General features: G+C 60.5%; 52 protein-coding genes and 8 pseudogenes (2 of these 60 only partly in view). 26 read left to right on the forward strand and 34 right to left on the reverse strand.

The window, feature by feature from the left end:
• Together OH764_RS26155 and OH764_RS26160 are read right to left on the reverse strand one after the other, a co-directional pair.
• Positions 1-169, reverse strand: partial view of a hypothetical protein gene (locus tag OH764_RS26155; RefSeq protein WP_498849066.1) — the 5' portion only. The gene continues 2 nt to the left of window position 1, outside the view; the window shows 169 of its 171 coding nt (coding positions 1-169); the start codon lies at positions 167-169; the stop codon is cut by the window's left edge — 1 of its three bases falls inside, at position 1.
• The gene (locus OH764_RS26160; RefSeq protein WP_498849067.1) at positions 166-372 is read right to left on the reverse strand and encodes a PAS domain-containing protein; all 207 of its coding nucleotides are present in this window, start codon (positions 370-372) and stop codon (positions 166-168) included. The genes OH764_RS26155 and OH764_RS26160 overlap by 4 nt, the downstream gene beginning before the upstream one ends.
• 35 nt (positions 373-407) lie before the next feature.
• Between OH764_RS26160 and OH764_RS26165 the strand changes: the two genes are divergently transcribed.
• From OH764_RS26165 to OH764_RS26175, 3 genes are all read left to right on the forward strand, one after another.
• The gene (locus tag OH764_RS26165; protein WP_498849068.1) at positions 408-611 is read left to right on the forward strand and encodes an AMP-binding protein; all 204 of its coding nucleotides are present in this window, start codon (positions 408-410) and stop codon (positions 609-611) included.
• Positions 601-1,446, forward strand: coding sequence for an acyl-CoA synthetase family protein (locus tag OH764_RS26170; RefSeq protein WP_498849069.1), 846 nt, complete (start codon positions 601-603; stop codon positions 1,444-1,446). The genes OH764_RS26165 and OH764_RS26170 overlap by 11 nt, the downstream gene beginning before the upstream one ends.
• A 135-nt stretch (positions 1,447-1,581) precedes the next feature.
• Positions 1,582-4,425 (forward strand): AMP-binding protein, encoded by a 2,844-nt coding sequence (locus OH764_RS26175; RefSeq protein WP_498849070.1) that lies wholly within the window; start codon positions 1,582-1,584, stop codon positions 4,423-4,425.
• A 110-nt stretch (positions 4,426-4,535) separates the two neighbouring features.
• On the opposite strand, the gene fdhF is transcribed toward OH764_RS26175, so the two are convergent.
• From fdhF to OH764_RS26195, 4 genes are all read right to left on the reverse strand, one after another.
• Positions 4,536-7,205 carry a formate dehydrogenase subunit alpha gene (fdhF, locus tag OH764_RS26180; RefSeq protein ID WP_498849071.1) on the reverse strand — a complete coding sequence of 890 codons (2,670 nt, stop codon included), beginning with the start codon at positions 7,203-7,205 and terminating at the stop codon, positions 4,536-4,538.
• Positions 7,193-8,644, reverse strand: a complete 1,452-nt coding sequence (locus tag OH764_RS26185) for an NADH-ubiquinone oxidoreductase-F iron-sulfur binding region domain-containing protein (RefSeq protein WP_498849072.1) — start codon at positions 8,642-8,644, stop codon at positions 7,193-7,195. The genes fdhF and OH764_RS26185 overlap by 13 nt, the downstream gene beginning before the upstream one ends.
• 58 nt (positions 8,645-8,702) lie before the next feature.
• Positions 8,703-9,221, reverse strand: a complete 519-nt coding sequence (locus OH764_RS26190; protein WP_498849073.1) for a hypothetical protein — start codon at positions 9,219-9,221, stop codon at positions 8,703-8,705.
• A 266-nt stretch (positions 9,222-9,487) separates the two neighbouring features.
• Entirely contained in the window at positions 9,488-10,006 is a 519-nt protein-coding gene (locus OH764_RS26195) for a flavodoxin family protein (RefSeq protein ID WP_498849074.1), read from the reverse strand.
• A gap of 753 nt (positions 10,007-10,759) precedes the next feature.
• Here OH764_RS26195 and ald point away from each other — a divergent pair.
• From ald to OH764_RS26225, 6 genes and pseudogenes are all read left to right on the forward strand, one after another.
• Positions 10,760-11,878 (forward strand): annotated as a pseudogene (gene ald, locus OH764_RS26200) (alanine dehydrogenase).
• Between the two features lie 302 nt (positions 11,879-12,180).
• The gene (gene acsA, locus OH764_RS26205) at positions 12,181-13,947 is read left to right on the forward strand and encodes an acetate--CoA ligase (protein WP_498849075.1); all 1,767 of its coding nucleotides are present in this window, start codon (positions 12,181-12,183) and stop codon (positions 13,945-13,947) included.
• Positions 13,944-14,966, forward strand: a complete 1,023-nt coding sequence (gene pdhA, locus OH764_RS26210; RefSeq protein WP_498849076.1) for a pyruvate dehydrogenase (acetyl-transferring) E1 component subunit alpha — start codon at positions 13,944-13,946, stop codon at positions 14,964-14,966. The genes acsA and pdhA overlap by 4 nt, the downstream gene beginning before the upstream one ends.
• On the forward strand, positions 14,963-15,937 hold the full coding sequence (locus tag OH764_RS26215; RefSeq protein WP_498849077.1) for an alpha-ketoacid dehydrogenase subunit beta: 975 nt from the start codon (positions 14,963-14,965) through the stop codon (positions 15,935-15,937). Before pdhA ends, OH764_RS26215 begins: the two co-directional genes overlap by 4 nt.
• Positions 15,938-16,088: 151 nt before the next feature.
• Positions 16,089-17,216, forward strand: coding sequence for a dihydrolipoamide acetyltransferase family protein (locus OH764_RS26220; RefSeq protein ID WP_498849078.1), 1,128 nt, complete (start codon positions 16,089-16,091; stop codon positions 17,214-17,216).
• The gene (locus OH764_RS26225) at positions 17,213-17,473 is read left to right on the forward strand and encodes an acyl carrier protein (RefSeq protein WP_498849079.1); all 261 of its coding nucleotides are present in this window, start codon (positions 17,213-17,215) and stop codon (positions 17,471-17,473) included. Before OH764_RS26220 ends, OH764_RS26225 begins: the two co-directional genes overlap by 4 nt.
• A 730-nt stretch (positions 17,474-18,203) precedes the next feature.
• Here OH764_RS26225 and OH764_RS26230 read toward each other — a convergent pair.
• The 9 genes and pseudogenes from OH764_RS26230 to OH764_RS26270 all read right to left on the reverse strand — a co-directional run bounded on the left by OH764_RS26230 (position 18,204) and on the right by OH764_RS26270 (position 24,144).
• Positions 18,204-18,857, reverse strand: a complete 654-nt coding sequence (locus tag OH764_RS26230) for a response regulator (protein WP_498849080.1) — start codon at positions 18,855-18,857, stop codon at positions 18,204-18,206.
• Between the two features lie 323 nt (positions 18,858-19,180).
• The gene (locus tag OH764_RS26235; RefSeq protein ID WP_498849081.1) at positions 19,181-19,303 is read right to left on the reverse strand and encodes a hypothetical protein; all 123 of its coding nucleotides are present in this window, start codon (positions 19,301-19,303) and stop codon (positions 19,181-19,183) included.
• A 34-nt stretch (positions 19,304-19,337) separates the two neighbouring features.
• Entirely contained in the window at positions 19,338-19,505 is a 168-nt protein-coding gene (locus OH764_RS26240) for a universal stress protein (RefSeq protein ID WP_498849082.1), read from the reverse strand.
• A 133-nt stretch (positions 19,506-19,638) separates the two neighbouring features.
• Positions 19,639-20,289, reverse strand: a pseudogene (locus tag OH764_RS26245) (universal stress protein); the annotation flags it as partial.
• Positions 20,290-20,599: 310 nt separating this feature from the next.
• Positions 20,600-20,797 (reverse strand): hypothetical protein, encoded by a 198-nt coding sequence (locus OH764_RS26250; RefSeq protein ID WP_498849083.1) that lies wholly within the window; start codon positions 20,795-20,797, stop codon positions 20,600-20,602.
• Between the two features lie 23 nt (positions 20,798-20,820).
• A complete protein-coding gene (locus tag OH764_RS26255) occupies positions 20,821-21,159 on the reverse strand; it encodes a hypothetical protein (protein WP_498849084.1) in 339 nt (112 codons plus the stop codon).
• Between the two features lie 177 nt (positions 21,160-21,336).
• Entirely contained in the window at positions 21,337-21,879 is a 543-nt protein-coding gene (locus OH764_RS26260; RefSeq protein WP_498849085.1) for an Hsp20/alpha crystallin family protein, read from the reverse strand.
• 1,029 nt (positions 21,880-22,908) lie between these two features.
• Positions 22,909-23,412: a hypothetical protein gene (locus OH764_RS26265; protein ID WP_498849086.1), complete on the reverse strand. Its 504-nt coding sequence runs from the start codon at positions 23,410-23,412 to the stop codon at positions 22,909-22,911.
• Positions 23,413-23,691: 279 nt separating this feature from the next.
• Positions 23,692-24,144 carry a hypothetical protein gene (locus OH764_RS26270; protein ID WP_498849087.1) on the reverse strand — a complete coding sequence of 151 codons (453 nt, stop codon included), beginning with the start codon at positions 24,142-24,144 and terminating at the stop codon, positions 23,692-23,694.
• Between the two features lie 502 nt (positions 24,145-24,646).
• Between OH764_RS26270 and OH764_RS26275 the strand changes: the two genes are divergently transcribed.
• Positions 24,647-26,191 carry a sigma-70 family RNA polymerase sigma factor gene (locus OH764_RS26275; RefSeq protein WP_498849088.1) on the forward strand — a complete coding sequence of 515 codons (1,545 nt, stop codon included), beginning with the start codon at positions 24,647-24,649 and terminating at the stop codon, positions 26,189-26,191.
• A 391-nt stretch (positions 26,192-26,582) separates the two neighbouring features.
• Here OH764_RS26275 and OH764_RS26280 read toward each other — a convergent pair whose 3' ends face one another.
• From OH764_RS26280 to OH764_RS26295, 4 genes are all read right to left on the reverse strand, one after another.
• Entirely contained in the window at positions 26,583-27,443 is an 861-nt protein-coding gene (locus OH764_RS26280) for a hypothetical protein (RefSeq protein ID WP_498849089.1), read from the reverse strand.
• 87 nt (positions 27,444-27,530) lie between these two features.
• A complete protein-coding gene (locus OH764_RS26285) occupies positions 27,531-27,941 on the reverse strand; it encodes an alpha-amylase family protein (protein ID WP_498849090.1) in 411 nt (136 codons plus the stop codon).
• 355 nt (positions 27,942-28,296) lie between these two features.
• Entirely contained in the window at positions 28,297-28,818 is a 522-nt protein-coding gene (locus OH764_RS26290) for a hypothetical protein (RefSeq protein ID WP_498849091.1), read from the reverse strand.
• A 67-nt stretch (positions 28,819-28,885) separates the two neighbouring features.
• Positions 28,886-29,200: a hypothetical protein gene (locus tag OH764_RS26295; protein WP_498849092.1), complete on the reverse strand. Its 315-nt coding sequence runs from the start codon at positions 29,198-29,200 to the stop codon at positions 28,886-28,888.
• A gap of 717 nt (positions 29,201-29,917) precedes the next feature.
• On the opposite strand from OH764_RS26295, the gene OH764_RS26300 reads away from it, so the two are divergent.
• Positions 29,918-30,241 carry a hypothetical protein gene (locus OH764_RS26300; RefSeq protein WP_498849093.1) on the forward strand — a complete coding sequence of 108 codons (324 nt, stop codon included), beginning with the start codon at positions 29,918-29,920 and terminating at the stop codon, positions 30,239-30,241.
• Entirely contained in the window at positions 30,241-30,975 is a 735-nt protein-coding gene (locus tag OH764_RS26305) for an IS6 family transposase (protein ID WP_498849094.1), read from the forward strand. The genes OH764_RS26300 and OH764_RS26305 overlap by 1 nt, the downstream gene beginning before the upstream one ends.
• 37 nt (positions 30,976-31,012) lie before the next feature.
• Here the strand turns inward: OH764_RS26305 and OH764_RS26310 are convergent.
• A pseudogene (locus tag OH764_RS26310) lies at positions 31,013-31,507 on the reverse strand (TRC40/GET3/ArsA family transport-energizing ATPase); the annotation flags it as partial.
• A 1-nt stretch (position 31,508) separates the two neighbouring features.
• Positions 31,509-31,886: pseudogene (arsD, locus tag OH764_RS26315) on the reverse strand (arsenite efflux transporter metallochaperone ArsD).
• 270 nt (positions 31,887-32,156) lie between these two features.
• Between arsD and OH764_RS26320 the strand changes: the two are divergent.
• The 3 genes and pseudogenes from OH764_RS26320 to OH764_RS26330 all read left to right on the forward strand — a co-directional run bounded on the left by OH764_RS26320 (position 32,157) and on the right by OH764_RS26330 (position 33,679).
• Positions 32,157-32,675 (forward strand): hypothetical protein, encoded by a 519-nt coding sequence (locus tag OH764_RS26320; protein WP_498849095.1) that lies wholly within the window; start codon positions 32,157-32,159, stop codon positions 32,673-32,675.
• A gap of 66 nt (positions 32,676-32,741) precedes the next feature.
• A pseudogene (locus tag OH764_RS26325) lies at positions 32,742-32,951 on the forward strand (carboxymuconolactone decarboxylase family protein); the annotation flags it as partial.
• A 32-nt stretch (positions 32,952-32,983) separates the two neighbouring features.
• Entirely contained in the window at positions 32,984-33,679 is a 696-nt protein-coding gene (locus OH764_RS26330) for an IS6 family transposase (RefSeq protein ID WP_498849096.1), read from the forward strand.
• Positions 33,680-33,903: 224 nt separating this feature from the next.
• Here the strand turns inward: OH764_RS26330 and OH764_RS26335 are convergent.
• A pseudogene (locus OH764_RS26335) lies at positions 33,904-34,554 on the reverse strand (BON domain-containing protein).
• A 372-nt stretch (positions 34,555-34,926) separates the two neighbouring features.
• On the opposite strand from OH764_RS26335, the gene groL reads away from it, so the two are divergent.
• The 5 genes from groL (at position 34,927) to OH764_RS26360 (ending at position 40,122) form a co-directional block, all read left to right on the forward strand.
• Entirely contained in the window at positions 34,927-36,558 is a 1,632-nt protein-coding gene (gene groL, locus OH764_RS26340; protein ID WP_498849097.1) for an Hsp60 family chaperonin, read from the forward strand.
• The gene (locus OH764_RS26345; protein WP_498849098.1) at positions 36,558-37,091 is read left to right on the forward strand and encodes a hypothetical protein; all 534 of its coding nucleotides are present in this window, start codon (positions 36,558-36,560) and stop codon (positions 37,089-37,091) included. The genes groL and OH764_RS26345 overlap by 1 nt, the downstream gene beginning before the upstream one ends.
• A 361-nt stretch (positions 37,092-37,452) precedes the next feature.
• A complete protein-coding gene (locus OH764_RS26350) occupies positions 37,453-38,109 on the forward strand; it encodes a phosphoribosyltransferase (protein ID WP_498851300.1) in 657 nt (218 codons plus the stop codon).
• On the forward strand, positions 38,109-39,425 hold the full coding sequence (locus tag OH764_RS26355; RefSeq protein WP_498851301.1) for an erythromycin esterase family protein: 1,317 nt from the start codon (positions 38,109-38,111) through the stop codon (positions 39,423-39,425). The genes OH764_RS26350 and OH764_RS26355 overlap by 1 nt, the downstream gene beginning before the upstream one ends.
• Positions 39,426-39,462: 37 nt before the next feature.
• Positions 39,463-40,122: a dienelactone hydrolase family protein gene (locus OH764_RS26360; protein WP_498851302.1), complete on the forward strand. Its 660-nt coding sequence runs from the start codon at positions 39,463-39,465 to the stop codon at positions 40,120-40,122.
• 39 nt (positions 40,123-40,161) lie between these two features.
• Here the strand turns inward: OH764_RS26360 and OH764_RS26365 are convergent, their stop codons facing one another.
• Complete coding sequence (locus tag OH764_RS26365; protein ID WP_498849099.1) at positions 40,162-40,377, reverse strand: ChaB family protein; 216 nt, start codon at positions 40,375-40,377, stop codon at positions 40,162-40,164.
• A gap of 46 nt (positions 40,378-40,423) precedes the next feature.
• Positions 40,424-41,235 (reverse strand): IS5 family transposase gene (locus tag OH764_RS26370; protein WP_498846769.1). Its coding sequence is split into 2 segments (ribosomal slippage): positions 40,424-40,896 and positions 40,896-41,235, totalling 813 coding nucleotides; the frame shifts between segments, so codons are not numbered across the junction.
• A 211-nt stretch (positions 41,236-41,446) separates the two neighbouring features.
• On the opposite strand from OH764_RS26370, the gene OH764_RS26375 reads away from it, so the two are divergent.
• Positions 41,447-41,743, forward strand: coding sequence for a DUF1488 family protein (locus OH764_RS26375; RefSeq protein ID WP_498849100.1), 297 nt, complete (start codon positions 41,447-41,449; stop codon positions 41,741-41,743).
• A gap of 98 nt (positions 41,744-41,841) precedes the next feature.
• Here OH764_RS26375 and OH764_RS26380 read toward each other — a convergent pair whose 3' ends face one another.
• Positions 41,842-42,852: an acetyltransferase gene (locus tag OH764_RS26380; RefSeq protein ID WP_498849101.1), complete on the reverse strand. Its 1,011-nt coding sequence runs from the start codon at positions 42,850-42,852 to the stop codon at positions 41,842-41,844.
• 33 nt (positions 42,853-42,885) lie between these two features.
• On the opposite strand from OH764_RS26380, the gene OH764_RS26385 reads away from it, so the two are divergent.
• Positions 42,886-43,872, forward strand: a complete 987-nt coding sequence (locus OH764_RS26385; RefSeq protein ID WP_498849102.1) for a ribose-phosphate diphosphokinase — start codon at positions 42,886-42,888, stop codon at positions 43,870-43,872.
• Here OH764_RS26385 and OH764_RS26390 read toward each other — a convergent pair.
• Positions 43,833-44,927, reverse strand: coding sequence for a hypothetical protein (locus OH764_RS26390; protein WP_498849103.1), 1,095 nt, complete (start codon positions 44,925-44,927; stop codon positions 43,833-43,835). The genes OH764_RS26385 and OH764_RS26390 overlap by 40 nt on opposite strands.
• A pseudogene (locus OH764_RS26395) lies at positions 44,905-45,555 on the reverse strand (beta/alpha barrel domain-containing protein); the annotation flags it as partial. The gene OH764_RS26390 and the pseudogene OH764_RS26395, both read right to left, overlap by 23 nt.
• A 190-nt stretch (positions 45,556-45,745) precedes the next feature.
• Between OH764_RS26395 and OH764_RS26400 the strand changes: the two are divergent.
• Positions 45,746-46,009, forward strand: coding sequence for a hypothetical protein (locus OH764_RS26400; protein ID WP_498849104.1), 264 nt, complete (start codon positions 45,746-45,748; stop codon positions 46,007-46,009).
• 101 nt (positions 46,010-46,110) lie between these two features.
• On the opposite strand, the gene OH764_RS26405 is transcribed toward OH764_RS26400, so the two are convergent.
• Positions 46,111-46,575, reverse strand: coding sequence for a hypothetical protein (locus OH764_RS26405; protein WP_498849105.1), 465 nt, complete (start codon positions 46,573-46,575; stop codon positions 46,111-46,113).
• Positions 46,576-47,620: 1,045 nt separating this feature from the next.
• Between OH764_RS26405 and OH764_RS26410 the strand changes: the two genes are divergently transcribed.
• The 3 genes and pseudogenes from OH764_RS26410 (at position 47,621) to OH764_RS26420 (ending at position 51,314) form a co-directional block, all read left to right on the forward strand.
• Positions 47,621-48,340 carry an IS6 family transposase gene (locus OH764_RS26410; protein WP_498851303.1) on the forward strand — a complete coding sequence of 240 codons (720 nt, stop codon included), beginning with the start codon at positions 47,621-47,623 and terminating at the stop codon, positions 48,338-48,340.
• Positions 48,341-48,374: 34 nt separating this feature from the next.
• A pseudogene (locus tag OH764_RS26415) lies at positions 48,375-48,704 on the forward strand (hypothetical protein).
• A 996-nt stretch (positions 48,705-49,700) separates the two neighbouring features.
• Positions 49,701-51,314: an acyl-CoA synthetase family protein gene (locus OH764_RS26420; RefSeq protein WP_498849106.1), complete on the forward strand. Its 1,614-nt coding sequence runs from the start codon at positions 49,701-49,703 to the stop codon at positions 51,312-51,314.
• Between the two features lie 693 nt (positions 51,315-52,007).
• On the opposite strand, the gene OH764_RS26425 is transcribed toward OH764_RS26420, so the two are convergent.
• From OH764_RS26425 to OH764_RS26450, 6 genes are all read right to left on the reverse strand, one after another.
• The gene (locus OH764_RS26425; protein ID WP_408968216.1) at positions 52,008-53,276 is read right to left on the reverse strand and encodes an IS256 family transposase; all 1,269 of its coding nucleotides are present in this window, start codon (positions 53,274-53,276) and stop codon (positions 52,008-52,010) included.
• Positions 53,277-54,229: 953 nt separating this feature from the next.
• A complete protein-coding gene (locus OH764_RS26430; protein ID WP_498851304.1) occupies positions 54,230-54,565 on the reverse strand; it encodes a YbjQ family protein in 336 nt (111 codons plus the stop codon).
• A 74-nt stretch (positions 54,566-54,639) separates the two neighbouring features.
• Positions 54,640-54,927, reverse strand: a complete 288-nt coding sequence (locus OH764_RS26435; protein ID WP_498849107.1) for a hypothetical protein — start codon at positions 54,925-54,927, stop codon at positions 54,640-54,642.
• 27 nt (positions 54,928-54,954) lie between these two features.
• Entirely contained in the window at positions 54,955-55,332 is a 378-nt protein-coding gene (locus OH764_RS26440) for a type II toxin-antitoxin system VapC family toxin (RefSeq protein WP_498849108.1), read from the reverse strand.
• The gene (locus OH764_RS26445) at positions 55,332-55,568 is read right to left on the reverse strand and encodes a type II toxin-antitoxin system Phd/YefM family antitoxin (protein WP_498849109.1); all 237 of its coding nucleotides are present in this window, start codon (positions 55,566-55,568) and stop codon (positions 55,332-55,334) included. The genes OH764_RS26440 and OH764_RS26445 overlap by 1 nt, the downstream gene beginning before the upstream one ends.
• Positions 55,569-56,062: 494 nt before the next feature.
• A protein-coding gene (locus OH764_RS26450; protein ID WP_498848679.1) for an IS110 family RNA-guided transposase crosses the window boundary here: on the reverse strand, positions 56,063-56,804 show its 3' portion. The gene runs 389 nt beyond the window's last position; only the last 742 of its 1,131 coding nucleotides appear in the window; its start codon lies off the right edge, out of view — the gene reads right to left on this strand; its stop codon occupies positions 56,063-56,065.

The following is a 56,804-nucleotide window of genomic DNA, read 5'->3' on the forward strand; positions in this document are numbered from 1 at the left end:
ACTTCACTGCCCTTCGCTCAATCAACACGAACCGCGTCGCGTGCTCCGGAGCTTTGAGCAACCGCAGTCTCACGGGCGTGGGGCGCATCCGCAAGGTCAGCACGTAGGTAACTATATGGTCCAGTTCGTCCTCGTCGGCAAATCGCTGCGCCACCATGAAGTTATTCATACAGGGCGCAATCTCTCCTCGAACAAATGCTTCCCGAGCACTCTCTCCGCTCGCAATCCGGCGCTCCTCGCTTCGGTCTCGTTGTACACAGTGACAATCGCGTCTGGAGCGAAGCCGATAACGCCGAAAGGCAGCGCATCGAGGTACTTGCCATCCAGCGCAAGGAGTTCTTCAATCCGCACAGCTTCAAATTCTTTATTCAATTTTGTCCTGCCTCATCCTGTCACTCGGAATCGGCTTGATAGTCTGGTTCACGCAATACACGGGAGGAACCACAGGCACTCCCAAGTGCGCGATGCTCACGCATCGCAACCTTAGCTCGAACGTCGCACAGATTCGTACATGGCTGGGTTCGGCGTTCTGTTCTACGCCTCAGACCATTCTCACACCGCCCACTCTTTCATATATTCGCGCTGACCGCCGGTCTGCTGATGTTTGTTGAAATTGGCGGCCACAATGTCCTGGTGACGGATCCCCACGACCTTGCCGCGCTCGTCAGAACCATGCGCCACGCACGGCCCACCGCGCTGCTAGGCGTGCATACACTGTTCAATGCCCTTCTCGCCGCACCGCATTTCGACGGTATGGACTGGTCACGCCTGCATCTCGTGATCGGCGGCGGCGCAGCGATTCAGGCTTCGGTTGCCGCGCGATGGCAGTCAGCAACGGGAGTGCCGATTATCGAAGGGTACGGGCTGACCGAAGCGTCGCCAGTCGTCTGCGTGAATCCGATGGATGCAAAGCACTTTTCCGGATCAGTCGGTCATCCGTTGCCTTCAACCGAGGTTAGCATCCGTGACGACAACAACGCAGTTGTCGCCGCGGGTGTCATCGGAGAAGTCTGGGTCCGGGGCCCGCAGGTCATGCGCGGCTACTGGATGAACCCCGTCGAGACCGCGGAAGTGATCTCGACCGAGGGCTGGCTTCGCACGGGGGACGTTGGTTATCTCACGCCCGCGCAGATGCTCGTCTTGGTGGACCGCAAGAAAGACGTGATCGTCGTGTCCGGTTTCAAGGTTTACCCCTCGGACGTCGAAACCGTGGTCTGCGCGCTTGCGGGCGTAAGCGCCGCTGCGGTAGTTGGCGTGCCGGATAAAAGGACCGGACACGCCGTCAAACTATTCGTCGTCCGGTCCTCGGCGGATCTTACTGCCGCCGCCGTGCTGGAGCACTGCCGCGCTAATCTAAGCGCCTACAAGGTTCCCCGGTCAATTGAATTCCGTGACACCTTGCCTCTGAGCCAGCTCGGCAAGGTACTCCGCCGAACGTTAACCTGACCGAGCCAGGGATGCGATTGCAGGGTAACGGCGCGTGATTGCGCGCGAGGCGCAATTCAGCAATTGACGACGATCAAGCGCCCTCCTCCCCGTCGCGCCTATGCTGAAATCCCGACACGGAAGCGGTCGTGCGATATGAACGAAGACGTCACCCGCCGCCGATCGAGCGACGCCCAACGGTTGCTCGATATAGCCGAGGCTTTCGCCGCTGAAGTCGGCCCACGGGGATACAGGCCACATGGCGTCACGCTGAACAGCGAGTTCGAACGTGACCTTGGCCTCGACAGTCTCGCGCGCACCGAACTGCTGGCTCGCATCGAGAAAACGCTCGGCGTGCATTTTCCGGTTGCGTTGTTCGAGCAGGCGAAGACGCCCGGCGATTTACTGCGCGCACTTGAAGGAGAAACATCGGGGCAACCCGGGTGCGCAATCGGCACCGCTGAGCTTCCAGCGCCGACCGACACCCTTGACCCGCCGATCGCAGCACAAACGCTGGTCGAGGCATTGCAGTGGCACGTATCCCGGCGACCTGAACACACGCACATCGTATTTCTCGACGAGGAAGCGTCGTCACACACAATGACCTACTCGGCGCTGTACGAGGCAGCTCTACGGGTATCGAGCGGGTTGCACAGACTCGGCGTGAACCCCGGCGACACCGTCGCACTGATGTTGCCGACCGGTAACGACTATTTCGCCTGCTTTGCGGGAATCCTGCTCGCCGGCGCAGTAGTCGTGCCGGTGTATCCGCCTGTGCAATCGGCACGGATCGACGATCACCTGAAGCGACACGCGGCCATTCTGCTGGATGCGCGCTCACGCGTCATGATCGTGCCGTCACACGCACTCGTAGCAAGTCTTCTGGCAAAGGCGCGGATACCGACGTTGCGTGAGATCGTGACGACGCATCAGCTCATGGGCGAAACGGACAATGAGCGGTATATCCCTCGCGCACAAGACGTCGCGTTGCTTCAGTACACTTCCGGTAGCACAGGTGCGCCAAAAGGCGTGGTGCTCACACACGCCAATCTGCTCGCCAATATCCGGGCGATGGGAGAGACTGCCCGGATCGAGGAACACGACATCTTCGCGAGCTGGCTCCCTCTGTACCACGACATGGGCCTGATTGGAGCCTGGTTCGGGCCGCTTTACTTTGGTATCCCGTTGATTCTGATGTCCCCGCTGACGTTCCTCGCACGTCCAGCGCACTGGTTGCAGGCGATCGGCCACTACCGTGCCACCATTACGGCGGCACCCAACTTTGCCTACGAGCGATGCACGCGCCGGATCGACGACGCCGATCTCGAAGGCGTCGATCTGTCTTCATTGCGCCTCGCATTCTGCGGCGCAGAACCCGTCAGCGCGCCGACCATGCGAGCATTCGCCTCACGCTTTGCCGATCATGGGTTCAGGGAAACCGCCCTGACCCCCGTCTACGGCCTGGCGGAAAACACGCTTGGACTCGCGTTTTCGGAGCCGGGCCGCGGGGTGCGAACAGACTGTATCAGTCGCAGCCGACTGGCTGAGTTACAGCGTGCAGCAAAAGCGGAATCGCCAGATGACGCACTCGAACTGGTCTCGTGCGGACGCGCATTACCCCGCAACCAGATCCGCATCGTTGACGTCGACGGCAATGACGTATCCGAAAGAACGGTTGGGAGAATTGAATTCCGAAGTCCATCCGCGACGCGTGGGTATTTTCAGAATGCGGAGCTGACCGCGCGGCTAATTCATGATGGCTGGCTCGATACCGGCGATCTGGGATATATGGCCGATGAAGAACTGTTCATCACGGGCCGCGTAAAGGATCTGGTGATTCGGGCCGGGCGTCACTTCTTCCCCTATGAACTGGAGGCGGCTGTCGGGCATCTGCCTGGCGTGCGCAACGGTTGTGTCGCAGTGTGTGGAACGCCCGACATTGAGACCGGTACCGATCGCCTGATCGTCATTGCGGAGACTCGCGAAACGGCACCTGAGGCAATCGCGGCGATGCGCACTGGCATTAACGAAGCCTCCGTGGCTCTGCTGGGCGCTCCGCCGGAAGAAATCGCTCTGGTCCCGCCGCATAGCATTCTGAAGACATCGAGCGGCAAGATTCGTCACGCGGCTACGATGGAGATGTACCTGCGTAGTCGCGGGAATCTCCTGCCACGCCCTGCGTGGCTTCAGTGGCTCGACATCGGAACGAACACCGTACGGCCAATCGGCCGGCGGGTTCGAGCCGCCGCCGGGCAGATCGCCTACGGCGCATGGTGCTGGCTGGTCGTAACCCTGATCGCCATACCGACATGGTTGATGACCGTATCGCATCCGGACGCCAGGCGAAACTGGGCGATTGCATCGCGCGCGGCACAGCTAGCCCTCATGCTTGCAGGCATTCGCGTGACGGTACGCGGTGCCGAACTCATCGACATGGCGCGGCCGGCCATCTTTGTTGCGAATCACGCGAGCTACCTTGACGGCCTCGTGTTGCTGGCGGCCATCCCCATGCCGCTTGGCATCGTCGCCAAGCGTGAGTTGGCCGGCGGATTGTTGATGGGTGCCTTCCTTCGGGCAATCGGCACCCGCTTTGTCGAGCGCGTCGACTATCCGCGCATGGCCGAAGACGAACGCGAACTGCTGAAGCAGGCGACGGCTGGAACCTCGCTGCTCCTCTTTCCTGAAGGAACATTCGTCCGATCCGCGGGACTGCGGCAGTTTCGTCTCGGCGCCTTTGTGGCCGCCTGCGCATCGCACCGGCCTGTCGTACCGGTCGCAATCGCGGGCGCACGCGTTGTGCTTGCCGATGGACAGTGGTTGCCAACGCGAGCCGACGTAACAGTTACCGTGCTCCCCGCTCTGGAACCAACAGGAGAGGACATGAAGGCTGCTGCGGGCCTGCGCGACGCCGCACGCGATGCAATAGCAGGCCATTGCGGGGAACGGGTTCTGAGTGAAATTTCCCCACTGGACATACCCACTCGTCACGACGCTATTTGACTACGATGTTCGTGATGCGCAAATCAATGCCCATATAACCGCGTCTGAAAGCAAACGCGGGTCAACGCCTATAACCGGAAGGGCCTCCGAGTTCCACCACTGCGCCGGAGTCATCTCCGACCTTTCATCGCTCGCTCCACCCGCACCGCGGTCACCTTGTATTCGGGTGCATGTACCAGCCGATCGCGCACGGGGGAAGTGACGCGGTTCACGAACAGTTCAGGTCGGTGGAAGGTGGTGAACAGCTGCCCCGGCCGTACGTGCCCGGTCACGCGCAGCGGCAGCGTAGTCGCGCCATGCCGGCTACGCACAAGTACCGAATCGCCATCCGCCATCCCCAGTTGCGCTGCGTCCGCCGGGGACATGTCGAGCGTATCGGTCGGGCACAGCTGCGCGTCAGGCGTGCGGCAGGTCATCGTGCCTGCATTGAACTGATACAGCGTGCGACCGGTGGTCAGAAGCAAGGGGTAGGTATCGTCGGTGGTCTCGCACGTGGGTATGAAGTCGATTAGCGCCAGCGCAGCGGTCTTGCCGATCGGAAAGTGCGTCCGGTGCAAGATCGGTGTCCCGGGGTGTGCCTCGCCTGGACAAGGCCAGTGAAGGCTTTCTCGTTCCAGCCGGTCGTAGGACAGACCGGCCCCGTCTGGCCAAAGCGTACGTACCTCGTCCCAGATGGCGCCCGGGCTGTCAAAGCTGAAGCCTCGCGCATGGTCGAGCCTGGCAGCGAGTGCCTGGACGATCCACCAGTCCGGCTTGGCAACGCCTGGCGGCGGCACCACGCGGCGGATGCGCTGCACCCGCCGGTCCGCGTTCATGAAGGTGCCGTCTTTTTCGAAGAACGACGCGGCAGGCAGGAACACGGTGCCGAACGAGCGTGCGGTCTCGTTGACAAATAGGTCTTGTACGATCACCAGATCCAGTTTCGCCAGCGCATTGCGGGTGGCTGTTTCGTTGGCCAGCGACAGGTAGACGTCGTAACCACACGCCCACAGCGCCTTGAGCTTGCCGTCACGCGCAGCATCCATCATCTGCAGCAGATCCAGGCCATGCGTGGCGGGTAGCCGGCAGTCCCAGGCGGCTTCGAAGCGCGGCCCGGCGTCCTTGATCAGTTGCGAGCCGGTCAACGAAACTGGGTCACATCCCATTTGCGCCGACCCTTGTACATTATTCTGGCCGCGCAAAGGGTTGATGCCGGCGCCAGACTTGCCGAGATTGCCGGTCAGCAAGGCGAGATTGATGAGCGTCATCGCGCCCTCCGTGCCTTGCAGGTGCTCGGTCACGCCCAGACCATGAAAACACATCGCCGGCTGGGCGGTTGCATAAATGCGTGCGGCGGCACGGATGTCCGTTGCTGTAACGCCGCAAGCATCTGCAACCCGCTCCGGGGCGTACTTCGTGACGAAGGCGGCAAAGTCCTCGAAGCCGGTCACCCGTTCGGCCAGAAAGGACCGATCGACCAGGCCTTCGTCGATCAGCGTCGCGGCCATGGCGTTGAATAGCGGAATGTTGCAGCCGGGCCGCACCGCCAGATGAACATCGGCAAGCTGCGCAAGTTCGGTGCGGCGCGGGTCCACCACCACGAGCCTGGCTCCATGCAGGACAGCTTGCTTGATGCGCGCACCGACGATGGGGTGGTTCTCGGTCGGGTTGGCGCCGCACAGCAGAAAGGCGTTGGCGACTTCGATGTCGTCAAAGCAGTTGGTCGCGGCTCCGGTGCCCAGCATGGTCTTGAGCGCCTTGGCGCTGGGGGTATGGCAGACGCGTGCGCAGCAATCGACGTTGTTTGTGCCTAGCACCACGCGGGCAAACTTCTGCAGCAGATAGTTTTCCTCGTTGCTGGCGCGGGCTGAACCCAGTACGCCAATCGCGTCCGGCCCGGCGCTAGCGATGATCGCGCGCAGCCGGCTGGCGATGAAATCGAGCGCATCGTCCCAGCTTGCCGCTTGCCATTCACCGCCGCGGCGGATCATCGGTGTGACGACGCGATCCGCCGCATGGTTGAACTCGAAGGCATACCGGCCTTTCGCGCACAGGTGGCCCCGGTTGGTGGGGTGATCTGCGGGCCGCACCGTCACGACCCGGCCATTACTGCAGCCGACCTCCATCTGGCAACCAACGCCACAGTAACCGCACGTGGTGCGGGTCCAGTCGGTCGGCTCGCTCGGGCTGCGCTTGTCGAACAACGCGCCGGTCGGGCAGGTATCGACGCACGCGCCGCAACTCACGCAGCCGCCATCGAGCAAGGTCGGCCCCTTGCCGGGTGCGACATGGGTTTCTTCGCCGCGCTGCCAGGTCTCCCAAACGAACTGACCCTGCACGTCTTCGCAGATCCGCACGCAGCGATAGCAATGAATGCAGCGCTCCATTGCCACGCCGAGATAGGGGTGACTGTCGTCATGGAACAGCGGAGCGAGCATCGCCCCGCCTGCCGTCAGGTTGTAGCGGGCAAGGAGTTGATGGAAGGGCCGCCCTGGTTCGGCGACGACAGCTTGCGGTTGGTAGTGTGCCGCGATCAGCGCCAGATTGGTTCGACGCAACGCCTCCAGCGCCGGCGTATGAGTGTGCACCTGAATGCCATCCTCTACAGTGGCGGCGCAACTCGCGACCGGCCGGGGCTGGCCGTCGATTTCCACCACGCACAGTCGGCAAGCGCCGGCCGGGGGCAAGCGTTTGTCATGACAGGTATGCGGCACCGCCGCACCGGCCTGCTCCAGTGCATCCAGCAGGCACGTACCGGGCCGCACTTCATGCGCGACGCCATTGATCGCTATCCGAAGCATGCCGACCACTCCTCACCGTAATGAGTCTGCACGGCGCGAGCGAACTCGGTCAGGCCGCGCCCGTGCCCACACAAGCTGGTGGCCGCGAGTGCCTCCAGCAGCGCTTCACATTGGGCCGCATCGTCACTGCCACGCCTCGGGCCGCCTTCCTTAACGGCGGCGAACATGGCCGCCAGCCTTGGCGTGCCCAGGTGGCATGGTGTGCACTTACCGCAGGACTCGCGCGCGCCGAAGCGGAACACCTCCTCGACGATGGCCATCAGCGGTGTATCGTCGGCAAAGGCGATCACGCCCCCGTGACCGACTGCGCAACCGATTGCCTGCATTTCCTCGTAACCCAGCCGGGTACCGAGCAGCGCGGGCGGCACGATCCCGGCCAGTGGCCCGCCCACCATAACGCCCTTGAGCTGGCCGCGCCGCAGCCCGCCGCCGAGTTCGTCGACCACGCACGAGAGCGGAATGCCGAATTCCACTTCGTATAGCCCCGGTCTGCGGAACAGGGAGTTGAGCGACAGCAACTTGGTGCCGCGACTCTGCGAGAAGCCCAACCGGGCGTAAGCGTCCGCTCCGTGTGTGACGACCCAAGGTACGGCGCACAGGGTTTCCACGTTTTGCACCAGGGTCGGCAAGCCGAACAGCCCGTGCTCCGTGAGCTGCGGCGGCCGCAGGCGCGCTTCTGGCCGGCGGCCCTCCAGCGCGTTGAGTAGCGCGGTCTCTTCGCCGCACAGATAACTGCCTTCGCCAATCACGCATTCAAGGTCGAATTGCTCACCTAGCCAGCCGGCGGCCCGCGCCTCAAGCAATGCGTTGGCGAGCACGCGCGCTGCATCGGGGTATTCCTTGCGCAGGTAGATATAGCCGTGCGTCGCGCACGTCGCATGGGCGGCGATGATGGCGGCTTCGATCAGGCGGAACGGATCGCGCTCCAGCAGAAAGCGATCGGAGAACGCACCGGGATCGCCTTCGTCTGCATTGATCACCAGATACTTGCGCGGTGCGTGCTGCGCTGCCATGGCTTGCCATTTCCGGCCCGCCGGAAAGCCTCCTCCCCCGCGACCTCGCAATCGGGCAACGTCGATCAGCCGCACCACATCCGCCGGCGGCATGGACAGTGCGCAGAGGCGTGCCGTGCCGCCACCGCACTTCTGGTATTCGGCCAGCCCACACACACCACCAGTGCTCACGTTTTCCAGTAGCACACTGCGGCGGCTGTGGACCGCGATATGCGGCGAGGTGTCGTGGTCGGCGTCACTGGGCGCTGCATAGCACTTGCCGAGGCAGTAGATCGGTGAGCGCTGCTGACACGCCTTGGTCCAACGTGCGGGGTTGTCCGCACGGGCGGCGAAGCAGGCCAGACCGTTGCAGGCACAGCCTGTCAGTGGCATGCCGGCCAGATGATAGAAGCTGCTGGTCGCGGCGTGGCGTTGCATCGGCTTCATCTCGCGCTCCTTGCGTACCGGGACATGGTACGCCGTTGAAATGACTTGTCGTGTAACGTCAACGACGTCTCGTCCGGAGCGACTCTCGAAGCCTTGCAATCTGCATGTAAGAGATCCCGGCCACAAGACCATAAAGAATGTGCAGGCTAAGATTGGTCCACGTTCGGGCATCGATGAACCACGCAAACACCGCTGTCATGACGTAGAAATTCACGAGGTAGAGAAATGCACCGAACACTGCTCCCACGATCAACGTCATTAACAAGTCGGAGTAAACGTTACACACTTCAATGAGCGCTGCGAGAACAAGTGAATACCCGATTGCCAAAGTCAAATGACCCGTGAGCGTCACTATCAGCACTGCGATATTGTATGAGACCGGCTCCACGAAAACACTGTCCCCCATCACAATGGCGGCGACCATGCGAATCGCTCCCCACAGGCTCCCGCCGTTTGCAATGATCACGCCTATGGCAGAACACATAAGAACAGCTGCCGCGATCACGCCGGCGACTATTGCTGCACGCCAATCAGGAGTTCTGCGTTTGAGCTGGGCTTCGTGAAAATGAACTTCCATCACAACCACCGTCAATGCGAGGAGACGACAAACGTCAGAGAGCCTTTGCCTCTTTGTGTGAGGGGTACTTCTCTTTTGTGCTTTTCATCCGGCGATGAGGTACGCACATCCATTGGCCATCTGTGCATGATTAAGCAAACTACCCCGTCGGTCCAGACATGCAGTCGCGGTTCGCAAGCGTCCGAATCGATTACTGAAACCGGTTGCGTGTGCTTTCAGCATGGACCATGTCCGCCCCCAATGTGAATTTCACGCCGCCGTTTCCATCAACATGGCGATTTTTCCGGCCCTCGCTGCTCGGCGAGTGTGCGCTGTACCTTGCTGACGAAATCCTCGAGCAACTGGCTGGTTTTGCCACGTTTCGCTTCGCGTGCAGTTATCTTGCATTGGGCTACAGGCGCGCTGCCGACGAGCGCGCGCATCTGCGCAAAGGCGGATTCGCTGCCACGCGCTCCCAGGCTGCAGAAGAACGCGACGTGGCGCAATCCCGATTGGTTCGCGATAAGGTAGGCGCGAACCGGCGATGCGAGAGATCCTGACCAGATTGGGGTTCCGACGATCACTAATTCATACGACGAAGGATCTCTCCTGGCCGGCACAACATCGGCGGGACGCTGATTAATCGCCTCAACCAGCGAGCGCAAATAGCCAAACGGGCCGGCACGGCCACGCCGATCGAGAATCTCTTCGACATCTGCGTCCAGCATCTGGCCGAGCGTCAAAGCGATTGTGCGGGTGACACCCGATCGCGAATAATAGACGACCAGTATTCTTTTCTTTTCCATTTCGACACTCCTGCAAACCTGAATCACGTCCGCACGAATGGCGTCAGGAACGCTTAATCTCAGAATAGAGGTCGGCTTGCATCGGTTCATGATCTACATCAAGACGGATACTGCATGCGAGTTTGCATCGGAGAGCGAGGGAATCCTTGGGTGTGGGCGTGCGATTGCCGGGGCCACTCCAGAATATTTCACGCGACTCGTCCCTTGATACTTTGCTGAGATTCAGGTTAACGTTGATCTAAGGACAAGCACGCTCTGCCCACTGCCCTTCTGCTCCGGCCGTGCCGCTATGCCTGACAAGCCCTTTCAATCCACCTGACGCAGATCAACCCGGCGGGTAGCGTCACGCGCGATTCTGGGCACATTGCAACAGTTACGGAATCCGAAGGGCTGTCGACGGCGACTGTCAGTGCAGTCTTAGCGCCACTGGCTCCGTGCATCCCGCCGCGTAGGGGTCCGAGGCTGGCGGGCGACTCGGAATCTACATCACGAGGTACAGCCGGCGCCGAAGGCGCACGCGTGGGCGATAACAGCGATTAGTCGAGTCTCCAGGAACATGACGATCGGGCATCTGATCGTGGCATGAGGCGCCGTCTTCGTGACGGTTCAAATCTACGTTGTCAGCGTGCGTGACGACCGACGGTTACTCGCGCAACGACGGGTTCTGCGCGATCCAACCGGGATCCGGTTCAGATGGTTGAGCACGCGTATCGTCAGTTCAGCATCTGCGCTTCCGATATCTGGAGGTGAATCGTGCTTATCGGTGTGCCACGGGAAATCAAGGATCAGGAATATCGCGTCGGACTAACCCCAGCAAGCACTCGGGAACTGATGAGCCGTGGGCATACGATACTGGTTCAGTCCCGAGCCAGCGCGGAAATCGGCCTTGCGGACGAAGCCTATGTCGCTGCCGGTGCGACCATGTGTGAGAACGCAGGCGAGATTTATTCGCGTGCCGACATGATCATCAAGGTCAAAGAGCCACAAGCAGTAGAGCGCGCCATGTTGCGTCGGGGGCAGACTCTCTATGCCTTCCTGCATCTGGCGCCCGATCCCGAACAGACCGCAGCGCTAGTGAAATCCGGCGTGGTCTGCATTGCCTATGAAACCATCACGGGACTAGGCGGCACCCTACCGCTGCTCGCGCCGATGAGCGAAGTGGCTGGCCGCATGTCGATCCAGGCGGCGGCTGCCAACCTCGAAAGATCGAAGGGAGGAATGGGACTGTTGCTGTCCGGCGTACCGGGCGTCGCGCCTGCACACGTGGTCGTGATCGGTGCCGGTGTCGTCGGATCTCACGCGCTGCAGGTCGCCGTTGGAATGGGCGCAAAGGTCACGATACCTGACAGGAACGCCGACTGGTTGCACCAGTTCGACATGATCTTCGATAATCGCGTTACCACGCTCTACTCGAACGTTCACAGCATCGAGGAATCGGTGCTGGCCGCCGACGTGGTGATCGGTGCAGTGCTCGTTCCGGGTGCCACCGCACCAAGGCTGGTCACGCGCGCTATGTGGTCGCGAAGATGAAAGCCGGTGCGGTCGTGGTCGACGTCGCGGTCGACCAGGGCGGATGCTTCGAGACATCCCATGCAGCCACACACACCGAGCCAACTTACATCGTCGACGGGGTGATCCATTGCTGCGTTGCGAATATGCCAGGGGCTGTCGCCCGAACATCCACGTTTGCGCTAAACAACGCCACGATCGGGCCCGCAATCTCACTCGCCGACAAGTGATGGAAGGCGCGCGCTGGCCGAAGACTAACACCTCAGGTCCGGTTTGAACGTCTGCGCTGGCCATGTCACTTACGAAGCGGTGGCAAGGGCGCACGGCTACGCGTACGCGCCGGCAGATGGGCTGCTTACCTGAGGTTCGTGCCACCCGTTCGAAGACCCTCAATGTTTCGCGCCAAAAGAGGGGCATTGGGTTGCGCGCGATGGCGCCTCGCCTGTCGCGCCATGGCGCTGCCCCCCATGCCCTTGATCGCGGAGGCCCGTTGCCACTGAATCGGGCTTGACGCATATCAAGGAGCGACCTGGCACCGTACCTAGACTTAAAAAATGATTCTGGCTGCATGCTCGTAACCTTCGACTGACAAGATCACGCTCCTCAGGCCGTCGGCTCATGGCCGGCAGCGCTGCAGGGGGGGTGCACCTCCGGAAAGAGGAAAGATGGACCCATCATCGATCATCCGCAAGACCGCCGCTGATCGACGGCTTGCACCCAATTTTGCCGACTACGAAGGCGAGCGAGACCGCTTTTCCTGGGAGGCGGTGGCTAACGCACTGTCGGACCAGCCGCGTGGCGAACTGAATATGGCATGGCAGGCGGTGGACCGTCGTGCATCCGGCAGTTTGCGTGAAAAGGCCGCTTTCCGTTTCCTTGTCGACGGTGCACCAGGTCGGGTTCTCAGCTACGGCGAACTCTCCGCCCTCACCAACCGCTTTTGCAACGTGCTGCGTGCCCTTGGCGTCGGCAAGGGCGAGCGGCTTTTCATTCTCTCGGGCCGTATCCCGGAGCTTTACATCGCCCTGCTCGGCAGCCTGAAAAACGGCACCGTGGTTTCGCCACTGTTCTCGGCATTTGGCCCCGAGCCAATCGTCACACGCGTCAATCTCGGCGCCGGGGCCGTGCTGGTGACGACGGACGCGCTCTATGATCGCAAGGTCGCCAGCTGGCGCGACCGCATGCCGAGCCTGAAGCACGTGTTGCTGGTGGCGGAGGATGGCGGCACTACGGCCGTGCCGGGCACGCTCGATCTGGCGACGCTGATGTCAGACGTGCCGGACGCATGCGAGATCACACCGACCGCAGCGGAAGACATGGCGCTGTTGCACTTCACCAGCGGCACCACCGGCACGCCCAAGGGAGCCGTGCATGTGCATGCCGCCGTCGCGACTCACTGGGCTACCGGCTGGTATGCGCTCGACCTGCACGCCGAGGACATTTACTGGTGTACTGCGGACCCGGGCTGGGTGACGGGCACCTCTTACGGCATCATCGCGCCGCTGCTCCACGGTGTGACTTCGGTCGTCGACCGCGAAGAGTTTGACGCCGAACGCTGGTACAGCATTCTTCAGAACGAAGGGGTGAGCGTCTGGTACACGGCACCGACGGCGATCCGCATGCTGATGAGGGCTGGCGCCGTCATCGCGGAGAAGTACACATTCCCGAGGCTGCGATTCGTTGCCAGCGTCGGCGAGCCGCTGAATCCGGAGGCGGTCTGGTGGGGCAAAGAAGCGCTGGGCCTACCTATCCACGACAACTGGTGGCAGACAGAAACCGGCGGCATCATGATCGCCAACACGCCAGCCTTCGATATCAAACCCGGTTCGATGGGCCGGCCGTTGCCCGGCATCGACGCGGCAATCGTGCAGCGCCAGCAGGACGGCAGCGTCCAGGTGATCAACGAGCCTGGCAAGCAAGGTGAACTGGCCCTCAAACGTGGCTGGCCCTCCATGTTTCGCGGATACCTCAACAATGAAGAGCGCTACCGCAAGAGTTTCTCCGGCGACTGGTACCTGACCGGGGATCTGGCGCAGCGGGATACAGACGGCTACTACTGGTTCGTCGGCCGGGCCGACGACGTCATCAAGTCGGCGGGGCACCTGATCGGTCCGTTCGAGGTCGAAAGCGCGCTGATGGAGCATCCAGCCGTAGCCGAAGCCGGCGTGATCGGCAAGCCCGACCCGGTGGTTGGTGAGGCGGTCAAGGCATTCGTGTCGTTAAATAAAGGTTTCGAGCAGAGCGAAGCGCTACGCATGGAACTGCTGGGCCACGCGAGAAAACGCCTCGGCGCAGCCGTTGCGCCGAAGGAGATCGCCTTCCTAGCACAACTGCCGCGAACGCGCAGCGGCAAGATCATGCGCCGACTGCTGAAGGCTCGTGAGCTGGGTTTGCCCGAAGGCGATACATCGACACTGGAAACCGGCTCATGACACCAGTCGACCACCCGGCCCCGCCGCCGCCGAGCGGCCCGTTGCCTTACGACAAGGACTTCGCGCTCAGGCTGCTGCGCGACATGTTGCGCATCCGCCGGCTCGAAGAGAAATGTGCCGAACTGTATGGCGCTGGCAAGATACGCGGCTTCCTGCACCTCTACATCGGCGAGGAAGCAGTGGGTGTCGGCGCACTGCACGCGCTGACACCCGAGGATAATACCGTCGCCACCTACCGCGAACACGGTCACGCGCTGGTGCGCGGTATGGACATGGGCGTGCTGATGGCCGAGATGTACGGCAAACAGGAAGGTTGCGCTCGCGGGCACGGTGGCTCGATGCATCTGTTCGACCGGGCGACGAGGCTGTTCGGCGGCAACGCGATCGTCGGCGGCGGATTGCCGGTGGCGGTCGGACTCGCGCTCGCCGAGAAGATGCAAGGCGGCCGACGCATCACCGCGTGCTTCTTTGGTGATGGAGCAATGGCGGAAGGTGCGTTCCACGAATCAATGAATCTTGCTGCTTTATGGAAGCTGCCGGTGCTCTTCTGCTGCGAGAACAACCTCTATGCAATGGGTACGGCACTGGAGCGCTATGAATCCCAGACCAACCTCTGCATCAAGGCAGCTTCTTACAACATGCCAGCGGTGGCGGCAGACGGCATGGACATTGTCGCAGTGCACGACGCGGCGAAGCAGGCCGCGGCGCTCATCAGGAGCGGAGAGGGACCGGTATTTCTGGAGTTGCGCACCTACCGGTTTCGTGCGCATTCGATGTACGACGCTGAGCTCTACCGCCAGAAAGCCGAGGTCGAAGAGTGGAAAACACGCGGCCCGATCCACACCTTTTCCGCACGTTTGAAGGCCGATGGCAAGTTGACCGAGGAGGAATTCCTCACCCTCGATGCCGCAGTGAACACAGAGGTGACCAAGGCTGTTGCCTTTGCCGAGGCAGGCACCTGGGAGCCGGTCGAAGACCTGTTGAAGGACGTATATACGCCCGCGGGAGCCGTTTCATGAGTCGCCGTCTGAGCTACCGCGAAGCGCTGCGCGAGGCACTGCGCGAGGCACTCGCGGGCGACCCGCGTGTCTTCCTGATGGGTGAGGACGTGGGCCGCTACGGCGGCACGTACGCGGTATCTTCGGGACTGCTCGCCGAGTTCGGTCCCGAACGCATCCGCGACACGCCGCTCTCCGAACTCGGTTTCACGGGCGCTGGCGTCGGCGCGGCCCTGGGCGGCATGCGCCCCATTGTCGAGGTGATGACCGTGAACTTCAGCCTGCTGGCGCTGGACCAGATCGTGAACACGGCCGCGCTCTACCGCCACATGTCCGGAGGGCAGTTCTCCGTGCCGCTGGTTGTGCGCATGGCCTCGGGCGCCGGCCGCCAGGTGGCGGCCCAGCATTCGCACAGTTTCGAGGGTTGGTATGCCGGCATTCCGGGAGTCAAGGTGCTTGCCCCGGCCAGCATCGAGGATGCCCGCCACATGCTGGCGCCGGCGCTCGCCGATCCGGACCCGGTCCTGATCTTCGAACACGCAGGGCTCTACAACATGGAGGATGAATTGCCCGACGTATCAGGCGTGGATATCAGCACGGCGAAGGTGCGCCGTGCCGGCAATGACGTGGTTATCCTCGCCTATGGCGGCTCGCTCCCTAAAGCTGTGGAGGCTGCCGAGGCGCTCGCCACGGATGGCATCTCGGCCGAGGTGCTCGACTTGCGGGTTCTGCGCCCGCTGGACGACGCGACAATCATGGCGTCGGTGGCCAGGTGCCGCCGCGCAGTGATCGTCGACGAGTGCTGGCGCAGCGCCAGCCTCGCCACCGAAGTGATGGCGCGCATCGTCGAGCAGGCGTTCTACGAGCTGGATGCGCCGGTGGCGCGGGTATGCTCGGAGGACGTGCCGATACCCTATGCGAAACATATGGAGGAGGCAGCGTTGCCCCAGGTCGACAAAATCATCGCCGCGGTGAAACAATTGTTCTCGTGAATGCCCTGCTCGCCCCACCCTCCCTGCCAGGGCGAGGCGGCACCGACATTCATTTCGGTGATCGCCGGATTGCGTGACGCGTCGGTGTCCGGCACCGCTCCCGGCGTACCGCAACCCGCGCACGCCGCGCGGGCTCCCGGAAGGAGACAGCATGATCGAATTCAAGTTGCCGTCCATGGGTGCGGACATGGACGTTGGCACACTCCTCGAATGGAAGGTGAAGCCGGGTGACACGGTGGAGAAAGGGCAAGTGATCGCCGTCGTAGACACGAGCAAGGCCGCAGTCGATGTCGAAAGCTGGCAGGAAGGCACCGTTGACGAGCTGGTCGTCGCGCCAGGCGAGAAGTTCGCGGTGGGCACGCTGATGGCAACCTTCCTCGAACCCGGCGAAGCGCCCGGCGCCACAAGGCGCGCGCGCACGCCTCCCGGTGCCGCTACGCCGCTGGCGGCAACGTCGCGCCGAAAGGTCTCTCCCGCGGCGCGCAAGCGTGCCAGGGAATGCGGTATTGATATCGACGCCGTCGCGGGTACCGGGCCGGGTGGCGCAGTGACGCTCGATGATGTCGAGCGGGCCACGGCTCCGGCAGCAGGCCCTATGCCCAGCGACAAATCCACGGAGATGAGGAAAGCTATCGCTGGCGCGATGGAGCGGTCCAAGCGCGAAATACCCCACTACTACGTGTCCGAGACGATTCCCATGGGAACGGCGCTCGCCTGGCTCGCAGCAGAAAACTCGAGGCGCTCCATGGCGGAGCGCCTGTTGCCTGCCGTGCTGCTGCTCAAGGCCGTGGCTGTCACGCTCAAACGCTTCCCCGAGCTGAACGGCTTTTGCCGCGAGGGTATCTTTCATGCGGCAGAGAGGGTTCACGTTGGCGTGGCGATTTCTTTGCGCCAGGGCGGCCTGATTGCGCCCGCATTGCTGGACGCCGAGACGAAGCCGCTGACGCAGATGATGCAGGAGCTTGCGGACCTGGTGAGGCGCTGCCGTGCCGGATCACTGAGAAGTTCCGAGATGTCCGAGCCCACGGTTACGGTGACAAATCTCGGCGACGAGGGCGCGACTGAGGTCCTTGGCGTGATCTACCCGCCTCAGGTCGCGCTGGTTGGCTTCGGCCGGATCACGGAGCAGCCTTGGGCCGAAAACGGCGGCCTAAAGGTGTTGCCTGCCGTGACCGCCAGCCTGTCGGCGGACCACCGCGTCTCGGACGGCCATCGCGGGGCGCGCTTCCTGATCGAGCTGCGCGAAACGCTGCAGCATCCCGAGGAGTTGTCCCGATGAACGATACAGACATCCGTACTTTGGTTCTTAACACCCTTAAATCGATCGCCCCAGAGATCGAAGAGCGCTCACTGCGCCCCGACCGGCCGCTGCGCGCTCAGGTGGACCTTGATTCCATGGACTGGCTCAACTTCTTGCTGGGTCTGCATGAAAAGCTCAGGGTGGAGATTCCCGAGTCCGATTATGCTCGTCTGACTACCCTTGATAATGTCGTGGCCTACGTTGCAAAAGCGCAGACGCTGCAGCAGAAACGTTGATGAATACGCCCGCGTTTGATGATGCAGATGATGCCATCCACAGGCATTTTCACGCGACTTCTCCCACGAACGGCCGTGCGCCGAGCGATGCGCGAGTTCACGCGTGGCTGGCGGAACTGGAATCGGTACCTGACACACTACCGTCCGGAAACGTGCCATGATCTCGAAAGACTCCCGATGAACCAGGGTCGACGGCTCGTCGACTGCGCGCTCGATGGTGTCCCCGCTCCCACATGTCTTCCCAGAGGAGGCTCGATCAGGATCGGTAAATGCTTACCCGAGCAGGAGGTCCGAAACGCGCGCAGATAGATATGCTGCGGCGACGGTTTGGTGCAGCATTCGCAGATCCTGCATCTTTACCTCGCGTGGCGTCTCAGAACGCCCGTCCACCGCCGCGAACCGAGGCTAACGTTCTGCATGATTGCGCTGAGGAAAAGGACTCCGCGAGCTGTCGGCCGAACTTGCTGACTGTTGGTGACTGCTTGTTCCAGGATTATCAATCGCTGACTGTACAAGCCATCCAGTTGAGCGTGATCAGCATATAGCTACTCTTGCCGGTCCGTTGATAAGCATCAGCGTGGCGCACTGGTGACGACTTGGCATGATTCGTCTCTGTAGCAATTGCCGGATCGTCCAGATCCTTTATATCGCGAAGCGCCCCAATTTACTCTGTCCAAGACTATGTCACTCAGACAACGCTCGACACTATTGCAAGCTCACCAATCCGTTTTTAGGATGTTCGAAAGTATTCATTGTCGATAAGTTTGTGTATCGCGGCATAGTGCGTGAGGGCCTTGTCGTTCGGCAGTTCCATCTTCTCGAGAATGTTCGCGCGTTCCTCACGAATGGCCGTCGCGTCCTTGCCAAGGGCTTCCGCAATTTCTGGCAGTGCTTGCCCGCATGCGATGCGGAGAAACACGTGGAATTCATGATCGGACAGGCGCAGATGCGGCGAGTTACCGGCCGCTTCGCCGGCACTCGCCGTGGTGTCCATCGGCGTCCCCAAGCTGACATAGACCCCGCCTGACGCGACCTTGCGGATCGCATGAAGAACCTCTGCGGTCGAGCATGATTTGACGAGAAACCCGGATGCGCCGGCCCGGAACGCACGGATAGCATTCCCGGTTTCAGATGAATATCCTGTCAGGACAACAATTCGCAGGGTCGGCTTTTCGCTCCTGAGCCGCTTGATCAGGTCGAGTCCGCAGCCAGCAGGCGTCGCAGGTCCGAGCATGAGGACGTCGACCTCCGTCGAGCCAACAAGCGTCATGACGTCGCTATCAAACGCTCCACCTACAACCTCGATGTCGTCACTGCGCGCGAGTTCGTTCCGGACGCTGTCACGCGTGGCGGGATGTGCATCGCAAATCGCGACCTTGATCATGGCGCGCACCTGAAGATAGGCATTGTTGAAGTTTCGCTCCTACGGGGGCGCATGTCGACTGGTCGTTTGTAACGCGAAGATACCGATCGGATTCGATCCATTCGCCGGAAAAGCTTTTTTCTTGTCACCGCTGGGAAAATTTCAATTCAGGACGATGCCTGGCGGTTCGAGCAAGCGGCCTGATCGTCACCATGCTGGCGGCGATGATCCCATTCTTCGCACCATTCGTCTGGGTACCCGTCGGCATCGGACCTATCGCAAACGGAAGCACGCCTGCCAGCATGGGACCTCTGTTATGGCGCCTGAACTGGGTCGACAACCTGCTACGGCCCATGCTGATCAGCAATGCCGTGCACGTCCCCTTTCTGCTCGTCCTGTTCCGCGTACTGGGCGGCATCAGGGCATTCGGCTTCATCGGACCTTTCCGGACCGGTCGTGGTTGCCATACTGCTCGCCATGTGGCGGGATTAACAGGATACTTCAGCCATCGACCGGGTGGACCAGTAGCACGGGCACTTGCGTAATGCGTAGCACGCGGCTCGCTACGCTGCCGAGTAGCCAATGCGAGAGGCCACGCCGACCGTGCGTACCCATTACGACCAGATCCGCGCGCCAATGATCGGCTTCCTTCACGATTACATTGGGCACATCGTCGCTTAGTCCTATCTGTGCTGATCATTGCAGGCTCCGCCGTGATACGTAAGCGTGCAAGCGTCGTCCCAGCCGCAGCTAGCGCTGCTTCGCCCTTTTTGACAAGGACGTCCTCGAATAGAGGAATTGGTACGAAATCGCCCATATCCACCGGCTGATCAAGCACGTGTACGACCCGCAATAAGGTCTGGGATCGCGCGAACTGCACACCGCACTGGAGCGCCCGCTGCGATGGCGCGCTGCCGTCGACGGCGAAGAGTATTCGCTGCGGACCTTGATCGACCTCTCTTTCATAGGATGCAGGCACAACAAGAATAGCGCACCGGCATAGTCGCGCCAGTGGTTCAGATATGGCCCCTTCCAGCCAGGCAAGAAATCCGTGGTGCTGACGTGTCCCCACGACCAGAAGGCTCGCCTGCCATGTCCCGGCGGCGTCAAGCAACGCGGATGTCACGTCCCCACCTCGCCCCGAGAGGTCGATAACCTTCGCGTCGACGATGGTCCCGGTGTTCGACATTACGGTCTGTGCCTGGACCACGGCCTCTTCGGCAGCGCGCAAAAGGGCGGCTCGCACCGAACTGAGATCCATACCGACAAGCGGGTCCAACGGAATCAGCCTGTATGGATCTTCAGCTACGCTCACGATTCGTACACGTGCCTGTGGTAGCGCGATAGTGCGGACATGGCGCGCGGCGCGCAAAGAGGCGGATGAAGAGTCCACTGCAAGCAAAATGCGACTTGCGGCTTCGTGGCCAACGTACTCTGAACTGGCCGGCTTCATGGCGAATGCTCCATACTGCCTCTCCCACGCTGGCGTCCGGACAGTTTGCGATACCTGCCGAAGGATCGGCAAGAGCACACGTCAGCAACCGTTCCAACTATCTAACTTGCCCGGGGCGCGAAGCCTCTGTGGCCAATCGCGCATGGTGGATGTATCGATTCTTGACTGACGTGTTCCCCCGTCGTTGACGGAGGTCAAACCAATGTGCGTGTCAGCGCGCTCAAATTCGCAGAAACCCTGGACGACTCCGGCCCGACGCCGTCTTGGCGGGCATCGCGCAAAGCGCTTTTGCAGCACCGGCAAAACGAGTCTAGCGAACTTGCGTCACTGCCCCGAGGATGAAATCACCCCGCACAGTCAACCGCGCTTGCAGGTACTCGCTCCGCTCGCGTTCCAGCGTAATCAGTTGCCGTTTATGCAGCACGTCCAGTTCAGCTCGATCAAGACAGGTCGACGGCTGTCCAGCTTTGATCAGCATCAGCGTGGCGAGCTCGTGTGGACTCAGCATGATTCGTCTCCGTGGTAATCCGATTAATGAAACTCGCAGATGGCGAGGATCGACCGGAGGACGAGAAAAGTCACTCCAATCGATTTTCCGCAAGCTGTTTCCCCCGCCCATGAAAAGTGCAACTCCGCCTCCCCTTCGTTACCCGCGATTGCGATTTCGGTCGGAGCCCCCTCTGTTGTAACGTATAGCGGCGAGATGACCGAGGTTGTCGGAAAATAGACGTGCCGCAACGAACCGCGAGGCTCGTAGATGCCCTGTCCGTGCTCCAGATTGACCGACACCAGGTGCGACGTGAGGCGCGCCAGCCCGGAAGCCGGAAGAGCAGCAAGCAGGAGGTTTCTCATTTGATCAGGATGGCGCACGATATGCGCGCCGAAAACACGACCATCGATTGTGTGGATCAGTAGCGGGCCGACACAGCAGAATCCAGCCGACTGGCCGCATCCACGCGTAAGTTTCGGAGTCGAGGTCTGGGCTCCCCGCAGCCCAGGCTCCCGTCGTTGTCGCGATCTGGCGACCACCGCCATGACACTGCAGTGTCAGGCAACCTTTACTGTGATTTTCTTCTCCGCCTTCTGCGCCTCCAGCGTCTTGGGAAGCGTCACGGCGAGCACACCCTTCTTGAAAGTGGCTTCGATCCTGTCAGTGTCGACACCTTCTGGCAAACGAAAGACCCGTTCAAAGGAGCCGAAGCGACGTTCGTGTAGATAGAAGTCCTTCTTCTTTTCCTCCTTTTCTTCCTGCTTTTCGCCTTTGATCGTGAGACAGCCGTTCGCGGTCTTCACCTCGACGTCCTTCTCGTCGAGACCCGGCAACTCGGCGGTAATTTCATAAGCCTTTTCAGTCTCGGCAATGTTCACTGCCGGCGCAGAAACCAACGCCCGCTCACGACGCCACAAGGGTTCCGTATCCAGGATCGAGCGACGAAACGGCGATATCCGTCCGCTGAAATCGAAGTCGTCGAACAGACGATCAATCTCGCGACGCAGACTCTCCATTGGGTGCCACGCTTGCAATGCCCACGAACGCTCGGTACCAGCTTCTTCTTTCTTCACAGGCAGTTTGGTAGAAGATTCAGCCATTTCGATTTCTCCCATTCGGTCATCGGAGAGACCACTTTGCGGCACAGGCTTCGGTCGGGTCTTGACCCAGGTCAATCCCGCTTCTCACGCCACCGTGCCCGCGAAAAAAACGTCGAGGCAGTGCGGAATGTCAGAAGAGCGTCCTGGATCTGCAACGACGGTGCCGCAAAGAAGCGGTTCATTCAGGCGGATCTCTCTATGGTGCGAGCGCCTAATTTAGCGGCCAGCGTTGACGCAGGAAGTCGATAATGTTGAGGTCCAACGCCGCGGATGAATGGGGCCAGACCATCCGCGTTGATCAAACCTGTTTAGCTTTTCGTGCTTGATGCCGAGCTTTTCGAGCGGCAGACCGCACGCGTGATACTAGGCGAAGCATCTCCTCCGGCACGGGAGCGGATCGGCCCATGTCGATTTCGACCGGCGGCCGGGCTAATACCCACGCGCTTTAAACGTCGTCCTCGACGCTGTGGTAAAACGCCGTCTCGTGCGTCGAATAGTAGTGCCCGAGCATGAAAAACGCAGAGGCGATCCTGTTGCCGACGGGGCCCGTATCGTATACCACCCGTAGACGTCGTCGCCGACGACGATGCTTCCCACACCGCACAACATCGCCGGGCCACGCGGCATGAAGGCGAGCTAACCTGCAGGTTCATTCATTGCGCTTCCCTCCCTGGTCATGAAGTGAGGCTGTCCATTGGACCCGGGTCGCCGCCTGTGCCGGCCAGACCGGAATACGCAGCGCTGGGCTGGAATACGCTGAGAAGCGGACCACACCAGCATTCCCGACTGCAAGCAGGAAAAGTCGAATCGCTCAAGGCCGTCTGTGTGGCACCAACGCCCCGCAAGCCTTACGAATTGGTGCCATGCTGCACTGATTTGATCTCGACGCAATGTCCGCGACGTTTTTCATACTGCGCGCAGCAGGCTGCAAGCCAATTTGACATGGCTCAAACGTGTTTTGCCTTCGCAAGTGTCGAATCTGGAGAGCGTGTCGGGTCGTTGAGCGGGAAGCGAAATATCGACATTCCCTTACGTTTCCGCGACCGGCAACAATCCAAGATCCCGAAGCTCCCGAAGCTCCCGATACAGAAGCTCCCGCTTGCGAAATCCGTAGACGCCGCGTCTGCCGTACGTCCGCTCCAGTTCGAAACGATCAGAAGCATCTATTGCCCGACCCAGCACAACGTCGAATGAAATTTCCCGAGAGTGTACTTTTGCTTCCGGTTCAATCGTTTTTGCCGGGAACCGGAAATGGCGTAGCTCCACGAGATACCAGACTGCTCCGATCCTATGCGCTTGCGAAATTGGCGAGATGGGACGCATCCGCTTGCGTAATTCTTCGACACGACGTAGCTCGCGCTCCTTTTCCTTCTGTTCGTCAGACATGTAGTAAGGATTTCGCACAAGCGTGCCCAGTTCAGGATGGACGAAGAATTCATAATGCGCGATTTCGAGCGGGACAATTCCGGCATTGGGGGTGTGGACCCGAATACGTCCCTGCTTGCTGGAGGTTCTGGTGGCGACATGCGCCATCCACGATCTGGAGGGTTCTTTTCCCTCTGCTTCACGGAATGAGTGAATGAGTGCAGGTGCGCGTCGCAGACCGATTTCCAGCTTTGCCCCACATGACTCGCGAGGAACGATTGCAAGGCAGCGGGCGTCGGCGCGCGGAGCCTGAGTTGTCGGACTTCCAAACCGGCCTTCCTTGCGCCGTGTTTCGGCTCGGGACGGAAGCTGCGGTCCGCTTTTACCATGACAACTGTTTTCTATGAAGGGCGAAATCAGCACGTTGCCCGCACGGTGGCTTCTCGCCTAATGGTGCAAAGGCCGCGAGGTATGGTACCGGTGGTGCTTGAGAAACCATCGGACCACCCACACCGTCCCGCCTACCAGGATGCAGGTTACGAACCACAACAGGAGTACGTAACCGATCAGTTGCCAGAATTCAGCGACGCGCCCCTGCATGATCGACACGACATAGGCATCGGTATTGGCTGCGGGGCTGGAGTGCGTCGTCCGGTACAGGAAGAAAGAGAGACAGATATCGCTATCGGGCTGACTCGCTGACAACACTGAACCGGCCGGCATTGCATAAACGCTTGCGCACTCCGGGGTCTTCATACCCGTCATGATCGAATCATCGATCGGATGATCGTAGATCGAGCCGATCCATGTGAGGCAGGTTGCGAACAGGGCAATGAATACCGCTATCCGAATCCATCGAACCACCTGCCCATTTTGCTTGCCTCCGCGCGGGTCGTTCATTGCACCACTCCGTAGCCACATCTGTCGGTCACCCTACGCCCGCGGACATCGCCCCGTGGACCAACTAAGCGATGCTCGGGACACTGGGCAGGTTCTGGTTTCATCGATGTCAATCCTGCGCGCGCCCCCCCGGCGACGAGTTGATATGGCTCAAACGCCTCGACTGCGATGCGTTCTGAAACCGCAAGTGCACCCATCTGTTTGCCGCCAATCGTTTTGGCCGGGCAAGCCATCGCGGGAGGCAGGATACGAACGTTTTTTTTGGGGAATTTGCTGAGACTACACTCGCCGTATCGCTGCAAGCAGCATGGTCTGCCCCACTTCTGCGGCCGAGCGCGCAATGAAAGCTGCCGGCATCCCAGGCCATTGAAATTCGCCGGTTCGCCCGCAGGTTCCAGATCACGAGGTTTGTCGGCGTGGACGGGCGTCCGCGGTTTTCCGGCAATCGCAAATGGCGAAGACAGGGTCGCCGAAACTGTATGCGGGTAGGCCCGCGAATGCAATGACCACCGCATACCGCGCACGTGGCGCGGACGATAATGAGGAAGCCGTCGCGACGAAGCTGCTGAACCTTGCCACTGAGCGGGGGTTCCTGGTTCGCGCGGAGGTCGTCGATGAATTTGCCGGAGTCTCCGTGTCGCCGGAAGTGCTTGAGGACGTCCTCGATGCCCTGATGCAGATTGGGATCGCCGTTCTCGATGAGCGGCCGCAAACAGAAGAACCAGAAACGGCGGCGGCTCCTGGGGGGGGCGATCGCGACACGCTTGAAGATGCCAGGTCGTTCCTCGAGGACGTCGTCAGGGGCGCCAGTGCGTCCACTGACCCGCTGGCGCTATTTCTGCGCCGCATGCGCGCGGTGCCGCTGCTGGCGTCCAAAGAAGAGATCGCACTCTTTCAGGAGATTGAAGCAGGCCGGCGACAGATCCTTTGGGCACTCGCAGGCTCGCAGGACGCGATCGACGCACTCCTCTCGCACGCCCAAACGCTGCCCGCAAGCTCAAGCGCCCGGCCGGTCACTCCGGTACAGTCCCGGGTCGTGGCGTTGCGTCAATACCTCACGTGGATGCGCAAGGCCCTGCGCCGTGGTGCGGCGGGAGCCAGCGCCTACGAACGCGCGCGCGAAAAAAGCTTCGCGGTACTCGCGGCGCTCGAATGGTCGTCGCCGCTGCTGGAAAAGGCGCGTAGCGCCATGCTCGATCAGATCGCGCGCGCTCACGCCGGTGGCGCCGACATGCGAGACCGTAGCATCGAGAATACTGATCCGTGGCCCATGGATGTCGCTGCCATGACGACCGAGCTGCTTGCAGGGCATGCTCGTATCCGGAAGGCAACGTGCAAGATGGTCGAGGCCAACCTGCGACTTGTGATGTCGATCTCGAACAAGTACCAGAATCGCGGACTGGATCTGGCCGATCTGCTTCAGGAGGGCAGCATCGGCCTGATGCGCGCGGTCGAGAAGTTCGACTACCGGCGCGGCTTCAGGTTTTCAACCTATGCGACATGGTGGATACGCCAGGCTGTCACGCATGCTATTGCGGACCGAGGTCGTACCATCCACCTACCCGTACGGATCGGCACGGAACTGGCACGCGTGCGGCGCGCGGGGGAGCGGATCCGGCAACGAACGGGGCGGGATGCGACGCTCGTCGATCTGGCACGCGAAAGCGGCCTGCAGCACGACAGACTGCAGGCGGCACTGGCGTTGCCGGACGAGCCCGTGTCGGTGGACATGCCTTCAGCGGACGGCGAAAGCGACCTCGCCGATACGCTCCGCGACCTGGCGACGCCGAAGCCCTTCGATGCGCTCGTCCAGACGCGCATGCGCGAGTTCGTCGAATTACTGCTGACGGAGATGGCGCCTGTCGAAGCCGACATCTTGCGTCGGCGCTTCGGTATCGGTGGAGCGCCCCATACCTATGAAGAAATCGCCGCGCTATCCGGCGTATCGCGCGAACAGATCCGGCGCGTCGAACGGCGCGCGCTGAAGGCCCTGCGCGAGTCTGCCCGGGTGCGCGACGCACGAGACTTTCTCGATGCCGACGTTTGATTGCCCGACGGATGACCCCGCCCTGCCGCAGGTCTCCCGCCCGTTCCACTGGAACAACAACGTTTGACCGTCGCCACGCGATGCTGGCCTGGAAAGCTTACTTTTACGCTCGATGGCCCGCGAATACTCGGAAGTCCAGTCGCGTGGCAATGTCCTTCATGCCGCCACGACACGCTGCCGTATCGTAAGCTGATGCAAGCCGAACGTTCGCCCCCCTCTGACAACCGGCACGTGGCCGATTCTCTGCTGGAGCATGCGCAACTTCTCGAGGCACAAGCCGGCAACCCACTGACGAGATCTTCTCCCGACGACTATGGCGTGCGATGACTGCTCGCATCCGCCTGTATCGCTGCTCGAAAGCGCCGCAGAAGGAGCTATTTCGATAACGCACTCATCGATGAGCCGATGCCAGTGCGTTGCCCGTCAAGCGGGGAGTCACACGAAAACACGAAAGAACAGCGAGGGAACGCATGGCCAAGGCAAAGCGCCATTGATTTCTCAACAACGGTCCGGCCGCTGCGACAAAAATGTCGTCGGGCGCCTCGGAGCCGGTATCGACCGCAATTCGCCATTCGTTAGCACCCGGCAGCAAGCAGAACTCGACGGCCGAGTCGCTCGCATTGAAGAGCAGACAGAGCGACTGGGTTGAAGGAGGTTCGCAGGCAGCCTCTGTTTGCCGGATCACGCAACCCAGGGCCCGGGTCGGGCCGTCCCAGTCCGGCGCCTGATCCTGAGGGCCAAACCATGTGATATCACTTTCCGTGTAGAAAGCATCCCGGCTAAGAACGGGATAACGCCGGCGTAGCGCGATGATCTCGCGGACGAAGCGAAATATCTCGCCATTTTCCTCAAGCATCCGCCAGTCGTACCATGAAATCGCATTGTCCTGGCACCAGGCATTATTGTTACCCTGCTGCGTGCGCCGGAACTCGTCGCCGCCGAGGAGCATGGGAACGCCGCGCGAGAGGAAAAGTGTCGCCAGCAGATTCTTGATATGTCGTACCCGACTGCGCTCGGTCGCCGGGTTGGCCGTCCCCCCTTCGGTACCGTAATTCATGCTGTAATTTTCATCGTCCCCATCGCAATTGCCTGCCCCGTTGGACCAGTTGCGTTTGCCGTTATAGCTGACGACATCGTTCAGCGTGAGCCCGTCATGGCAGGTGACGAAGTTGATGCTGTTGACGGGCTCCTTGCCGCTGCGCTGATAGAGATCGGCGCTGCCGCAAAGACGCGAGGCAAACGCTCCCGTCATCCCGAAATCGCCACGCCAGAAACGGCGGACGTGATCCCGGAACTGGCCGTTCCATTCAGCCCAGCGTTGCCCCGGAAAGCTGCCGACCTAGTAGGCGCCTCCCAGATCCCAGGCTTCGACGATCAGTTTGACGTCGCGCAGAATAGGATCCTGAGCAATTCGTTCGAGAAGCGGTGCGTTCTTCACGAGCTTTCCGTTCTCATCGCGTCCCAATACGGAGGCCAGATCGAACCGGAAGCCGTCGACGTGCATCTCCGTGACCCAGTACCGCAGGCAGTCGATGATGTAGTCGCGCACGACTGGGTGATTGCAGTTCAGCGTGTTTCCACATCCAGAAAAATTCAGGTACTTCCCCAGTCTTTCGTCATGCATATACCAGATCGCGTTGTCGAGCCCGCGGAAGCAGAACGTAGGACCATCCTCTCCGCCTTCGGCGGTGTGATTGAACACCATGTCCAGGATGACTTCGATGCCGGCGCGGTGCAATTCCCGCACCATGGTCTTGAACTCGGGAACTTCGTCTCCACGACCCTACGCGTCGCATAGGGTCCGTGGGGAGCGAAGAAAGCGATCGTATCGTAGCCCCAGTAGTTCCTGAGGGGCACATCGGCATGCACTTTGTGACGATGTTCGCACCACACATCGAACGCCTGCACCGGCATGACCTCGACCGCCGTGACTCCCAGTTCGAGAAAGTGCGGAATTTTTTCGATCACGGCCACGAACGTTCCTGGATGCGCCACCCTGGCTGAAGGATGTATGGTCAGCCCGCGAACATGCGTCTCATAGATGACGGTCCCGGGCCACGGAGTCCGGGGCCGCAGAATGCGTTGCCAGTCGAAGCGGCGCTCGATCACCAGCGAGCGCACGTCCGTGGCCATAGCCCCCCCGGGCGAGAACGGGCGGCCCGCTTCATCGCCCCCATCGAGCGCCGTAATGGCAAGCGCCTAAGGATCGACCAGCAGCTTTCTGCTGTCGAACGTTGCCCCTCCCCGGGCGACCACGGACCATATGCCCGGTACGCATATGGTTGCCCCCATTGCACCCCACCGACGAGTGCATGCCAGACGTCTCCAGTGCGATGGCCGGTACGGCCCAGATCAATGGTCAGGACTGGGGCTCCACTCGGTGCTTTTTCGAACAACAGCAGTTCGATCCGTTCGGCATGGCGACTAAAGATTGCGAAGTTAAAACCATCGAGACAATCTTGGATGCCCAGCGGCGAGGCATGCCCCGGCGAGACCCTGAACTGCGACGTGCGTGGCGTACATTCGCTCCCCGCGACAGTAGCCTCGCCAAGTGTCGATCTTTGTGAGTTATCCATTTGCAATACAACGGTTCGTTGATCGAAGTGATCGCACGTCCCCGCCAGCATCAACTACACCATGTCGCTTCGCCACCAGTCCCATTGCCAAACGCCCGGACGGTTGAACTCCTGCGCTTCAGCGTTCAGGCGTCGACGCGCTTACGATTTCATATCCATCCGCTGCAATCCTCCAGTTACCCACTCTTTTCGCCCGTTCGAACTGCCGCACAGCATCACGTATTTCCAGGTCCTGCCCGGTCTGCGGAATGGACACGCGCATCAACTCGCATCGGTGCGGAAAGCCACAGTGATCAAGTATTTCCTTAAAGAAGATGACTTCCAGAAGACTGCGTTCCGCGCGACGCCTTTCCGCACCGGGAACGGCAACAACGTCGCGGGCAAGTCCGGACTCCTGCACACCCACTCGCCCCTGCAGGCGGGTTCCGACCATAACAGTAGCCCCCTGCACAAGGCGGTCGGCTACGCGCCCGGGCGCTGCGCTAGCCATCGCCTTGCACACTGCGTCCGGAACCCGCCTGGACCGACGATTTGCCCCTGTGGCATGCGTATGCTTCATCGGGCTATCTGACATCTTAACGCTCCTGATCTGACACCTGTCTGCACATCGCTCTTCGAAAGAACGCCCCCACCTTCGTGGCATCGCCCGCTCCCGGGCGAATCGCGACCGGTCAAGCAAAATGTAGGCGTCTTGTGGCTTGTGACGTTGACCTACGTCAAGAATGAATGGCGCATTTCCGCCCGGTGATGGAACGAACAACGGGTTACCGCCGCAATTGCCTGGATCAGCTGTTCCGTGCGCGCACCGGTGAAGAGCGGATGCTGCGGTCTGGTACTGGCCGGTGGCTACGCCTGATAAAGATCGGATGGGAGCACTGTGCGCCGCATGCGCGTTAGCCCGCAGAGTGCGTTCGGCCACGAAACGTTCCAGCACCGAAGCGTGCCTCAGAATCAGCGCGGCGACGCAGAGCGCGCGATGTCTGTCACGCTAAGGGCGGCTATACTGTGCCGCTTAACGCGCACGCCGCAACGGTACAGACGGCAAGCTCGGACGCCCATGGCAGATCGATCGGCCGATCCAGTCGCAGGCTGCGGCACCCGGAAAATCGCAATGCACCACTTGCCGACGAGCGCGCATGTCGAGTGACTGATGTGCGGCCACACGAAGCCTCGCATCACGCGCGACCTCGACCGCGAACTGTGGAACGAGGTGAAGCTCCATATCGATAGCCTGCCGAAGGACTCGCCGCACGAGCGGGAGCGCTACCTGTGCGCACGATGTCTGTTCACGCTGTTCTATCTGCGCGGCCTGCGTATCGCGAAAGTCGGCGGCAACACATTGGGCGGCTTCTTCTACCTGCGCGATGCCGACGGCCACGAGCGCTGGTGGCTGGAAGTACTGGCAAGGGCTCTGGTGAAAATAGGCTTGGCAGATCGGTTAAAGTTGTCAGCCCAACAACCTGGTAGTCAGTGATGAGCAAGCGAAAAAGCCCGAAGGACTTGTTCGATGGTCGGCATTTTGATCGGGAGATCATTGTCCTGTGCGTACGCAGGTACCTTCGCTACAAGCTCAGCCTGCGCGATCTGGTCGAGATGATGGCGGAGCGGGGACTGTCGCTGGCGCACACGACGATCATGCGTTGGGTGAAGCGTTTTACACCGGAGTTCGTCAGGCGCTGGAATCGGTTTGCCATACCGGCAGGCCGGCCCTGGCGGGTTGACGAGACCTATCTGAAGATTCGTGGCAGGTGGGTCTATCTGTATCGGGCGGTAGATCGGGCCGGCCAGACAGTGGACTTCATGCTCAGGGCAAAGCGCGACGTGGCTTCGGCCAAAGCCTTTTTCAGCAAGGCCATCAGGCATCAGGGCCAGCCGCCGGAGACAATTACACTCGACGGGTATGCCGCCTCGCGCCGGGCGGTGCGTGAGATGAAGGCCGATGGCCTGCTGCCCGAGGAGACGAAGGTGCGGACCTCGAAGTACCTGAACAACCTGATCGAACAGGACCATCGCAACATCAGGTCCAGAACGAATGTGATGCTCGGCTTCAAACGGTTCAGGAGTGCTGCGACCACGATCTCCGGCATCGAGTTGATGCATCGCATTCGCAAGGGTCAGTTTGACCTCTGCGCTCTCGGGCTCAAGGATACCACTGCACCCTCCGTCTGGACTGCTGCTGTTCAATCGATAAGGTGTACATATCTATAAGGAAATTCGCCGCCACGCCGCCTATTTGCACCAGAGCCGTCGACAGAAAGTTGCTCAAGGCCGACGGCAGTGTCAGTAAACGCAACGTGTGCCCCGTGGGTGCGGTGTCGAAAATGACGTGGTCATACGCCTTCGCGGTGGCACTACCGCCCAGCAGGTCGGCAAAGGCGTCGAACGCCGCTATCTCGACGGTGCAGCCACCGGAAAACTGTTCCTCCATGCTGCGAATTGCCGCATCGGGTAACACGCCTCGATAACGGCTGACCATACGCTCACGGTAGGCCGCCGCAGCGAGTTCCGGGTCGATGTTCAGCGCGTGGAGGTTTGGAAACTCGGCAACTGGCGTCGGTCGGCCGGAAAGTTGAGTCTCGAGCACCTCATCGAGATTGGATGCCGGGTCGGTGCTGACAAGCAGCACAGTCTTACCCTGTTCCGCCAGCTGCACCGCCGTTGCGCACGCGAGCGACGTCTTACCGACGCCGCCCTTGCCGGTGAAAAAGAGATGGCGAGTTGTAACAAGAGGGAGCGTCATATCATTGCGCCGCTCTACATTCGCCGGGCTTGCAGCCGCAGCTCCCAACCTTGATGTGCGGCTTTTCGGCAGTGGGAACCTCGAGACCCAGCTTTTGAATCAATTGGGCGCGTGACGGATAGACACCGGTTGAGATAATCCGGCCATCCACCGTTGCGATGGGCAGGCGGTCCATACCCGCATGCATCTCCCGGACCACTTCCGGATTGGCTGCAAACGCGGCCGCATCATGTCCGAGGCCGTGCCGAACGACATCGACACCGTGCTCAGCAAGCCATTACAGGTCGGCGCTGAACTGAACAAGGGTCGGGTCCACGTCCACCCCGCAGACGCCGGTCGCGCAGCACATGGCCGGCTCAAACACTTCAAGTTTGCTCATCGTTGCTCCCACGAATTCGACCTGTCCGGCCAGACCGCAGCCGCATCCACTCCGTCATGTTCGTCCCTCTGAGGGACGCGTCATTGACCTCGGTCAAGTCACAGACGATGGAACGGCATTTCCCCTCATGGAGAATCGATTCGCTTGCAAGTCGCCTCAAGCTGCTTCGTTGACAAGCGTCAAGGGAAGGGCGGTGCTGACATGTACCCTCGTAGTGCACGAAGACTGCACACGCTGTGTCGCCGTGTCGCACGTCCACAAGGAGGAAATATGAAAAAGCTTCTAGTTGCGATGGCTGCCGGTATCGCGTTGACATCCCCGGTCCTGCAAGCTGCTTCCAGGGACACAGGTGCACCGCAAAGCAGTTCGAAAACGCCGCCCGCCGGCGCTGCTGAGTTCGACAGGAATCTGGACCAGCTTCAGGAGCAAATGAAGACAATGCAGACGCAGATGGACCAGATTCGCAAAACTCAGGACCCACAGGAACGCCAGAAGTTACTTGAGCAGCACTGGGCCACGATGCAAAGCGCGATGACAATCATGCACGGGATGTGGGGCCCGGGGATGATGGGCCACGGAATGGGCCCAGGCATGATGGGTGGCGCTGGGCCCGGGATGATGGGGGGCTGGGGCCATATGGGTGGTTACTACTCACACCTGACGCCCGAGCAACTGCGGCAGCGTCAATATATGACTGACCAATACCTGCGGATGCAGCAGGAGATGATGAATAACATGATGTGGCAGCAGCAATACCGGGGCGGCCCACCGCCTGCCAGTACAAAGTAGACATGCTGAGCAATCGATTACCGGCGACTTCCCAGCCTTAAATGCTCGCCAACTACAGGAGCGGACATGAGCGGTATTTCCAACTACAAAGACCTGACAGGCGCGGTATCGGTTCAAATGCGAGCGATGCGCGCGTCACAACCCGAGTTGATGACGGTATTCGACCAACTCGCCGCGGCTGGGACAAAAGACGGGGCGTTGAACCGAAAGACGCGGGAGCTGGTGGCGTTAGGGATTGCGATTGCCGGCTTTGTCGCAGTAAGCGCCGGGTATCATGCACTCTGACAATACGAACGATCGGACGCTTGATGATGACTCTCAATCCAGCCTTGGCACGAGTGCTCAAGCGTTTGCACTATCCACTCGACGTGATCCTGACGTGCGTGCGCTGGTATGTGGCGTATCCGCTGAGCCTTCGACATCTGGAAGAGATGATGGCGGAACGCGGAATCTCGGTCGACCATTCAACTGTGCACCGCTGGGCCATCAAGGTGTTGCCGGTCCTGGAGAAGGCCTTCCGCCGCCACAAGAAAGCCGTCGGCCGGAGCTGGCGAATGGATGAAACGTATATCAAGGTCCGAGGCCAGTGGAAGTATCTGTACCGCGCAGTCGACAAAGAGGGTAACACGGTGGATTTTCTGCTGCGTGCCCATCGCGACAAGGCCGCGGCGCGGCGCTACTTCGAAAAGTCAATCGAGCAAAACGGCGAACCCGAGACGGTGACAATCGATAAAAGCGGTGCGAACCTGGCCGCGCTGGATGCTCTCAACGAGGAGCGGCAAGCACCGATCAGGATTCGCCAGAACAAGTTGAACAATGTTGTCGAGCAAGATCATCGGGCGATCAAGCGACGCACGCGGCCTATGCTTGGCTTCAAGAATTTTCGTTGCGCCCGGATCCTGTTGAGCGGCATCGAGCTCATGCATATGATCGCCAAGGGCCAAATGCAAGTCCGTGGCCTCGGATACACTCATGCCGAGCAGTTCTACTCACTGGCGGCATAAGCAGTCCTTCTTAAACTGCCGTTTGTTTGCATCGTGCTCTTACCGCGACAAAACCAAGGATGATGCCAAGCATGATCGTGAGCCCCGTGTAATCGCCTTTTTCTTCCATGTCGAATGCGACTCCCAATCAACGTTATAGAGCGCCGGCCGCCGTTTCCGGTGACAGCTCGGCGCTCAAGCGGGGCGGAACTGACGTCAGGGCTTGCAGGCGTCTTCCGCCCGCTTCACGCGACGATCAAATGATTTACGACCTGACCGACGCCCGGCGCTGACCAGGCTGCTTGACACGCCGCACGTTTTTCCGCCAGCGAGCGAACCGTACCCGTTAGCGTAACCACGCCGTCGCGTGCGTCGATCACGATGCCCTCGCACTCGTGCTCCGCCCACCGCGCGAGTGCGGCGGCAATCTGGGCACCGACCTCCACTTCGGTCTCGTTAGTGCGCACCGCGATCTGGTTGACGAAGCCCAGCACGCCGCGCATGCTGCTCACGAGCAATTCAGCTGCATGCCGTTAATAACCCCATTCGACCCCGCCCGTGAGCGTCACACAGCCGCGCTCGACTTCGACCTGTATTGCGCAATCCTTGAGTTCCTCGCGCCATTTCAACGCCGCCACGATTGCGCTGGCGAGGTCCTCGTCCCGATGCAGTGCCGGCGAAGGGCGCGGAACCTCGAGTTCAAGAACAAGTCCGCGACACCCGGCCACGCGCCGCACCGCCTTTTGCGCAGCGATCTTCTGTGTGAAGCTTCGCACGGAGCCGGCGAGTGTGACAATGCGGTCGTGAACGCCCACGGCTATCCGCTGGTCATCGACAGCAGGATCCCAACGCAGCTCCTGTTCAATATCCCGCACCAACGATTCGTCTGCCTTCATGCGTGTCTCCCGCAGGTCCGCTTGACATAGCACATAGGAGGGCGTCCCGGTCAGGCCGGTATCCGAACATGGCGTCGTGCACCGACACAACATCGCTCCGCTCTCGTTGGAGATGTTGATGTCGATCAAGCATTGAAGCTCGGCAGTGGTTTCTCGCAGGACAGCGTCGGACCAAAGTCGGCGTAGCGTTCGCGGATGATTGCCAGAGCCCGCTCATTGGAGCGGAGCGCTCGCTCCAATTGCACGCTTAAGCTTCTCCAGTAGCTGATGGCGCACAGCATAGGGTTTACCGTCAAAAGCAGATTGATTCATATCAAGCCTCCACGACAGAACCGGGTGTCGAATAAGCCTTGATCTATCCGGAGACAAACTATGTCGCCCAAGTCGCTGGTCTTTCATCACACTGCGCGGCGCCTGCTGCTCAACGGCGTCAACGCGCTGGCTGAAGCCGTCAAGGTGACCTTAGGCCCCGGTGGTCGTAACGTCATTGTCGAGCGGCCCGAGGAAGTTCCGCTGATTGCAAACTCCGGCGTGGTAGTCGCGCGATCAATAGAACTGCAGGATCGTTTCGAGGCCATGGGCGCACAATTGCTGCGCGAAGTCGCGACGAAAACGAGTGAAATAGCGGGTGACGGTACGACGACCGCCACTACACTCGCGCAGGCCATGATGGTCGAAGGCATGAAGTGCGTGACGGCCGGCCACGATCCGATGGCGCTCAAGCGCGCGGTCGAGGCAGCCGGCAAACGCGTTGTCGAGGAACTGCATCGCCTCGCGCGGCCCTGCTCGACCATCGACGAGATGCGGCAGATCGCGACCATCTCGGCAAGCGGTGACGGCAGTATCGGCGAGCTGGTCGCGCGGGCAGTCGAGCGCGTCGGCAAAGATGGCGCGATCAGCATAGAGGACGGCTCGAAGCTCGACGATGAACTCGAGACGGTCGACGGCTCCCTGATCGATCGCGGCTACCTGTCGCCACTTTTCGTCGAAGCGGAAAGTCGCGAGGTCGTGCTTGAGGAGCCACGAATCCTGCTTTGCGACACCGCGATAACTGCAGTTGCGCATTTGCTGCCCGTACTCGAAGCGGTCAGCGCAATCGGCAAACCGTTTTTGCTGGTCGCCAACGAAGTCGAGGGCGAAGCACTGGCCGCCCTCGTGGTCAATCATTTGCGCGGAACCCTGAAATGCTGCGCGATCCGTTCGCCCGGCTTCGGCGAGGGCCGCTCGGGACAGCTGGCCGATCTCGCCGCCTTGACCGGCGCGACGGTCATTTCGCCGCAAACGGGGCGTGCCGTCGAACGAGCGACCCTTGACGATCTTGGCTCCGCGCGACGCGTCGAACTCACGCCCGGGACAACCACGATCGTCGCGGGCGGCGGCGATCGCCAACGCATCGACGAGCGGATTGCCGGCTTAAAGAAACAGATGCAGGCGCTTGGGCCAGGACGTGAGTGCGATGCGCTGGCGAGCCGGTTGGCGAAGCTCGCCGGCGGCGTCGCGGTGATCAAAGTGGGCGCCGCGACCGAAGCCGCGCTGCACGAACGCAAGAACCGCTTCGAGGATGCGTTGCACGCAACCCGCGCGGCGGTTGAGGAAGGCATAGTGCCGGGCGGTGGCGTCGCGCTGCTGCGCGCGAGAGGCGTGCTCCTCGAATCTGGGCGGGATGTGCAGATGCAAGATACGGGGGCCAGAATTGTCTTCAATGCGCTCGCGGCACCGCTGCATCAGATCGCCGCCAACGCGGGAGCCGACGGCCAGGCGGTGGTGCATGCAGTTGCAGCGGCGAGCGGCTCATATGGCTATGATGCGGCGCACGCTCAGTATGGCGACATGATCGAGGCCGGCATCGTCGATCCAGTCAAGGTCGCGCGCACGGCGTTGCAGAATGCGGTCTCCGTCGCGTCGTTGCTGCTGACGACCGATTGCATGGTCGCGAGCCGGTCAGCGGCAGCGGCCATGGCGCCGTTTGGCGTCGAGTCAGATCTCTACCGCGGAGGCGCATAATGCCTGCGCCGATAGCGCCGTCGCCGGGCCGGGGGCCCGCCGTCACCCGTTTCAGCTTCTGTTACCGGGACGCCCGACACGACGCCAGACTGTATGAAGTGTTGATTGTGCTCGACGAGAGGGCATCCGTTTGCCGGATCGAGATCCGTCATGCCTCCTCGATCGCCGACGACCTGCCCCCGCTGTCCAGTGGACGGCTTAGCGCGGCGCGCCTGCGCAAGGCGGTGGGCCTGCTGGGGCTGATCGAACGCATGACCCGTCACGACAGGGGTGCAAACGAAGCCGGCACGCTCGTCAGCATCGCTCATTTGCAGGATCAGCGCCGTCCTCTGCGCCTGAAAGACGTGCCGAAGCGGAGCAAGGCTCGCGGCCCTCGCGAACGATGGCCGGCCGTCCAGGGGAAAATGACGCGGCACCCGCTCGCCCGGACAGCTGCTACGCTTTCTCACGCTGAGCCGCTCGCGCTCGCCCTCTCCCGCACTTCAGCTCCGCGAGCCCGCACGCGGAGCCGCTATCCGGTCCGTCGGCCATGACGTCCTGTTCGGGCGAAGTCATTCTCTTCAGGCGAGGTGCAGCGTTGCCATGCATTCGCGATGAACCGATGCGACGCAACTGCCGTTGGTTGGCCTCGCGCGCCGAGGCTCGCATTTGCACAAGGCACGATTGCGTCACGATGCTTGCACTTCTTGATGGGCCTTCGTCTCACGCTCATTTCTTGATCGATCTCAAGCACTGCTTCGATTGAACGCCCAGAATTGTCAAAACTGGAATTGCGCTGTCACCCGTCGTATCGAACCGCGCATCCAGAGGGAGACGACATATGAGCACGTATCGTTGCAGGACCGGGGGACTGGATTACAAAGTGGTGACGTCGTGAATCAGGCCTGGACGGAGATGGGGCCACTGTTCCGCAATCGCGCCGAAGCAGGACGCATGCTTGCACGGCAACTGGGCGCCTACGCGGGGCGTAGCGATGTGGTCGTGCTGGGACTGCCGCGTGGTGGCGTTCCGGTGGCCTATGAAGTCGCGCAAGCGCTATGCGTTGAACTGGACGTCCTGGTCGTGCGCAAGCTGGGAGTGCCGCACTATCCGGAACTGGCCATGGGCGCAATTGCATCCGGCAACGCACTCTATCTCGACGAGCAGACGATCCGAATGGCAGGGGTCGACCGACCGGAAATCGCCACCGTGCTGAATGACGAACGCCGCGAACTGGCACGGCGAGAAGCGTTATATCGCGCACAGCGGCCGCCGTTGAACATCGAGGGCCGAACGCTCATCCTTGTCGACGATGGCATCGCCACGGGCTCAACGATGCGCGTCGCGATTGCGGCGATGCGCGCCGCCGGCAAACCGGCGCGAATCGTCGTGGCCGTACCGGTTGCACCACACGGCATCGCAGAAAGTTTCACCGATCTCGCGGATGAGTTCGTTTGTACATACAGCATGCGGTACTTCGGCGGTGTCGGTCAGTACTACCAGGACTTCGGGCAGACGAGCGATGCGGAGGTGCGCGCCCTCCTCGCGCGCTCCCATCAGGACGTATCGTGATGCGCCCCGTCACCACACCGTTTCTCGCCGTGCGCGAGCTCGCACAACGGCTCAACGACAATGACGCCGACTTTGACGCGTTGCTGGAAATGGCACGGAGCCGGCAAGTGGTCCTGCTCGGTGAAGCCACCCACGGCACGCAGAATTTCTATCGCATGCGGGCGCAGATTACCCGGCGTCTGATTACCGAGGGCGGTTTCGACGCAGTCGCAATCGAAGGCGACTGGCCCGATGCCTGGCGCGTGAACCGCTTCGTGCAGCACGAAGACGACGCCGACGCTGACGCCGCGCTTGGCGATTTCCGGCGTTTCCCGACCTGGATGTGGCGCAATCGCGAAATGCGCGACTTCATCATATGGCTGCGTGCGCACAACGCCGGACTCCCGCCACAAGAGCGGGTCGGTGTCTACGGACTCGATCTGTACAGCATGTACCAGTCAGCCGACGCAGTCATCCGTTATCTCGAACAGGTCGATCCGCGGCAGGCCGCAGTGGCGCGCGAGCGCTATGCCGCGCTCGATCATGTGCGGGAACCGCAGGCCTACGGATATGCAACCGCTGTCGGGGTCCGGCCTGATGCGCACGAAGGCGTGGTCGCGCAGTTGCTGCAGCTGCGCGCCGACTCACTCCAGCATCTATCCCAAGATGGCCTCGGGGCCATCGACGCGCAGTTCTTTGCGCAACAGAATGCTGAAGTCGTCGTCGACGCGGAAAACTACTATCGATCGATGTTCGGGCGGCGCCTGAACACCTGGAATCTGCGTGACGCGCATATGTACCGCACCCTGTCAGCCCTCGCCCACTACCGGGTCCGGCGCGGCGGCACGGGACGTGTCATCGTCTGGGCGCACAATTCCCACGTGGGTGATGCGCGTGCGACCGAATCGCATCTGCGCGGCGAGTGGAATCTCGGTCAACTGGTACGTGAAGCGGTCGGTGCAAGCGCCCTGCTTGTCGGTTTCAGCACCTACACCGGGCACGTTTCGGCCGCGTCCGAATGGGGCGGCGATGTCGAGCACAAGTGGGTACGTCCCGCGCTGCACAACAGCTACGAATATTTGTTCCACAGCACCGGACTGGACCGCTTCTTCCTGCCACTGCAAGGGGTCGCGTCGGAACCGTTGCGGGAAGCCATGCTCGAACGGGCGATCGGCGTGATCTATCTGCCGCAAACGGAACGCGAAAGTCACTATTTCTGGACGTCTCTCCCGAACCAGTTCGACGCGCTGTTCCATCTCGACGAGACGAGTGCGGTGGAGCCGCTCGATGCGCCGCAACAGTGGCATCGACGTGAGAGTCCGGAACAGGCAGCCTGAGCACAACGATGCGAGGTGGAGGCACCCTATGCATGAGATCCGGACGAGCGACGTATCGATACCGTCTGGCGAAGTCACGCTGGACGGCATCCTGACTATCCCCGAAGAGTCCAGCGGGGTGGTCGCGTTTGCGCATGGCAGCGGCAGCAGCCGCTTCAGCCGCCGCAATCAGGATGTTGCGGCGGTCCTTCAGCAGGCAGGGCTCGCGACCCTGCTCTTCGACCTGCTGACAGGCGACGAAAGCGATCAGGACATGGAAACGGGCCTCTACCGCTTTGACATTCCCTTGCTCGCGCGACGCCTGACCGACGCGATCGACTGGCTCAAGGCTTTCCCGGCAACCGCGACGTTCGACGTCGGCCTGTTCGGCGCCAGTACCGGCGCGGGCGCCGCGCTGATTGCCGCCGCGGCACGTCCGGCACGGGTACGCGCCGTCGTGTCGCGCGGTGGCCGGCCTGACCTCGCCGACGCGGCGCTTGCGCGCGTGCGTGCGCCAACGTTGCTGATCGTCGGTGCATGGGATACACAGGTAATCGAATTAAACGAGGTGGCTGCCCACCGGCTGGCATGTGAGCATCGGATGATCCTGGTGCCTCGCGCCACGCACCTGTTCGAAGAGCCGGGTGCGCTGGAAGAAGTCGCACGGCTCGCGGCGGCCTGGTTCTCGATCTATCTGCCGCACGCTCCGGTTGGATGATCGGCCCGCTCTGGCATCGGTCCCGCGATGCGAGCCGGTTCAGATCCTCGCCAGCGGCACCCAGGTAGCGCCATCCTTGATGTAGGAGCGCTTCACCGCTGCCCACGCAATCCGATGGGCAATTTCCTCGCGGCGCGCGTCCCCGTAGTGCGCCGCGTAAGAATGGTTGAAGGCGGCCCTATAGATGTCCTGCGCATGCAGTGGCAAGTGGTCTCGCACAGACGCAGGCAAATCCGAGTTGGAGTAGTAAGGCATGTCTCTCCCAAAAATGACAGAAACCCATTAAGAAGCTGTTGCGAAATTAGTTAAACATTGGCCTGAGTCGCGTCCAGCAAATCAAGGCGCAAGCCAGGGACAGAAAGGCTTCATGGACATGGGCATAACGTTCGTAGCGAATCTTCAGGCGTCGAAACGAGTGAAGCCATGCAATCGAGCGCTCGACTGGCCAACGCGTTTTGCCCAGACCACTGCCATGGGGCGAGCCAATCTTTGCGAGCACCGGCGTGATGCCGCGCTCTCTCAAACGCTGTCGATGTGGTTCCGAGCTGTAGCCCCGGTCGCCCTGAACGATTTGCGGTTTATGCAACGGGCGTCCCCGCTTGCCTCTAATGTGTGGAATGGCATCGACGAGTGCATCAAGCTGGGTGACGTCGTGGCGGTTCGCCCCGCTCAGAATGACCGCGAGCGGGATGCCTTTCGCGTCGACGATGAGGTGGTGTTTGCTGCCGAGCTTGCGCCGGTCCGTGGGATTCGGGCCGGTTTTTTTCCCGCCAGCATCGCGCGAATCGACGAGCTGTCTACAAGCGCTCGTGACAAGTCGATTTCGCCACGGCGACGCAGTTCGGCCAGCAGCGTTTCGTGGATGCGTTGCCAGACTCCTGCTTCTTGCCATGCCACGAGCCGCCGCCAGCAGGCGGTGCCCGAACCGCATCCCATCTCCTGCGGTAGCAGATTCCACGCAATGCCGGAGCGCAGTACGAACACAATGCCCGTCAGCGCGGCACGGTCGGGAGTCGGCTTGCGGCCCGCATACTGGCGATTGCGCGGTGCCCGAGCAGGTAAAAGCGGTTCGATGAGCAACCACAATTCGTCGTCGATGAGTTCTTTAGGCATCGCTTCCTGTTGGACAAAACAAGACAGGAAGTTAACACCAAGTCAGAAAAGTTAACAGGCCCAGAACTTAATTTCGCAACAGCTTCTAAGTCAACCGCTCCAATCTTAATGCCCGAACCTCTCCACCCTTTGATTTGGATCAGCGCGTCATACAGGTTCGAGTCGATGATGAATGTACAACAGCAGTTCATCATCTCGAAGGAGTATCGCCATGCGCATCACATTCCCTCCCACCGCACCGGAGTATCACGGCTCCGATCTGACTATTGGATTTGGTGCGCGCGTCGACGGAAAGAGCATTGACTGCGCGATTTCAGCCGAGGCACTTGAAGATCATTTTGGCGCAAAATCATCGTCTTCGGCCGATCTGCTAACCGCGTTCAACCGCCACCGAACCGAAATACAGAACACCGCCCGAGAGCTTCTTCATCTGGTGGACACGAATCAATTGCTACTGCACAGCGGCCACTTCCGGTTCAGGTCGGCTGCACGCCCCGATTGCATCTGAATATGAATTATCGTCTCTTCATCTGAGCGTGCTTCTTCGCGATGCGGCGTCTAAAGCACAAGTGTCCGGAAACCATCCAACCCGTCGTACACAAGCACTCATTGCGCGGATGGCGGCATGGTCCCGGGACAAGCGGCCGGAGACGGCGCGTATATGACGAATGCTTTTCTAAACGCAAGAGTGAAATCCGTCAGACGATCATGCGGAAGCCGACCAATGCCCGCTGCAGCCGCCCGGCCCCCGCCGCTTACGAACCGTCTGCACAGGTCGACGGCGCCATGAGGATTCGCCAGCGGAGCGCGCACGCTTACTACGTAATCTCCCTGAGCACGCCGGCTCAGCACGGCGTGGGCGCGGTCAGGAAAGCTGGTCGCCAGAAAATTTCCGAAAGCGCCGCGCACCCTGCGTGCCCATGGCTCATCTGGCAATACATAGATTGCTCCGCAAGCAAAATCCGTTTGGGGAGACAGCTTCAGTGCCAACGCCATGTCCCGGCGTCGCGCATCGCACAGAACTCGCACAATCGGCTCGTGCGCGATGAAATCGAAGGGATCGGTATAAGGGCGCAAAAGTTCGTAAAGCCTGGCGGGCCGAATCACAAGGTCGGCCTCGGTGTCGCCATAGGCGTTGTAATTGAGCGATTCCCCCAGTTCACGCAGTTGTTCGCCTTGCTCAAATGTGAGTGCGCGGCTCTCAGCAAGCGTTCGGGCCGCGCGCGCGAGGTTATCGCCGTGGGCCCCAACGATGGCCCAAAGACGGTGTTCGCCTCGCACATGACGGTCCACGAGCATGCTCGTACAGATTTCGGGCGCCGTATCGATGTGCGCCTTCAGATTGGGATGTTCAGGAATCTGCCCGCAATAGTGATGATCAAAGTACTCGACTTCGACGCCGTGTCCGAGCAACGCAAGCAACGCCGCCCGATTGACATCGAGCGAGATGTCCAACACCGTCGCGGATATGCCGGACCTGACCGGTACGCGAGCGAGCAGTTGGACGTCGCGCTTGACACCCGTTACCAGCGAAGATCTCAATGGTTTCGCCAGACGCAGCTGATGCAGTGCGCAGATCCCGTCAGCATCGCCATTGAACACGTCGAAATGTCTCATGCCTTGTCACCTTGAAGGGAGCGCCGTCAAATCATGACCGATTCTGAACTGCTGTTGTTCGCACTCGATGCGACGCATGTTTTTGGCAAAAGTGTAAGCCGCCGGTTGGGCGTTGAATTGAGTACGCATGAAGAGCGAGCTTTCGAGGATGGCGAGCACAAATCCCGCCCGCTCGTCAACGTACGCGGGCGAGATGTGTTTGTTCTGCAGTCCTTGCATGGAGACGACAGTCAAACCGTCAACGACAAGCTTTGCAGACTGCTTTTTTTCATCGGCGGACTCAAAGACGCTTCCGCGGCATCCGTGACCGCGGTTGTGCCTTATTTGGGCTACGCGCGCAAAGATCAAAAATCGCAAGTCCGTGATCCGGTCACGACCCGCTACGTCGCTGCCCTGTTCGAAGCAGTCGGTACGGATCGGATCATTACGATGGATGTACACAATCTCGCCGCGTATCAGAATGCCTTTCGCTGCCACACTGACCATCTGCAGGCGACCGCGCTGTTTGCTTCCTATTTCGCGCCACTCGTGGGTGACGACGAGGTCGTCGTCGTGTCGCCCGACGCTGGCGGCATCAAACGATCCGAGAAGTTCCGGCTGCGCCTGAGCCGCGAGCTCGACCGGCCAGTTGACAGCGCGTTCGCCGAGAAACACCGCAGCGAGGAGATCGTGAGCGGAGACCGGATTGTCGGGGACGTGCACGGAAAATGCGCGATCGTCGTCGATGATCTGATCAGCACCGGAACGACGATTGCACGCACGGTGAAGGCCTGCGTTGCCCTCGGCGCCACTCGAGCCTATGCCGCGGCATCGCACGGCCTGTTCGTCGGAGACGCGCCGGAAGTACTTGACGATGATTCGCTGACGCGAATCGCAGTCACAGACACGGTGCCGCCTTTCAGGCTGCCGGCTGGCAAGGTCCAAGACAAACTGGTCGTTTTGAGTAGCGCGGCTTTGTTCGCCGAAGCAATCAGGCGCATTCATACCGGGGGATCGATTAGCGAACTGCTGGAAGCTTGAGGCTCCGCCGCCCGAAACGCGTGTTCGGCGCGGCGTGCGTGTTGCTGCGCCAGATCCAGATATTGCCGTGCCCTATCCATCCATTTCGGAGAATCGCGGAATATCTCCTCGCGCAGATGCCACGCCGCAATTTTTGCCCGCACCGCGGCCCGATAGCTCTGGTAGAAGTGAACGAGCGCGGCACCTGGGCTGTCTCCCGTCACCGCGCCATACGTCTCCAGCAACATGTTGCCAAACTCCGGCGCGCCTAGCCGCTCGCACTCCAGCGCGAGAAAGCCCAGTTCATCGACTGTATCGAGCGTGCGGTACTCGGGCGAAAACTCAAGACAATCGATAATTGCGAGCGGCGGCGGCGGTGCAAGGCAGACGTGTTCAGGCCGCAGATCTCCATGTCCCTCGACGATTCTGCCCTCGCGAACGCGCCGGTCAAAGCTATCCTGATAGCGCGCCAGCATCTCGCGCTGTGCGAGGCACAGCGAATGCACCTGCGAGACGGACTGCGCGAACACAGGATCACATAGCTCACGCTCGCATTCGTCGATCCCCTGCCTCAGGCGGCGCCGATAGTCGGCGGCCGTGATGGCGACGCAAGGCAGGCGCAGATGAAATTCCGCTAGTCGCTTCGCTACAGCGCGAGCGTCATCCATGCTCGAAGTGCCGTGCGTCAGCACCCAATCGAGCATGCCGTCGGCGGGAAGCCGGCGCATCTTCACCAGCCAGTCGGTGATTACGCCCTCGCCGCCAAGCTGGATGGCCCCTTTGCTGTCCACAGTCAGCGGCACGACATCGAGGTATACCGTCTCTGCAAGGCGGCGGTTCAGGCGTAGTTCCTCAGTGCAGTAATACTGCCTTGCTTCAAGCGTGGAGAAATCGAGATGATCGTAGCGCACCGGCTTCTTGAGCTTGTACGCGTATTGGTCCGTGAGAAAAACCCATGACATGTGCGTTTCGATCACGTCAACGGCGGCCGTCTCCTCCGGATAGGCGGCCGCCTCGCGAAGTCGCGCCACTTTGGCCGAACTCGAAATGACCTCACCGGACATCATCGTGTCCATCTGTCCCGTCTCCGGTGCTGCGGCAGGAGTGCAAGCCCGCATCCACGATCGATGCCAACGCCTTCAGGGGTTCGCAAACGACGACATCGTACGATCCTGACGATGTCAGGTTACGCACCGGTCCGGGCAAGGCGTACAGTTGGCCGCGAGCATGCGCGCGACTTTCCGCGAGAGTCGGAGACGGTGCTGTGCGTTTCCCCGCTAACATCACCGGCTGCAACAGTGCGACTCCCGAGCGCGGATCGTCCTCGACGGTCAAATGGTCATAGGTCATGGTGCCGCCTGCGTCGTAGTGGCGATAGACCTGCTTTCGGCCCGGCCATGTAGCCTTGCCTTCTGAGCGCTTACGGCGCGGTTGTCCGTCGTATTCCGTCAGCTTGTATGCACAGTCGAGATAAGGTGCATCGGACGATGTGTTCATACGCGTTCCCACGCCGAACCCATCTATCGGTGCGCCCGACGTCAACAACTCCAGCAATCTGAATTCATCCAGATTGCCGCTCGCGAAGATGGTCACATGCGGTAGCCCGCCGGCATCCAGAATCGCGCGAACCCGCCGCGCGTGCTCCGCGAGATCGCCGCTATCGATACGCACCGCTTTGATCGCAATGCCGTCCTGCTGCAATCTCGGCAGACTCGTCGACCGGTATCCCAAGTTCAAACTCTCGCACCAGCATGGTCGGCCTCCGTCGAGCGAAACGTGGGACGATCGTCGACGAAGGGACATCGCGCGGGTTGATATACGTCAAGGCCAGGGTGCGTGCAACCCCATACCCTTTCTTCATGCGGACGCGCGGACGCGGCCGATGGAGCGAATCATGCACGACCAAATCGTGTCACAGGCAGAGCAGCCGGCCACCGCGAACGAAATCCGGCAGATCATCGGCCCTTTCGAGGACGATGTCGTCATAAAAATACTGGACGTCCAACCGACGGCCACAGACGTGTTGAGCGCGTTTACCTGGCTCCGTTCCGACGAATTCCTGCAGCGCCGTCTGGAGCACGAGCTGCACGGCAGGGCGGCGCGGGTATTCGAAATACTCGAGAGAGAGTATCCGGAATTGGATGGCGGGCAGATGTGATTATCCGCGCCGCGTTGGCGGCGTGTGCGTCGATTGCATACGCCTCGTCGCAGTATGCGCGCGTATTCTCAGGCGGGGGTATGCGCACCTGATACGCGTACCTAACCGTAATCATTCGCGCTCGCCGGGCACTGCTCATTTGCGCCGCCTGTGCTGCGCGGCGGCGTTAATCCTTCCAGGCTCTCTGCTGGTCGATCGCCCGCGCCGGCGTCGCGCTCGACGTCGGCCGCAGAACTACCGGCGGCAGACGACTCGAGCTCCATGGCGTCACCCGCCACGGCCGGAATTGACGTAGCGGTGCTTCGATCTCGGGCGAGCCGCCTGCGTACCTTGGCCATGCCAAACCATTTGACCTCAGTCCGCAGTTGCGCGACGTACGCATGCCACCCGCGCGGGTTGTCGCGGAACAGATGGTCGCGAACTGACGCGGCCAATGCGTCTCGGTCCAGCGGATCTTCCAGCAAATACTGCGGCCACAAACAGAATGCGCGTAGCGCATGCATGGTGAAATCTTTGACGAGCAAGCCGGGGAGTACGTATTCCAGCAAGGGCTCGTCTTCGAGCATCGGGTTCTGCGCAATCAATTCGCCAACAGTCGCTGTGGCGGGTCTGCTTTCGCAAATTCGAGTCGTCAGTTGCAGCACGCGTCCGAGGTGAAGGAGCAGTGCACGTCGTTCGAGAGCGTCTTTCATGATTCGCAATAGCCAGGTTGAACTGTGTAGATATTGCCGGGATCGCCCTCGACACTCGTATAGCGCGACCCGCACGCCGCCTGTCTGGGGGGCTGGGCGCCACGGTCCGCAGCCGCGTTCCGAAGCGGCGATGCAGGAAGATGCAACCCGTGCAGCCGCTGGCGCGCGACGCTCCTGACGTGGTCGATGCCACCTTCCCAACGCGTGACCGCTGCATATCCCGCTGCTTTTTTCGGTATCTTATTTTCAGCCTTTTTGCTTCCAGCGTTTTCGGCGGGGTAGCGGTCAACACCCCGCTCTGGAAAGTCGCTTGTCAACGGCTGGCGCACTCGTCCACGCGAACGCCCTGCGGGTAAACGGCTCGATATAGAAGCCTGAGCGACGGAAAGGCGACGAGTGGAAACCCCGGTCGCAATCTTCAAGCAGACGATCGATCTCCCGACGCAAGCTTTCGATTGTCTGCCAGGCCTGCAGCGACCAAGGGCGCTCGGTTCCTTCGCTTTCCCTCTTGACGGGCAGTTTAGTGAGTGGCTGAGTCACTCGCCATCCTCCTTTGTGTCACAAGAAGAGATCACGTCAAGAGAAATTTACGCGCGGGAACGCCTCCCGCCATTGATCGAGATCAATGCTGCAAGACGGCCTGCAAACGAACCTCCGAGCGACGGCATCGCGGGGCACGCAGAACAAGCCATAAACCGTATGCGAAATGCCCGAAGCGCGACTCAACATTGCGCCGCAAGCCGTCAAGCGCGACGCTTTTCTTCCAGTCTGGGCTGGCGCGCCGCCACGTAGTGCAATTCGTCGACCAATTCTTCGGTGGTGTGCAGCAGATCGTCGAGTGCCACGATGCCAATCAGGCGTTTTTGTCGCATTAACGCGGTCAAGTAAAATTCGTCGACCGCAACGCATGACAAGCATGATGGCAAAGACGAAGACGCCGCGCAAGACGCTGCCCGCTGGCATTAGCGAGGTACTGAAGCGGCTGCACTATGCGCTGGACGTGATCGTGCTGTGCGTCCGGTGGTACGTGGCGTACTCACTGAGCCTACGCAACCTTGAGGAAATGATGGCCGAGCGGGGCATCGATGTGGATCATTCCAGCGTGCACCGGTGGGTTATCAAGCTGCTTCCGGTGTTTGAAAAAGCATTCCGCAAACGCAAACGGCCTGTCGGCAAGAGCTGGCGTGTCGATGAGACCTACGTCAAGGTGAAAGGCCAATGGAAATATTTGTACCGTGCCGTCGACAAGGCGGGCAATACGGTGGATTTCCTGCTGCGCGCCCATCGTGATAAGGCCGCCGCTCGCCGCTACTTCGAGAAGGCAATTGAACAGAACGGCGAGCCCGAGACGATTACCTTGGACAAGAGCGGCGCGAATCTGGCTGCGCTTGAAGCGCTCAATGCCGAGCGTTCAACGCCGATCAAGGTTCGGCAAAACAAATACCTGAACAACGTCGTCGAGCAGGATCACCGTGCCATCAAACGCATCATCAAACCGATGATGGGATTCAAGGATTTTCGCTGTGCACGCATCATCCTGTCGGGCATAGAGATCGCGCACATGATCCGCAAGGGGCAGATGCGTGACGATGGCGCCGCATCGACTGCAGCCGAACAATTCTATTCTCTCGTGATGTAAGCAATCCTCTTCATCTCGGGCTCCTAATCGTCTCATCGCCCTTAACGCGACACAACCCTTTCCGACAGAAGCGATGCATCAACTGGCCGGGCTTGTGAGACTCGCGGTTGACAACAACATGAGCGCCCGAGCCCGCATAGTCGAAATTGTTTGCCGGCCGGAACAATGTCACGACATAACGATTGGGGACGACGCTCGCCGACGACCTCGTTTGTGCACCGCAACTTGGGAGCGCTATCTCAAGTTACCGGGGCTGCTACCAGAGCAGGTCAACATTCTGGTCCAGGCGGTGACGCGGGAAGAGGTCGACCTGCACTTCGGCGTGTATGAACGGAAGCTGGGCGGTGTGCCGCCGATCCCGTGACGGGTGACTAATTGGCGTGCAGCCGGCGACGGTGCACACAACATCATGTCGTCAGTCCTGATCCGCTGAGTCTAACGTGGGCACAAGCTCAGTGACGAGCGTGGTAAAGGCGCAAACAATCGGGCAGGCGACCGCGGCCAGTAAAGTCCGCCGCCGAGTACTTCGAGAATGGTTTTGCCTGTGATGCGAGGCCAGGTTCTGCGTCGCACATCGACTTCACGAACGGCCACCCGCGCTCCTCGATTGCGTAGGTGTGCATTGGAAGTAACCTCGCGTTGTCCCGGCGAGGGTTGCGTTGGGTAGGCCTACGTTTCGAACTGCCCAGGTTCCTCGCTGTGTGTCCAGATCGCGGCAGATGCGCTCTATTTCCTCTCGGGCGCTCCGTATCTCGCTAACCTTTACAATGCGGCCACGAGTCCAGTCCGCCGATTGATGGCTAGCCCGCTTTGGTCGAATTCGGGAAGGTAGCCCGTTGACGTCGGCGTACCACCAAGCGTGGACAGTGTCGTTTTGAAATGTGCCTAACGTCAGGGCCTTCTTTATCAGCTCACAAAAAGCGTCTGCGTGACGTCCAACAAGAAACCGAAACGTAGCGAAAAAGCACTGGTTTTCCGTGCTCCCGATAGCGCCGCGGACCACCGTGGCATCGATGGTTCCATCGCGTATCCGGAAGGCGGCGCTATGACGTAGATCAAAATCGGCGCTTGGGATACTCTTATTCTGGAAACGGTATCCCTGCATCGGTGCGACCGTTCAATCCGCCAATGGCAACTTCACGGTGAGTTCTATCGACGACGACTTCTGGCACAGGCTGGCGGTACCACGGGATAGGTCAATGGGCTGTTCGATGCTGTCGTCAGCTCGACGGACAACAGGTGAGGCGGAAAATGCCGGGCGAATTGGGCTTACATGCTGGAGAGGCAGCCACTCCCGCGCCATCCGCTGAAGAGATCGTCCGCGATAGTGACAAGCTGTCGACCCGGCATGGCATTCGATATGACTGATGCGATTGAAGAGGCGGCGCTGCAGACGCTGCCCGACATGTTCGACGCGGCATGTGCGCGCTATCACGCCAGGCCAGCATTCACGTCGTTCGGCCATACCATCAGTTACGCGAAATTTGCTGAGCTTTCGGCGCGTTTCGCGACCTTTCTGTGCGAGAGGCTTGCGCTGTCGGCCGGCGAGCGCATTGCGCTGATGTTGCCCAATGGCCTGCCATACGTCATTGCGTTCAACGGCGCGATGCGCGCAGGTCTCGTGGTAGTCAACGTGAATCCGCTATTCACGCCACGCGAGGTTCAGGCTCAACTCGTTTCGTCCGGCGCGGTCGCTATCGTCATCCTTGAGAATTTTGCCTGCAGGCTCGACGAAATCATTGGAACGACGCGCATCGATACCGTGATTGCGTCTGGCATAGGCGACGCGTTGCCGTGTTTCAAACGTCTGGTGATCGATTTCGCGCAACGCAGTCGACGCAATGCGCTCCCGCCGACCCGGCTCGCGACACGCTCGTTCCGGGCGGCGCTTGCAGATGCACCCAGCGGTCATGCGCATCGGCATGTGCAACTGGACGATATTGCGTTGCTTCAATACACCGGCGGCACCACGGGCGTGCCGAAAGCTGCTGCGCTCACGCATCGCAATCTCAGCGCAAACATCGCCCAGATCCGCGCGTGGCTGGGGCCAGCATTTTGCGTTACCCCACAGACGGTCGTGACGCCCTTGCCGCTGTACCACGTGTTTGCGCTGACCGCGAGCTTGCTGACGTTCATTGCTATCGGTGGTCATAATATCCTGGTGACCGACCCACGCCGAATCGCGTCGCTGGCGTCGCTGCTTGAGCGCGTGCGCCCGAGCGCGCTCGTCGGCGTCAACACGCTTTTCAATGCGTTGCTGCGCTTGCCGCGGTTCGCCACGATCCGCTGGCGCGCCGACTGTCTGGTGATCGGCGGTGGTGCAGCGATCGAACGCGACGTCGCAAACCGGTGGCTTCGGGCGACCGGTGTACCCATTATCGAGGGGTACGGGCTGACGGAAGCGTCGCCTGTGGTATCGGCGAATCGCGTAGGGCAGACCACGTTCACTGGCACGGTGGGCTATCCAGTGATATCGACCGAGATCAGCGTCCGTGCCGACGATAGCAAACCGCTGCCCATTGGCGAACCAGGCGAGGTCTGGGTGCGCGGGCCGCAGGTCATGCGCGGCTACTGGAACCAGCCGGACGAAACTGCTGTTGCACTGACCGCTGACGGCTGGCTGCGGACCGGCGACGTCGGCCTGCTGCAGTCCGATGGCGCACTGCGTATCATCGATCGCAAGAAGGACGTGATCGTCGTATCTGGCTTCAAAGTGTTCCCGTTCGAGATCGAGAATGTTGCGCGGTCCTGTCCCGGCGTTAAGGATGCGGCGGCCATCGGCATCGCCCATCCAAAGGTCGGTCAGGTGGTCAAGCTGTTTGTCGTGCGCGCCACACCGGAACTGAAGGCGGAAGCGGTGCTTGAGCACTGCCGCGCCAACCTTGCGCCATACAAGGTCCCTTCCGCGTTTGAATTCCGTGATGCGCTACCGGTCAACGTGTTGGGCAAGGTGTTGCGCCGCGCCCTGTCGTAGCCGAGCACTGATGGATTGAACCTTGCTTGCACTCGCGCGGGCACCGTAAAGTTGACGATCGTCGGCTACGTGTCTGGCTGAAACGTAGCTACCCTTACCAGGCAACTCGCTCAGCCGCGGCTGAGATCGGGCCGAAGCATGAGAGAAAAGCCTGCGTGCGACCCGCATCGCGAAAGCCGCACTGCCTATTACACGCAAATCGAGCGGCCGTTCCACGGGAATTCGAGCGCGCAATCTACGGCGAAGCGAGCGCATGAAGGTAACGACGCGGAGATGAATGTTTTTACTCGGACTCCTGTTTGTCGGTCAAACCATTTCGGCGTTTGCGCATCGACTCGCCGGAGAGCGTGAGCGGTGTGCGTTGTGTACGAGCCGGTCGAGGATAGCGTCGGCAACGTCGGGGCGCCAATCGCGGCATGCCAGCTTTCAACCGAGGCCTGAGCGTCAAGCAGTAGTTGTTCCGGGTACGAGATCATGGGATAGTACGTATCGAAGCGGGCGACTGGCGGAGTGGCAGCGACGTCGTACCGCGCGTTGGTTCCACAGACTGGACACGGGACGCGCTGTTCCAACGGCGTCGACAAGGGTTCGTCTATACGCACCCCACAGTTTCCGCACACGACAAAGGGGACAGTGCTGTTCATGTCAGCGGAGGTGTCAGGAATTTTGTGTGCTGAGGTCGGTTAAAAAATCTCAGCTCATGGCGGCGGTGAATCGCTCGCCGAACAGAATGGCGAACTGATTGACAGCTTGCCGCCAGGTGATAGGCGGCATCTTCCAATCCTTTTCGATGTTGCGCAAGGCCAGATACAGCAGTTTGCTGGCGGCTTCGTCGCTGGGGAAGTGGCCGCGATTCTTGACGATTTTGCGCAACTGCATGTGCATGCTCTCGATGGCGTTGGTCGTATAAACGATTCGACGCACCTCGGGGGGATAGGCGAAGAAGGGAATCACCTGTTCCCATTGGCGTTGCCACATGGCCGCGACGGTAGGGAATTTGCGGCCCCATTCGCTTTGCGCAAAGGCGTCGAGCGCCACTGCCGCCGCCTCGGCCGAGGCGGCCTGATAGACCGGCTTGAGCGCAGCCGCCAACGGCTTGCGGTCCTTCCAGCTCGCCAGATTCAGCGAATTGCGGATCAGATGCACGATGCAGGTCTGAATCTGGGCGGCCGGATAGACCGCTTCGATCGCCTCCGGGAAGCCGCGCAAACCGTCAACCACCGCGATCAGGATGTCGTGCAGGCCACGGTTCTTCAGTTCGTTGAAGACCTTCAGCCAGAACTTGGCTCCCTCGGTTTGCTCGATCCACAAACCCAGCACTTCCTTGCGGCCGTCGGCGCGAATGCCCAGCGCGAGATACACCGCCTTGTTCCTGACCGTGCCTTCGTCGCGGATCTTCAGCCGAAGTGCGTCGAAATACACGATCGGATACATCGCCTCAAGCGGGCGTTGCTGCCACTGTTCGACCTCGGCCAGCACTTCATCGGTGACAGTCGAAATCAGATCGGGCGACACCTGCAGGCCATACAGTTCCAGCAAATGGCCCTGGATCTCGCGCACGCTCATGCCGCGCGCGTACATGCTGATGACGTGATCGTCGAAGCCCGGCAGCCGGCGTTGATACTTGCCGACCAGTTGCGGCTCGAACGTTGCCTGCCGATCACGCGGGATATCCAGATTCAGTTCGCCGTTGGGCGTGATGACCGTCTTATGGCTCGTGCCGTTGCGGTGGTTGCCGGCCTTGCCTTGCTCAACCTCGTTCTCCAGGTGATGCGTGAGCTCCGCCGCCAGCATGCGCTCAGCCAGTTGCTTCTTCAGTTGCCCGGCCAGGCCCGATTCGCCGAGAACCGACTCCGCATCCTTGTTTTGAATCTGCGCCAGCAGTTGATCGATCAGTTCATCGGGAAACAGCTTCGGCGCCTTCGGGTTCTTGATCTTCTTAGTCACAGTTGCTTCGGTCATAGGACGTTGTTTCCGTTATCGTCTCATGACCTCGGCACACTAAAATTCTGACAGGCTCATGTCAGCTTTTTCCAATGCCCATGTGTTTGTGCGCTCAGAGCGCGATCAGCAATTGGGTAGCCACGTTTCCTCTCGGAAACGCGGCCCCCGGGGAACTGTACGTGCGAGTTTCCGCGCATACAGGTCGAGCACAGCATTAAACGTCATACTGACGCCGGTCATGCCAGCCTTCATACGACCTTCGCAAACGTCACGTCGTTGATCCGCCTCATTGCTGCGGCGAGAGGCGCTGAACCGTAGCCCAACCGCTCACTCACAAGCTGCCCCTCGTTGGATCTAAAATCCTGGTCTGCGACAACTGCACCACGCGGAAGTCTGCACCCTCTCAGGTCGGGGCAAAGCTCGAACCCCTATGCGACCCATTGCAGGCCGCCATTCGCTTTCTCCGCGTTCTCTTACCCTCTCGACCAACAGCTTCCCTTGCGGGTTGCCTGCCAGATACCGCGCGATGAACTGTGAGGCTGGCGGACAATCGGGCTTACTGTGTTCCGCATAAAGGATAAGAGCAGGTTAGGTTCCGCCTTTTCGCCGACAGTCGTTAGTCCGTGTGTCCCGACGTATGAGAGGGACAGCCGGCTGTATGCCTTTTGGCTCAAGCCTGACAGCGCCTTTGGCTTGCTACTCATCACGACGTTTATCAGCAGTTCGCATTCGCTAACCATACTGCCCAACCTTGCACCCCATCCGCTGCGGCGCTGGCAGACTACAACTTTCTCTCGCGAGATCGCCGTCGCTCAATGAGCGGGTTACGTTGTCCCAGTGGCTTCACACCGGATCGTTACCAATCCCGCATGCATCGGTAGGTTACGGCTGACGCAACAACCGGTTTCCTCTCTGGCCAACAACGCCAGACAAAACAATCCCTTACGCGACATCACATCGCACCATGCTTTTTAGTGTAACGACGTCGCGTGGACCGCCGTCCCGTAACAAAGTACCTCTGTGATTCCTCTTGCAATTTCTGTTGCGTCGTAGCGCATACCGATGATGCCGTTTGCTCCGAGCCCTTCAGCTTGCGCGATCATGCGTTCGTATGCATCTTGTCGCGCTCGGTCACATAGCGATGTATATAGTGAAATGTTTCCACCGAATAATGTCTGGAGGGATGCTCCAAACGCCCCAACGATGGATCGAGATCGAACGATGATTCCGCGAGCTACTCCGAAGGAGCGCTCTATCCTGTGACCCGGAAGGTCAAACGCCGTTGCAATCATATGTCGCTCTATCATCGTCGTCTCGATGCTGAGTGTTCGTTTCCAGTGGTTCACAAGCCCGCAACTGCACCGTTTCCCGATTCGACCGACTATTCCGATTCTTTGAGCGACCGGACCGTTGGGGAGTCGACAGACAGCCGCGGCTGCCAGAGCGGGTACCACGCACGTTGCCAGCCTTGCATGAAATCGACCCAAAGGGAAAACGGCAGCGCGATCGGGAACATACCTGTCTGAAGGAGCCATCGCGCTGCAGCGTCGAATGACGGCGTCGCGGTGATATTAATGGTCATCGCTTCCGCATTCTGTTCCACAACCTCGTGCCGGGTGATCTCGACGTCAACCGTCGTCAGGTGAGCAGTCAGTTTCGTCTGGCCCATGTCCAACCTCCATGTAAGCGCCTTTTCCTACACAGCAATAACCAGATCTGTGTACTTCGACAGATGTCCGTCCGAAGTCACCAGCCGCAACGGCTCCGACAGTGCCTGCGCAACCAGAAGTCGGTCAAACGGATCACGGTGAATGTCAGGCAGATTGCGAACCAGCGCGGCGTGAACGGCCCGCACCGGCAGTTCAATGAAGCCGCTTCTTTCAATCTCCGAGACAAGCAGATCCACGTCGGCCTCAAGTTTGCCGAGACTGGCCTTGATTGAAGCCTCCCAGATGCTTGCGCTACTTACATAGACTTCGTCGGCCTCCAAGATCAGCTTGCGCGCCGCTTTGGTCAGCTTGCGGTCATCCGTGACCGCCCAGAGGTAAACGTGTGTATCGAGAAGCAGGCGCATCAACGGCCCTCGAATGCCGCGATCACATCATCGGGAAGCGGTGCATTGAAGTCATCCCCAATGTGAACCTTGCCCTTGAGTCCACCGAAACGCCGCGTGACCTTCGCACGCTCCATCGGCACCAGGCGGGCGGCCGGCTTGCCGGCTTTGGCGATGACGATTTCCTCGCCGCTGGCTGCGGCATCGACCAAGCGCGAAAACTGCGTCTTCGCTTCATGAATATTGACCGTCTGCATAACTGCTCCTAGTGGACTAAGTCCATGTTAGTCCATGTGGGTCCACGGGTCAATATCCTTCGTTGTATCGGCATACGGCAGATGCGGCTTGAGACCTACGCCTCAGAAGCGTCATCGAACAAAGCTACGGCTTCTCGCATTTCGCGTGATGTAACGTTGAGATACGGTGGTACATGATCGAGATGCGTTTTTATAAGTGCCTGATATCACAACCGATATGACTTTCCATGTCAATCGGAATGTAGGGTGTCCAGCGCTCTCCACGCGAATGAATTTCCTGAGGGCGACGTAGCAGTAAGTCTCGACGGTGGATCATGCTGATATCCGCGGGTTGGTTACCGCATTACAGTGGACCGTCTCATGAGCCTGCCGCATTCTTAAGTCGCAAGTCCGGGTGATATCGGTTGCGGGGTTGTGCCGCGGGTTACTCGAGTAGCCGGGCTACGCCGCCTTCAGGAAACTCGTGGATCTATGGGGTGATCTCCATCGTGTAATCAGGTTGTCGGTCTGTTACTGGGTAACGCGAGCGACATCGCCAGGCGCCCGATGTCCCAGATGAAACCCGACAGTTCACGGGCGACGGCCACGACCGTGGTATTGGCATGCTTACCACGCGCGGAGAGTCTCCGGTATCGGCGACACAGTCGAACCTGCGCGTCCCAGGCACGATCGATGATCGCCTTCGGAATGCCTTCATGTCGACGCTGAATGTCGGGACTTACGCGTGCCGGGTGCCGGTAACTCCAGGCAGCCTCGACGAGCAACTTTCTTGCATAGCTATTGCCGGTCTTGGTGATGCTTCCCTGCCGTCGCTTGTCACCCGATGAGTGTTCTGACGGGGTGACGCCGAGCCACGCCATCAATTGACGCGGATGTTGAAAGCGCGACAGATCTCCGAGTTCGGCAAGCATTCCAACGGCCGTGGTGAACTGCACACCGCGCATGGCCTGCAGGCCCAGGACTGCCGGATAGAACCGCCAGTTTGTCACTGCCTCACGCAAGGCACCTTCAACACGCTGGCATTGCGCGAGCCGATCTTCAATCGTGCGCCGAAGTTCCTCAAACGCGAATTGTTGCCATTCGCTGCCGAACGCATACTGGCTCACCCAGTGTCGGTGGGCAGGTCCCCAGTCGGCGTGACCGCTATAGCGTACATCGTGTGCAAGCAGAAACGACTTCAGCCGCTGCCGCGCCTGCCTCAGATCGTCTTTGGCAGTCATCCATGCACGGGCGAGA

The sequence above is a fragment of the Burkholderia sp. M6-3 genome, assembly GCF_050858985.1.
Classification (GTDB): Bacteria; Pseudomonadota; Gammaproteobacteria; order Burkholderiales; family Burkholderiaceae; genus Paraburkholderia; species Paraburkholderia caledonica.

Bases quoted from the DNA above. Each gene is read 5' to 3' on its own strand.
- OH764_RS26170 (WP_498849069.1), top strand. From the start codon at position 601: ATGTTTGTTGAAATTGGCGGCCACAATGTCCTGGTGACGGATCCCCAC.
- OH764_RS26175 (WP_498849070.1), top strand. From the start codon at position 1,582: ATGAACGAAGACGTCACCCGCCGCCGATCGAGCGACGCCCAACGGTTG.
- fdhF (WP_498849071.1), bottom strand. From the start codon at position 7,205: ATGCTTCGGATAGCGATCAATGGCGTCGCGCATGAAGTGCGGCCCGGT.
- OH764_RS26185 (WP_498849072.1), bottom strand. From the start codon at position 8,644: ATGAAGCCGATGCAACGCCACGCCGCGACCAGCAGCTTCTATCATCTG.
- OH764_RS26190 (WP_498849073.1), bottom strand. From the start codon at position 9,221: ATGGAAGTTCATTTTCACGAAGCCCAGCTCAAACGCAGAACTCCTGAT.
- OH764_RS26195 (WP_498849074.1), bottom strand. From the start codon at position 10,006: ATGGAAAAGAAAAGAATACTGGTCGTCTATTATTCGCGATCGGGTGTC.
- acsA (WP_498849075.1), top strand. From the start codon at position 12,181: ATGGACCCATCATCGATCATCCGCAAGACCGCCGCTGATCGACGGCTT.
- pdhA (WP_498849076.1), top strand. From the start codon at position 13,944: ATGACACCAGTCGACCACCCGGCCCCGCCGCCGCCGAGCGGCCCGTTG.
- OH764_RS26215 (WP_498849077.1), top strand. From the start codon at position 14,963: ATGAGTCGCCGTCTGAGCTACCGCGAAGCGCTGCGCGAGGCACTGCGC.
- OH764_RS26220 (WP_498849078.1), top strand. From the start codon at position 16,089: ATGATCGAATTCAAGTTGCCGTCCATGGGTGCGGACATGGACGTTGGC.
- OH764_RS26225 (WP_498849079.1), top strand. From the start codon at position 17,213: ATGAACGATACAGACATCCGTACTTTGGTTCTTAACACCCTTAAATCG.
- OH764_RS26230 (WP_498849080.1), bottom strand. From the start codon at position 18,857: ATGATCAAGGTCGCGATTTGCGATGCACATCCCGCCACGCGTGACAGC.
- OH764_RS26235 (WP_498849081.1), bottom strand. From the start codon at position 19,303: ATGGCAACCACGACCGGTCCGGAAAGGTCCGATGAAGCCGAATGCCCT.
- OH764_RS26250 (WP_498849083.1), bottom strand. From the start codon at position 20,797: ATGCTGAGTCCACACGAGCTCGCCACGCTGATGCTGATCAAAGCTGGA.
- OH764_RS26260 (WP_498849085.1), bottom strand. From the start codon at position 21,879: ATGGCTGAATCTTCTACCAAACTGCCTGTGAAGAAAGAAGAAGCTGGT.
- OH764_RS26265 (WP_498849086.1), bottom strand. From the start codon at position 23,412: ATGGCGCATGTCGCCACCAGAACCTCCAGCAAGCAGGGACGTATTCGG.
- OH764_RS26270 (WP_498849087.1), bottom strand. From the start codon at position 24,144: ATGAACGACCCGCGCGGAGGCAAGCAAAATGGGCAGGTGGTTCGATGG.
- OH764_RS26275 (WP_498849088.1), top strand. From the start codon at position 24,647: ATGACCACCGCATACCGCGCACGTGGCGCGGACGATAATGAGGAAGCC.
- OH764_RS26280 (WP_498849089.1), bottom strand. From the start codon at position 27,443: ATGACGGGAGCGTTTGCCTCGCGTCTTTGCGGCAGCGCCGATCTCTAT.
- OH764_RS26285 (WP_498849090.1), bottom strand. From the start codon at position 27,941: ATGGTGCGGGAATTGCACCGCGCCGGCATCGAAGTCATCCTGGACATG.
- OH764_RS26290 (WP_498849091.1), bottom strand. From the start codon at position 28,818: ATGCTGGCGGGGACGTGCGATCACTTCGATCAACGAACCGTTGTATTG.
- OH764_RS26295 (WP_498849092.1), bottom strand. From the start codon at position 29,200: ATGGTCGGAACCCGCCTGCAGGGGCGAGTGGGTGTGCAGGAGTCCGGA.
- OH764_RS26300 (WP_498849093.1), top strand. From the start codon at position 29,918: ATGTGCGGCCACACGAAGCCTCGCATCACGCGCGACCTCGACCGCGAA.
- OH764_RS26305 (WP_498849094.1), top strand. From the start codon at position 30,241: ATGAGCAAGCGAAAAAGCCCGAAGGACTTGTTCGATGGTCGGCATTTT.
- OH764_RS26320 (WP_498849095.1), top strand. From the start codon at position 32,157: ATGAAAAAGCTTCTAGTTGCGATGGCTGCCGGTATCGCGTTGACATCC.
- OH764_RS26330 (WP_498849096.1), top strand. From the start codon at position 32,984: ATGATGACTCTCAATCCAGCCTTGGCACGAGTGCTCAAGCGTTTGCAC.
- groL (WP_498849097.1), top strand. From the start codon at position 34,927: ATGTCGCCCAAGTCGCTGGTCTTTCATCACACTGCGCGGCGCCTGCTG.
- OH764_RS26345 (WP_498849098.1), top strand. From the start codon at position 36,558: ATGCCTGCGCCGATAGCGCCGTCGCCGGGCCGGGGGCCCGCCGTCACC.
- OH764_RS26350 (WP_498851300.1), top strand. From the start codon at position 37,453: ATGGGGCCACTGTTCCGCAATCGCGCCGAAGCAGGACGCATGCTTGCA.
- OH764_RS26355 (WP_498851301.1), top strand. From the start codon at position 38,109: ATGCGCCCCGTCACCACACCGTTTCTCGCCGTGCGCGAGCTCGCACAA.
- OH764_RS26365 (WP_498849099.1), bottom strand. From the start codon at position 40,377: ATGCCTTACTACTCCAACTCGGATTTGCCTGCGTCTGTGCGAGACCAC.
- OH764_RS26375 (WP_498849100.1), top strand. From the start codon at position 41,447: ATGCGCATCACATTCCCTCCCACCGCACCGGAGTATCACGGCTCCGAT.
- OH764_RS26380 (WP_498849101.1), bottom strand. From the start codon at position 42,852: ATGAGACATTTCGACGTGTTCAATGGCGATGCTGACGGGATCTGCGCA.
- OH764_RS26385 (WP_498849102.1), top strand. From the start codon at position 42,886: ATGACCGATTCTGAACTGCTGTTGTTCGCACTCGATGCGACGCATGTT.
- OH764_RS26390 (WP_498849103.1), bottom strand. From the start codon at position 44,927: ATGGACACGATGATGTCCGGTGAGGTCATTTCGAGTTCGGCCAAAGTG.
- OH764_RS26400 (WP_498849104.1), top strand. From the start codon at position 45,746: ATGCACGACCAAATCGTGTCACAGGCAGAGCAGCCGGCCACCGCGAAC.
- OH764_RS26405 (WP_498849105.1), bottom strand. From the start codon at position 46,575: ATGCTCGAAGACGAGCCCTTGCTGGAATACGTACTCCCCGGCTTGCTC.
- OH764_RS26410 (WP_498851303.1), top strand. From the start codon at position 47,621: ATGGCAAAGACGAAGACGCCGCGCAAGACGCTGCCCGCTGGCATTAGC.
- OH764_RS26420 (WP_498849106.1), top strand. From the start codon at position 49,701: ATGACTGATGCGATTGAAGAGGCGGCGCTGCAGACGCTGCCCGACATG.
- OH764_RS26425 (WP_408968216.1), bottom strand. From the start codon at position 53,276: ATGACCGAAGCAACTGTGACTAAGAAGATCAAGAACCCGAAGGCGCCG.
- OH764_RS26430 (WP_498851304.1), bottom strand. From the start codon at position 54,565: ATGATAGAGCGACATATGATTGCAACGGCGTTTGACCTTCCGGGTCAC.
- OH764_RS26435 (WP_498849107.1), bottom strand. From the start codon at position 54,927: ATGGGCCAGACGAAACTGACTGCTCACCTGACGACGGTTGACGTCGAG.
- OH764_RS26440 (WP_498849108.1), bottom strand. From the start codon at position 55,332: ATGCGCCTGCTTCTCGATACACACGTTTACCTCTGGGCGGTCACGGAT.
- OH764_RS26445 (WP_498849109.1), bottom strand. From the start codon at position 55,568: ATGCAGACGGTCAATATTCATGAAGCGAAGACGCAGTTTTCGCGCTTG.